The 55,698-nt window shown below is 65.5% G+C and carries 54 protein-coding genes (1 of these 54 running past the window's edge); 30 read left to right on the forward strand and 24 right to left on the reverse strand.

Going from position 1 to position 55,698, the window contains the following annotated elements; translation table 11 throughout:
• A protein-coding gene (locus tag GPJ75_RS15480) for an AraC family transcriptional regulator (RefSeq protein ID WP_163269213.1) crosses the window boundary here: on the forward strand, positions 1-583 show its 3' portion. Its footprint begins 305 nt before the window's first position; the window shows 583 of its 888 coding nt (coding positions 306-888); its start codon lies off the left edge, out of view; it ends in the stop codon at positions 581-583.
• Between the two features lie 34 nt (positions 584-617).
• On the forward strand, positions 618-1,472 hold the full coding sequence (locus GPJ75_RS15485; RefSeq protein ID WP_163269214.1) for an NAD-dependent epimerase/dehydratase family protein: 855 nt from the start codon (positions 618-620) through the stop codon (positions 1,470-1,472).
• Here GPJ75_RS15485 and GPJ75_RS15490 read toward each other — a convergent pair.
• On the reverse strand, positions 1,439-2,395 hold the full coding sequence (locus tag GPJ75_RS15490; RefSeq protein WP_163269215.1) for a LysR family transcriptional regulator: 957 nt from the start codon (positions 2,393-2,395) through the stop codon (positions 1,439-1,441). The two genes, GPJ75_RS15485 and GPJ75_RS15490, sit on opposite strands and share 34 nt — an antisense overlap.
• Before the next feature lie 127 nt (positions 2,396-2,522).
• On the opposite strand from GPJ75_RS15490, the gene GPJ75_RS15495 reads away from it, so the two are divergent.
• The 4 genes from GPJ75_RS15495 (at position 2,523) to GPJ75_RS15510 (ending at position 7,032) form a co-directional block, all read left to right on the forward strand.
• Positions 2,523-3,140, forward strand: coding sequence for an FMN-dependent NADH-azoreductase (locus GPJ75_RS15495; protein ID WP_163269216.1), 618 nt, complete (start codon positions 2,523-2,525; stop codon positions 3,138-3,140).
• A 218-nt stretch (positions 3,141-3,358) separates the two neighbouring features.
• Positions 3,359-4,444: a DUF2793 domain-containing protein gene (locus GPJ75_RS27395; protein ID WP_163269217.1), complete on the forward strand. Its 1,086-nt coding sequence runs from the start codon at positions 3,359-3,361 to the stop codon at positions 4,442-4,444.
• A gap of 212 nt (positions 4,445-4,656) precedes the next feature.
• Positions 4,657-6,255, forward strand: coding sequence for an alpha-glucosidase (locus tag GPJ75_RS15505; protein ID WP_163269218.1), 1,599 nt, complete (start codon positions 4,657-4,659; stop codon positions 6,253-6,255).
• A 195-nt stretch (positions 6,256-6,450) separates the two neighbouring features.
• Positions 6,451-7,032, forward strand: a complete 582-nt coding sequence (locus GPJ75_RS15510; protein WP_246249074.1) for a TetR/AcrR family transcriptional regulator — start codon at positions 6,451-6,453, stop codon at positions 7,030-7,032.
• Here the strand turns inward: GPJ75_RS15510 and GPJ75_RS15515 are convergent.
• Genes GPJ75_RS15515 through GPJ75_RS15545 form a run of 7 tightly spaced genes read right to left on the reverse strand, consistent with a single transcriptional unit; the run spans position 7,007 to position 16,394 of the window.
• Positions 7,007-8,455: an AMP-binding protein gene (locus tag GPJ75_RS15515; RefSeq protein WP_163269219.1), complete on the reverse strand. Its 1,449-nt coding sequence runs from the start codon at positions 8,453-8,455 to the stop codon at positions 7,007-7,009. The genes GPJ75_RS15510 and GPJ75_RS15515 overlap by 26 nt on opposite strands.
• 15 nt (positions 8,456-8,470) lie before the next feature.
• Positions 8,471-9,313: a GNAT family N-acetyltransferase gene (locus GPJ75_RS15520; RefSeq protein WP_163269220.1), complete on the reverse strand. Its 843-nt coding sequence runs from the start codon at positions 9,311-9,313 to the stop codon at positions 8,471-8,473.
• Complete coding sequence (locus GPJ75_RS15525; protein WP_163269221.1) at positions 9,310-10,611, reverse strand: diacylglycerol/polyprenol kinase family protein; 1,302 nt, start codon at positions 10,609-10,611, stop codon at positions 9,310-9,312. Before GPJ75_RS15525 ends, GPJ75_RS15520 begins: the two co-directional genes overlap by 4 nt.
• On the reverse strand, positions 10,608-11,717 hold the full coding sequence (locus GPJ75_RS15530) for a BtaA family protein (RefSeq protein ID WP_163269222.1): 1,110 nt from the start codon (positions 11,715-11,717) through the stop codon (positions 10,608-10,610). Before GPJ75_RS15530 ends, GPJ75_RS15525 begins: the two co-directional genes overlap by 4 nt.
• Positions 11,710-14,166: a PEP/pyruvate-binding domain-containing protein gene (locus tag GPJ75_RS15535; protein ID WP_163269223.1), complete on the reverse strand. Its 2,457-nt coding sequence runs from the start codon at positions 14,164-14,166 to the stop codon at positions 11,710-11,712. Before GPJ75_RS15535 ends, GPJ75_RS15530 begins: the two co-directional genes overlap by 8 nt.
• 16 nt (positions 14,167-14,182) lie before the next feature.
• Entirely contained in the window at positions 14,183-15,109 is a 927-nt protein-coding gene (locus GPJ75_RS15540; RefSeq protein WP_163269224.1) for a UbiA family prenyltransferase, read from the reverse strand.
• Position 15,110: 1 nt separating this feature from the next.
• Positions 15,111-16,394, reverse strand: a complete 1,284-nt coding sequence (locus GPJ75_RS15545) for a hydroxymethylglutaryl-CoA reductase (protein WP_163269225.1) — start codon at positions 16,392-16,394, stop codon at positions 15,111-15,113.
• Between the two features lie 328 nt (positions 16,395-16,722).
• Between GPJ75_RS15545 and GPJ75_RS15550 the strand changes: the two genes are divergently transcribed.
• From GPJ75_RS15550 to GPJ75_RS15565, 4 genes are read left to right on the forward strand one after another with little or no spacing between them, the layout of a single operon-like run.
• Positions 16,723-18,246 (forward strand): ABC transporter substrate-binding protein, encoded by a 1,524-nt coding sequence (locus GPJ75_RS15550; protein ID WP_163269226.1) that lies wholly within the window; start codon positions 16,723-16,725, stop codon positions 18,244-18,246.
• A gap of 11 nt (positions 18,247-18,257) precedes the next feature.
• Complete coding sequence (locus GPJ75_RS15555; protein ID WP_163269227.1) at positions 18,258-19,193, forward strand: ABC transporter permease; 936 nt, start codon at positions 18,258-18,260, stop codon at positions 19,191-19,193.
• The gene (locus GPJ75_RS15560) at positions 19,193-20,014 is read left to right on the forward strand and encodes an ABC transporter permease (RefSeq protein WP_163269228.1); all 822 of its coding nucleotides are present in this window, start codon (positions 19,193-19,195) and stop codon (positions 20,012-20,014) included. The genes GPJ75_RS15555 and GPJ75_RS15560 overlap by 1 nt, the downstream gene beginning before the upstream one ends.
• Positions 20,011-21,429, forward strand: coding sequence for an ABC transporter ATP-binding protein (locus GPJ75_RS15565; RefSeq protein WP_163269229.1), 1,419 nt, complete (start codon positions 20,011-20,013; stop codon positions 21,427-21,429). Before GPJ75_RS15560 ends, GPJ75_RS15565 begins: the two co-directional genes overlap by 4 nt.
• A gap of 17 nt (positions 21,430-21,446) precedes the next feature.
• Here the strand turns inward: GPJ75_RS15565 and GPJ75_RS15570 are convergent, their stop codons facing one another.
• Entirely contained in the window at positions 21,447-22,268 is an 822-nt protein-coding gene (locus GPJ75_RS15570) for a sulfite exporter TauE/SafE family protein (protein ID WP_163269230.1), read from the reverse strand.
• Between the two features lie 155 nt (positions 22,269-22,423).
• Here GPJ75_RS15570 and GPJ75_RS15575 point away from each other — a divergent pair, with 155 nt between their 5' ends.
• On the forward strand, positions 22,424-23,170 hold the full coding sequence (locus GPJ75_RS15575) for a FadR/GntR family transcriptional regulator (RefSeq protein WP_163269231.1): 747 nt from the start codon (positions 22,424-22,426) through the stop codon (positions 23,168-23,170).
• A 70-nt stretch (positions 23,171-23,240) separates the two neighbouring features.
• Positions 23,241-25,037, forward strand: coding sequence for a gamma-glutamyltransferase family protein (locus tag GPJ75_RS15580; protein ID WP_163269232.1), 1,797 nt, complete (start codon positions 23,241-23,243; stop codon positions 25,035-25,037).
• A 25-nt stretch (positions 25,038-25,062) separates the two neighbouring features.
• Here GPJ75_RS15580 and GPJ75_RS15585 read toward each other — a convergent pair whose 3' ends face one another.
• A complete protein-coding gene (locus GPJ75_RS15585; protein WP_163269233.1) occupies positions 25,063-25,605 on the reverse strand; it encodes a macro domain-containing protein in 543 nt (180 codons plus the stop codon).
• A 131-nt stretch (positions 25,606-25,736) separates the two neighbouring features.
• Positions 25,737-26,732, reverse strand: coding sequence for an SDR family NAD(P)-dependent oxidoreductase (locus GPJ75_RS15590; RefSeq protein ID WP_163269234.1), 996 nt, complete (start codon positions 26,730-26,732; stop codon positions 25,737-25,739).
• A 153-nt stretch (positions 26,733-26,885) separates the two neighbouring features.
• Between GPJ75_RS15590 and GPJ75_RS15595 the strand changes: the two genes are divergently transcribed.
• Positions 26,886-27,809 (forward strand): LysR family transcriptional regulator, encoded by a 924-nt coding sequence (locus GPJ75_RS15595; protein ID WP_163269235.1) that lies wholly within the window; start codon positions 26,886-26,888, stop codon positions 27,807-27,809.
• A gap of 31 nt (positions 27,810-27,840) precedes the next feature.
• On the opposite strand, the gene GPJ75_RS15600 is transcribed toward GPJ75_RS15595, so the two are convergent.
• The 3 genes from GPJ75_RS15600 to phnF all read right to left on the reverse strand — a co-directional run bounded on the left by GPJ75_RS15600 (position 27,841) and on the right by phnF (position 31,281).
• On the reverse strand, positions 27,841-29,973 hold the full coding sequence (locus GPJ75_RS15600) for a xanthine dehydrogenase family protein molybdopterin-binding subunit (RefSeq protein ID WP_163269236.1): 2,133 nt from the start codon (positions 29,971-29,973) through the stop codon (positions 27,841-27,843).
• On the reverse strand, positions 29,970-30,443 hold the full coding sequence (locus GPJ75_RS15605) for a (2Fe-2S)-binding protein (protein WP_205602550.1): 474 nt from the start codon (positions 30,441-30,443) through the stop codon (positions 29,970-29,972). The genes GPJ75_RS15600 and GPJ75_RS15605 overlap by 4 nt, the downstream gene beginning before the upstream one ends.
• A 109-nt stretch (positions 30,444-30,552) precedes the next feature.
• Positions 30,553-31,281 carry a phosphonate metabolism transcriptional regulator PhnF gene (phnF, locus tag GPJ75_RS15610; protein ID WP_163269237.1) on the reverse strand — a complete coding sequence of 243 codons (729 nt, stop codon included), beginning with the start codon at positions 31,279-31,281 and terminating at the stop codon, positions 30,553-30,555.
• 143 nt (positions 31,282-31,424) lie between these two features.
• Here phnF and phnG point away from each other — a divergent pair, with 143 nt between their 5' ends.
• The 11 genes from phnG to GPJ75_RS15665 all read left to right on the forward strand — a co-directional run bounded on the left by phnG (position 31,425) and on the right by GPJ75_RS15665 (position 39,660).
• Complete coding sequence (gene phnG / locus GPJ75_RS15615) at positions 31,425-31,892, forward strand: phosphonate C-P lyase system protein PhnG (protein ID WP_281354812.1); 468 nt, start codon at positions 31,425-31,427, stop codon at positions 31,890-31,892.
• Positions 31,889-32,512 carry a phosphonate C-P lyase system protein PhnH gene (gene phnH / locus GPJ75_RS15620; protein ID WP_246249075.1) on the forward strand — a complete coding sequence of 208 codons (624 nt, stop codon included), beginning with the start codon at positions 31,889-31,891 and terminating at the stop codon, positions 32,510-32,512. Before phnG ends, phnH begins: the two co-directional genes overlap by 4 nt.
• A 4-nt stretch (positions 32,513-32,516) precedes the next feature.
• Complete coding sequence (locus GPJ75_RS15625; RefSeq protein WP_163269239.1) at positions 32,517-33,617, forward strand: carbon-phosphorus lyase complex subunit; 1,101 nt, start codon at positions 32,517-32,519, stop codon at positions 33,615-33,617.
• On the forward strand, positions 33,614-34,558 hold the full coding sequence (locus GPJ75_RS15630) for an alpha-D-ribose 1-methylphosphonate 5-phosphate C-P-lyase PhnJ (RefSeq protein ID WP_163269240.1): 945 nt from the start codon (positions 33,614-33,616) through the stop codon (positions 34,556-34,558). The genes GPJ75_RS15625 and GPJ75_RS15630 overlap by 4 nt, the downstream gene beginning before the upstream one ends.
• Before the next feature lie 8 nt (positions 34,559-34,566).
• The gene (gene phnK / locus GPJ75_RS15635) at positions 34,567-35,364 is read left to right on the forward strand and encodes a phosphonate C-P lyase system protein PhnK (RefSeq protein WP_163269335.1); all 798 of its coding nucleotides are present in this window, start codon (positions 34,567-34,569) and stop codon (positions 35,362-35,364) included.
• A 2-nt stretch (positions 35,365-35,366) separates the two neighbouring features.
• The gene (gene phnL / locus GPJ75_RS15640; protein WP_163269241.1) at positions 35,367-36,068 is read left to right on the forward strand and encodes a phosphonate C-P lyase system protein PhnL; all 702 of its coding nucleotides are present in this window, start codon (positions 35,367-35,369) and stop codon (positions 36,066-36,068) included.
• Positions 36,065-37,213 (forward strand): alpha-D-ribose 1-methylphosphonate 5-triphosphate diphosphatase, encoded by a 1,149-nt coding sequence (locus GPJ75_RS15645; RefSeq protein WP_163269242.1) that lies wholly within the window; start codon positions 36,065-36,067, stop codon positions 37,211-37,213. Before phnL ends, GPJ75_RS15645 begins: the two co-directional genes overlap by 4 nt.
• 29 nt (positions 37,214-37,242) lie before the next feature.
• Positions 37,243-38,382 (forward strand): alpha-D-ribose 1-methylphosphonate 5-triphosphate diphosphatase, encoded by a 1,140-nt coding sequence (locus GPJ75_RS15650; RefSeq protein ID WP_163269243.1) that lies wholly within the window; start codon positions 37,243-37,245, stop codon positions 38,380-38,382.
• A complete protein-coding gene (locus GPJ75_RS15655; protein WP_163269244.1) occupies positions 38,333-38,911 on the forward strand; it encodes a P-loop NTPase family protein in 579 nt (192 codons plus the stop codon). The genes GPJ75_RS15650 and GPJ75_RS15655 overlap by 50 nt, the downstream gene beginning before the upstream one ends.
• A gap of 66 nt (positions 38,912-38,977) precedes the next feature.
• On the forward strand, positions 38,978-39,217 hold the full coding sequence (locus tag GPJ75_RS15660; protein ID WP_163269245.1) for a FitA-like ribbon-helix-helix domain-containing protein: 240 nt from the start codon (positions 38,978-38,980) through the stop codon (positions 39,215-39,217).
• Positions 39,217-39,660, forward strand: coding sequence for a type II toxin-antitoxin system VapC family toxin (locus GPJ75_RS15665; protein ID WP_163269246.1), 444 nt, complete (start codon positions 39,217-39,219; stop codon positions 39,658-39,660). The genes GPJ75_RS15660 and GPJ75_RS15665 overlap by 1 nt, the downstream gene beginning before the upstream one ends.
• A 9-nt stretch (positions 39,661-39,669) precedes the next feature.
• Here GPJ75_RS15665 and GPJ75_RS15670 read toward each other — a convergent pair whose 3' ends face one another.
• From GPJ75_RS15670 to phnC, 5 genes are all read right to left on the reverse strand, one after another.
• The gene (locus GPJ75_RS15670; RefSeq protein ID WP_246249077.1) at positions 39,670-40,311 is read right to left on the reverse strand and encodes a DapH/DapD/GlmU-related protein; all 642 of its coding nucleotides are present in this window, start codon (positions 40,309-40,311) and stop codon (positions 39,670-39,672) included.
• Positions 40,308-41,168 (reverse strand): phosphonate ABC transporter, permease protein PhnE, encoded by an 861-nt coding sequence (gene phnE, locus GPJ75_RS15675; protein ID WP_163269247.1) that lies wholly within the window; start codon positions 41,166-41,168, stop codon positions 40,308-40,310. Before phnE (GPJ75_RS15675) ends, GPJ75_RS15670 begins: the two co-directional genes overlap by 4 nt.
• Before the next feature lie 2 nt (positions 41,169-41,170).
• The gene (gene phnE, locus GPJ75_RS15680) at positions 41,171-42,091 is read right to left on the reverse strand and encodes a phosphonate ABC transporter, permease protein PhnE (RefSeq protein ID WP_163269248.1); all 921 of its coding nucleotides are present in this window, start codon (positions 42,089-42,091) and stop codon (positions 41,171-41,173) included.
• A gap of 62 nt (positions 42,092-42,153) precedes the next feature.
• A complete protein-coding gene (gene phnD, locus GPJ75_RS15685) occupies positions 42,154-43,062 on the reverse strand; it encodes a phosphonate ABC transporter substrate-binding protein (RefSeq protein ID WP_163269249.1) in 909 nt (302 codons plus the stop codon).
• A gap of 80 nt (positions 43,063-43,142) precedes the next feature.
• Positions 43,143-43,964, reverse strand: a complete 822-nt coding sequence (gene phnC / locus GPJ75_RS15690) for a phosphonate ABC transporter ATP-binding protein (RefSeq protein ID WP_163269250.1) — start codon at positions 43,962-43,964, stop codon at positions 43,143-43,145.
• 360 nt (positions 43,965-44,324) lie between these two features.
• On the opposite strand from phnC, the gene GPJ75_RS15695 reads away from it, so the two are divergent.
• Complete coding sequence (locus tag GPJ75_RS15695; protein ID WP_163269337.1) at positions 44,325-45,296, forward strand: glycoside hydrolase family 25 protein; 972 nt, start codon at positions 44,325-44,327, stop codon at positions 45,294-45,296.
• A gap of 39 nt (positions 45,297-45,335) precedes the next feature.
• On the opposite strand, the gene GPJ75_RS15700 is transcribed toward GPJ75_RS15695, so the two are convergent.
• Entirely contained in the window at positions 45,336-46,931 is a 1,596-nt protein-coding gene (locus tag GPJ75_RS15700) for an OpgD/OpgG family glucan biosynthesis protein (RefSeq protein ID WP_163269251.1), read from the reverse strand.
• 510 nt (positions 46,932-47,441) lie between these two features.
• On the opposite strand from GPJ75_RS15700, the gene GPJ75_RS15705 reads away from it, so the two are divergent.
• The 4 genes from GPJ75_RS15705 to GPJ75_RS15720 are packed head-to-tail and all read left to right on the forward strand — an operon-like array spanning position 47,442 to position 50,962.
• Positions 47,442-48,830, forward strand: a complete 1,389-nt coding sequence (locus GPJ75_RS15705) for an arylsulfotransferase family protein (protein WP_163269252.1) — start codon at positions 47,442-47,444, stop codon at positions 48,828-48,830.
• 17 nt (positions 48,831-48,847) lie between these two features.
• Entirely contained in the window at positions 48,848-49,108 is a 261-nt protein-coding gene (locus GPJ75_RS15710; RefSeq protein WP_205602547.1) for a hypothetical protein, read from the forward strand.
• A 10-nt stretch (positions 49,109-49,118) separates the two neighbouring features.
• The gene (locus tag GPJ75_RS15715) at positions 49,119-49,838 is read left to right on the forward strand and encodes a hypothetical protein (protein ID WP_163269253.1); all 720 of its coding nucleotides are present in this window, start codon (positions 49,119-49,121) and stop codon (positions 49,836-49,838) included.
• On the forward strand, positions 49,835-50,962 hold the full coding sequence (locus GPJ75_RS15720) for a sulfotransferase family protein (protein WP_163269254.1): 1,128 nt from the start codon (positions 49,835-49,837) through the stop codon (positions 50,960-50,962). Before GPJ75_RS15715 ends, GPJ75_RS15720 begins: the two co-directional genes overlap by 4 nt.
• Before the next feature lie 11 nt (positions 50,963-50,973).
• Here the strand turns inward: GPJ75_RS15720 and GPJ75_RS15725 are convergent, their stop codons facing one another.
• The 4 genes from GPJ75_RS15725 to GPJ75_RS15740 form a co-directional block, all read right to left on the reverse strand.
• Positions 50,974-51,648: a class I SAM-dependent methyltransferase gene (locus GPJ75_RS15725; protein WP_163269255.1), complete on the reverse strand. Its 675-nt coding sequence runs from the start codon at positions 51,646-51,648 to the stop codon at positions 50,974-50,976.
• Positions 51,645-52,382, reverse strand: a complete 738-nt coding sequence (locus GPJ75_RS15730; RefSeq protein ID WP_163269256.1) for a polyamine aminopropyltransferase — start codon at positions 52,380-52,382, stop codon at positions 51,645-51,647. The genes GPJ75_RS15725 and GPJ75_RS15730 overlap by 4 nt, the downstream gene beginning before the upstream one ends.
• Positions 52,383-52,599: 217 nt before the next feature.
• The gene (locus GPJ75_RS15735) at positions 52,600-53,403 is read right to left on the reverse strand and encodes an endonuclease/exonuclease/phosphatase family protein (RefSeq protein ID WP_163269257.1); all 804 of its coding nucleotides are present in this window, start codon (positions 53,401-53,403) and stop codon (positions 52,600-52,602) included.
• Between the two features lie 85 nt (positions 53,404-53,488).
• Positions 53,489-54,406: a LysR family transcriptional regulator gene (locus GPJ75_RS15740; RefSeq protein ID WP_163269258.1), complete on the reverse strand. Its 918-nt coding sequence runs from the start codon at positions 54,404-54,406 to the stop codon at positions 53,489-53,491.
• A gap of 175 nt (positions 54,407-54,581) precedes the next feature.
• Here GPJ75_RS15740 and GPJ75_RS15745 point away from each other — a divergent pair, with 175 nt between their 5' ends.
• Complete coding sequence (locus tag GPJ75_RS15745; RefSeq protein ID WP_163269259.1) at positions 54,582-55,682, forward strand: Bug family tripartite tricarboxylate transporter substrate binding protein; 1,101 nt, start codon at positions 54,582-54,584, stop codon at positions 55,680-55,682.
• The last annotated feature ends 16 nt before the right edge of the window (positions 55,683-55,698 follow it).

The following is a 55,698-nucleotide window of genomic DNA, read 5'->3' on the forward strand; positions in this document are numbered from 1 at the left end:
CTGGATCATCCTCTCCGGGCGCGAGGCGCTGCGGCTGGCCGGCGCCATTCTGACAGCGAAGGGACCGCTACTGAAACCCGCGCAGCCGGCGGTGGACAGGCTCGCGGGCGCCTGCCTGGCGCTGCTTTCCGGCGCGGCGGACGTGCCTGGCGCCGTATCCGCTGCCGCCTACGGAGCCATCACGGCACTCTACGACGAGGCTTTCGAGGCCACCGCGGAGGCCGCGGATCTGCCGGCGCCGGTGCTGCGGGCACAGCGTTTCGTCGAGGATAACCTGGCGCGGCTGATGAATGTCGGCATGCTGGCGCGCGCGGCAGGCTTGAGCCGGGCGCATTTCGTGCGGCTGTTCACCACCGAGGTGGGGCAGCCGCCGTCGGAGTACGTGTTCGAGAAGCGGATGGAGCGGGCCATGCGCATGCTGCTTGCCACCGATGCACCGATCAATGCTATAGCCAGTGCCTGCGGCTTCGCCGACGCCAATTACTTTTCCAAGGCCTTTCGACGCGCCAGGGGCTGCTCGCCGGGCGCTTTTCGCAATGCCGGCCGCACGGGGCTGCTGACGACCATTGATGGCGAATGGTAGGCTCGATAGACACATTGAACAGGGAGAATACGAGATGATCATCGTGACGGGAGGAAGCGGCCAGGGAGGGCGCGCTTGCGTGCGGGACCTGATGGAGCACGGCTACGACGTTACCTCCATCGACCTCGTGCCGCCGACGGACAAGACGGTGCGGTTCAGCCGCGCCGACCTTACCGATTTTGGGCAGGCTATCGCCGCGCTGTCGATGATCGACGAACGGGTGTCGAAGGTGACCGGGGTTGTGCACCTGGCCGCCATCCGCGCGCCGGGGCTGGCCACCAACCACGTGACCTTCGCCACCAACACGGTGTCGACCTACAACATCTTCGAGGCGGCGAGGCAGCTCGGCATCAAGAACGTTGTGTGGGCATCAAGCGAGACCGTGTTCGGCATCCCCTATCCAAACGGCCCCGCCTACGCGCCGGTGGACGAGGAGGTCGAGCGGCCGGAAACGGCCTATTCGCTGTCGAAGCTGATGGGCGAGAAGATGGCCGAGCAGTTCTGCCGCTGGGACCCGGAACTGAAGATCGTGGGTCTAAGGCTTTCCAACGTCATGGACCCGGAGGATTACGCACGCTTTCCCACCTTCGATGCGGACCCGCATGCGCGCAAGTTCAACCTGTGGACCTATATCGACGCGCGCGATGCGGCGCAGGCCGCAAGGCTGGCGCTGGAGGCGAAGCTGACGGGGGCGCATGTCTTTGGCATCGCCAACGCGGATTCGGTGATGAGCCAAGCCAATGACGCGTTGCTCGACGAGGTCTATCCCGGCACGAAGCGCAAGCGGCCGATCGAGGACAACGAATCGCTGATCTCCATCGACAAGGCGCGCAAGGTGCTGGGCTACGAGCCGCGTTATTCCTGGCGGGACAATGCGGGTTCGCGCTGACGAGGAGCATCAGGCACAGTCGGACAAAAATCCTTGAGCTCGCGCCCGAAACGCCGGGCCAGCCATGAGGCGGCGGGCCGGAGCGGCCTGTCGCAGGCGTGAATGGCGTATAGATCGTAGCTGAACCGCGGATAAGGCTCCAACGAAAGCTCGGCCAGACGGCCGGCCTTGATGTCGCCTTCGACCAACCAAAAGGGCATGCCGCCCCAGCCGAGACCCGCCAGAAGCAGGGCGTGCTTGGTGGCGATATCGCTCACACGCCATGTCTTGAGGGCGTAGACGTGGAAGTCCTGCCCCTTGGTGCGCTCGGATGGGTCGGTGACGGCGATCTGGAAGTGTTCGCGCACGACCAGGCCAGGAACCGGCCCTTCCGCCTGGGCCAGCGGATGATCCGGGGCGGCAACGGGAACCATCTCCCGCTCCGCGATCTTGCGGGTGACGAGTTCATCCTGCCCGATCATCGCCTTGCCGGCGATACCGAGGTCGACCTCCCGCCGAACGATAAGATCGGCGACCGTGCCGAGCGCGCCTGTGTGAAGGCGCACGCCGACCGTGGGGAATTCTTCCCGGAATGCTCTCAGAACCGCCGTCAGCACCGGCATGGGTAGAAGCAAATCGACCGCCAGCCCCACCTCGCCTTCAAGCCCCTGGCTTATGCCGCGAGCGCGGGCGCGCAGAAGATGCAGGGAGGTGACCATGCGGCGGGCGTCTTCCGTAAGGGCCATGCCCGCCTCCGTCAGCTGCGGCTGGCGCGTGCCCGTGCGCTCGAACAGCTTGAGTTCGAGCTGCGCTTCCAGGTTGGCGATTGTGTAGCTGATGACCGACTGGGCGCGGTTGAGCTTGCGCGAGGCGGCGGAGAAGCTGCCTTCCTCCGCCACGGCGAGGAAGACCTGCAGCTGGTCGAGGGTGGGATTGGCGTCCATGACCTATCTATTCCATCGATAAATTCGAACAACATTTTCACAGTTTTCGAAATGGGTGTCCATGACCAAATTCCCTCCGAACATTTCGCCCGGCGCGGCCGGGCAACGGAGAGAAGGACCAAGGCCAATGTCATCCATTTTGCTCGTCACCTCCAGCCCGCGCGGCCAGGCATCCCATTCCACCCGTCTGGCCACCGAGTTGGCAGAAAAGCTGCGCGAGGCCCAGCCGGGAAGCCGGCTCGTCAAGCGCGACCTCGTCCGTGAGCCAATGCCGCATATCGGCTCCGACTTCGCTTCCGGCATCTACACGCCGGAGGAGGCACGCACACCTGAGCAGGCGCGCGCGGTGGCGGTTTCCGATCTTGCGGTCGACGAACTTTTCGCCGCCGACCAGATCGTCATCGCCGCCGGCATGATCAACTTCACGATCCCCTCCGCGCTGAAGGCGTGGCTCGACAACGTGGCGCGCTCAGGGCGCACCTTCCGCTACACCGAGAACGGGCCGGAGGGCCTGGTCAAGGGCAAGAAGGTCTATATCGTCCTGGCCTCCGGTGGCGTTTATTCGGAAGGGCCGGCGGCGTCTTTCGACCACGCGGCTCCCTACATGAAGTCCATCCTCGCTTTCCTGGGGATGACCGATGTCGAGGTGATCCGTATCGAAGGGGTGGCGATGGGCGCGGAGGCCGAGCAGCAGGCCGTGTCGAAGGCGCAGGACCTGGTGTCGGAATATGCGCTCGCGGCCTGAAGATTCTTGGCGGGGTCATACCGGCCCCGTCCTTTCGGGCATGGGCCGGCGGGGATAAAAACAACGCCGCTCAATTTTCCGCGCAAATTAAAAGAATGAAATATCAAGCGGATGGGCGATCAGACTGCCCATCCGCTCTCGATTTTTCCGGTGATTTATCCCCGCTCCCCGGGACGACCTTATGCTTCTCGCCAGTGTTGAACCGCTGCGAGGCCACAATGATTGATCCCGAAAACACCGCCCGGCTGAAACTTCCCTACATCATGCCGAGCCAGGCGCAGAAGCACGTTACCCACAACGAGGCAATCCGGCTCATCGACGCGCTGGTGCAGCCCGGCGTTAAGGACCGCGACCTTGCCGCGCCTCCCGCCGAGCCGGCCGAAGGCGATCAGTACATCGTCGCCCAGGGCGCCGCCGGCGAATGGGCGGGCAAGGAGGATCACCTTGCCGCCTTCATGGACGGGGCATGGTTCCTGCTGCCACCGGTGACGGGCATGCTTGCCTACGTCGCCGACGAAGCGCGCCTCATCGCATGGGATGGGAGCACCTGGAGGGATGCAGCAGCACAGGCCTCCCAGAACCTTGCAATGCTTGGTGTCGGCACGACGGCGGATGCGACGAATCCCTTTACCGCGAAGCTGGAAAGCACGCTGTGGACGGCGAAGACAATTAATGAGGGCGGGTCGGGCGACCTGCGCTACAAGCTGAACAAGGAGGCGGCGGGCAACACGCTCTCCTGCCTGTTCCAGACGGCGTTCTCCGGCCGTGCCGAACTCGGCCTTGTCGGCGACGACGATTTCTCCCTCAAGGTGAGTCCGGATGGCAGCGCCTGGACGGAGGCCATGCGGGCGGGCGGCGACACCGGCGCCATGGGCTTTCCCGAACACCCGAAGTTCTCGGCCTACTCCAACTTCGACAACTACGTGGCGGCCGACAGCTGGGCCACCATCGCCATGAACAACGCCCATTTCAACGATCAGGGCGATTTCGATGCCGGGACGAGCGCCTTCACCGCGCCGCACGACGGCTACTACGTGTTCGGTGCGGGGTATCACTTCAAGGAGAATTCCGCTGTTCCGGACGTGATCCATGTGGGCCTGGGGATCAACGGCGCAAATCCGACCAACTCCAATACCGAGGTACAGGGGGACGCCATGATCGTCACCATTCGCAGCAAGGTGAACATCACCAGGCTTTTGAAGCTTTCGGCGGGAGACACCGTTGAGGCAATGGCCTACATGGCCGCCAACGACGGATACGTGCGCGCCGACTGGAACCACTTCTTCGGCTATCAGGTGCCGTGACCGCGTAGACGGCACCCCCTTACAATGGATGGCCGGCGCCCTTCGACGAGTTCATGGCGCCGGCGGCAAGCAAGATCCAGCCCTGCCAGCACCCGCGCCAACGATCGCCGGGACTTGTGTTTCCAAAACGCTTCGGGCAATGTCCCGTCATCCAAAGCGCTTTGGATGACGGATACAATCAAATTTCAGACCCCATATCAGAGAAGAGTGCCATGACCGGCAACAATGCATGGTGGCGAGGCGCCGTCACCTATCAGATCTACCCGCGTTCCTTTCAGGACAGCAATGGCGACGGTGTCGGCGACCTGAAAGGCATCACCCGCCGGCTGGGCCATGTGGCCGAGTTGGGCGTTGATGCCATCTGGCTTTCGCCGATCTTCACCTCGCCGATGGCGGACATGGGCTACGACGTGTCGAACTACACGGACATCGATCCGACATTCGGCACGCTCGCCGATTTCGATGCCATGGTGGCCCGTGCGCACGAATTGGGGCTGAAGGTCATCATAGACCAGGTGTTGTCGCACTCCTCCGATCAGCACCCCTTCTTTCAGGAAAGCCGCCGCTCGCGCGACAATCCCAAGGCCGACTGGTATGTGTGGGCGGACCCAAAGCCGGACGGCTCGGCCCCCAATAACTGGCAGTCCATGTTCGGCGGTATCGCCTGGCAGTGGGAGCCGCGGCGGCGGCAGTACTACCTGCACAATTTCCTGAAGGAGCAGCCGGACTTCAACTTTCACAATCCGGACGTTCAGGAGTGGCTTCTCGGCACAATGCGCTTCTGGCTGGAGCGCGGCGTGGACGGGTTTCGCCTCGACACGGCCAACTTCTATTTCCACGATAAGAAGCTGCGCGACAACCCGCCCTTCGACAACGGCGCCAATCTGCCGCCCGTCAATCCGACGGCGATGCAGATCCATAAGTTCCAGAAGAACCAGCCGGAAAACATCCCCTTCCTCGAAAGGCTTCGCGCGCTTCTCGACGAGTTCGACGACCGCGCGATGGTCGGCGAAATCGGCGAGCAGCATTTCTCGATCCAGCTCATGGGCGAGTACACCACCGCCCGGCGGCTGCACATGGCCTATTCCTTCGAGATGCTGCGGCCGGACTTCTCGCCGAAGCACTTCCGCCGTCAGATCGAGGAATTCTTCCAGCTCGCTCCCGGCGGCTGGCCGTGCTGGGCCTTTTCCAACCATGACGTCGTGCGGCATGTCACGCGCTGGGCCAAACACGGGCACGACCAGGACAGCCTGGCCAAGCTCGCCGCCGCGCTGCTCTTGTCGCTTGAGGGGTCGATCTGCGTCTATCAGGGCGAAGAACTGGGGCAGAGCGAGACCGAGCTCGAATTCGAGGAATTGACCGATCCGCAGGGCATTGCCTTCTGGCCGGACGACAAGGGGCGCGACGGATGCCGCACGCCGATGGTGTGGAGTGCCGCCGAACCGCATGCGGGCTTCTCGAACGCGGAGACGACATGGCTTCCCGTGCGCGCGCCGCAGCGCGCCCGTGCCGTGGATACGCAGGCGGGCGACCCGAATTCGGTGCTCTCCTTCTATAAGAAGATGCTGGCGCTGCGCCGCGGCCGCGAAGACCTGAAAACCGGGAAGACCCGTTTCCTCGACGTTACTGAGCCGATGCTCGCCTTCGTGCGGGGCGGGCGCACACTTTGCCTCTTCAACCTTTCCCCCGAGGAGCAGACGACCGAGGCGCCGCCCATCGACAGCGTCCTGCTTTCCTCAGCCGCACAGGTGGAGGCGGGTACGGTCAAGCTGGGCCCCAACGGGTTCCTGCTGGCAGATATCGCCGGATAAGGGGTCTGACCCAAACGGACGGTATCCACCCGTTTGGAAAAGTCGGGCCACAAGCTATTGATCCTGTGGGGCGATTTGTCCTGACAGATGGGTATCATCTGTCAGGATGCGCAGGAATACCCCGTTGCATATGAACGCCGTTCACAATACCTTGGCCTTTCACAAGGTCCTGGTGCCATGCCGAGAAAAATGAAAGTGAGCCGCGACGATCTGCCGGAGATGGTGCTGGACGTGGCCGAGCGCTTTGCCGCCAGGGAGGGGCTGCGCGGCATCGCCATGCGGCGCATTGCGCAGGAGGTGGGCGTTGTCCCCGGCTCGATTTACAACGTCGTTGGCGACGTCGACGAGATCGTTCTGAGATTGAACGCCCGCACACTGCGCCGGCTGCAGGCGCATCTGCGCACGGTCGCCGACCCGCAGGGCGACGCGGTGGCGAACACGCTTGCCTTCGCCGAAGCCTATCTCGACTTCGTGACCGCCAACGCGCGGCTGTGGGGCGTCATCCTCGAGCACACCATGCCTGGAGGTGAGCCGATACCCGCCTGGTACGCGACGGAGCTTGGCCGGACGACAGGTCTCGTGGACGAGGTTCTCGAGCCGCTGTTTCCCGACAAGGCCGAGCGCGCTCGAAGCGTGGCCACCCTTTGGGCGGCGCTGCATGGGTTGGCCTCGCTTTCTGCCTCGGGCAAGCTGTCGGTCCTCAACGAGGACGACCCGCGCGATCTTGCGCGGCTCCTGGTGACGCGCTTTCTCAGGCTGGACCGTCCCGCCGCATGAGGCGGCGAAGAGACGCCTTCAGCGCGGGGTAATCCACCTTCGAGCCATGCCGCCGGTCAAGGGGGATCGCCCGGACGGGAACGACACGGATGTCCCCCATTGGGCGCGCCCTTTCCTGCCAGGCGCCCTGCAATGCGCCATCTCCCTCGACGGCCAGCACAGGCCTGCCGTCAAGCGAGACCAGCGCCACGCGGGCAACGCCCGGCCAGCAGCGCGCCGCCGCTTCCACGCCGAAGGGAAACAATCGGCCGGCGCGCCCATCCTGCCGGCCGAGCAGCCACAGGCGGCCATCGGCGTCGAGCCGCCCGGCATCGCCCGTGCGATGCCAGATCTCGCCGTCGAGCCTCATCTTGGTGGTTCGATCATCCTGCTCGTCCAGATAGCCCTTGTTGACATGCTCGCCCGTGACCACGATCTCGTCATCTAGGATCTTTACCCGGATCTCGGGAATGGGCCGGCCGGCCAAGAGGCCGCCGCCCTCGCGCATGGCCTGCCAATCCGCCGCCGATATTTCGGACAGGCGCTGGTGGGCGATCGGCTCCGCCTCCGTCGAGCCGTATACGGAAATGATGTCCGCGCCCGGCAGCTTCGACGACAGACGGTCGAGCAGATCGGGGAAGACCGGGCCGCCGCCGGTGAAGATCGTATCGAGCGCCACGTCCGGGCCGTCCACCAGCCCGGCACAGATCGAAGGCGGGATCAGCGCTCTGTTGATACGGTTGTCCGCGATGTGGCGCGCGATGCGGCCTGCATCCGCCTTCTCCTGGCGGCTGAGGGGCCAGTTGGGCAGGACCGAGGTGACACCGAGGCTGAGATTGGCCAGCACGAAGACCGGGAAGCCGACAAGGTCGACGCAGTCGTCGCGCTCCGGCGCCAGCAGCTCGGCGACGCGCGCATTCTGCAGCGCGAGGAAGCGGTGGCTGCGCACGATCGCTTTCGGCCGGCCGGTCGAGCCGCTGGTGAAGGAGATCAGGGCCGGGTGCTCGGTTGCGACGGTTTCAATGCTATTGGCCAACGCCGGCCCGGCCGAATGGTCTTTCGGCGAGAGTGTGAGAGGCACGGACCACAGCGCCGGCAAGGCATAGCGCAGGAGCCGGTACCAGCCGGCGGCGAGAAACGCCTTGGGCTTCGTCGCCTCAAGCGCGTGGCGCAAGCCCCGCAACCCCAGCGCCGGTTCGGGGAAGACGGCAACGGCGCCCAGGCGCCACAGCGCCACGAGGCTCGAATAGAGCGCAATGCCGACCGGCATGGCGATCAGCACACGGTCCCCCGGCGCGATGCCGGCGCGCTTCCAGGCCGCCGCCAGGGCCTCCGAGCGTTCCACCAGATCGGCATAGGTGGCGCGCGTGCCATCGGCGGCGATGATGGCTGTGCGCCCGCTTCGCGCCGTCAGCTCGTCGAGAATGGGTTCGAGCAGGTTCATGCCCCGCAACCTTCCCTAAAGCCGCTTCCCCATCAGCGCGTAGCGGCGGAAGACACGCGCGGCATGCCTTTGGCTGCGGTCGCGCGAAACATTCTTCTCGTGCATCAGCGCATGGATGACGTCGGTAAAGCCGAGATCGCGGGCCGTCCTGTGGAAGGTGTCCAGGAGCAGGTGCCCAACGCCTCGGCGGCGGCTGGCATAGGTTTTCACGATGGCCGTCTTCGGCTCCTTGCCTTCCGCCAGGTTGGGCAGACCGAAGAGGAAACCCGCGATCCCGTCGGCATCCCTGGCGAAAAGGACAAGCCGCGGATCGACCGCCGGCAGCACCGGTTCGTAGAGAGCCTGAAAGGCCTCGCGCGAGATCGGCTTGAAGAAGGGGTTCGCGGAAAAACTCGCCGCCGACATGTCGAAGAGATGGGCAAGCAGCCCCTGTGCGTTTTCCCCATCCCAGGGAGAGACGGCCACGCCGTCGAGCATCGGTGCGGAGGGGCCGATGGCCTCGTCGAGCGTGGCGCGAGCAGAGATGTAGGACGAGACTGGCGCAAAACCGCTCGCCTCGAACGCTTCCCTGTCATACGGCCCGCTCACCGGCTCCAGGGGAAAGGGCGGCGAGCCGTCGCTTTCGGTGACCAGGCGGTAGCTGTGCCAGGTGTCGCCGTCCATGGGGCCGAGAATGACCTGGAAGCCCTCACCGCGCAGCGCTTCCCCCGCCTTGGCCAGAATGCCTGCGCCCGCCGCCACGCTCTCGCAGCGAAAGCCGCCTATAGCTGCCGTACGCAAACCCTCCCAGCCCGGCGCGTCGCGGTAGATGCGGCATGCCGCACCGTCCGTCTCGATATCCTGTGGAGCCGTGTTCATAGGAAAAATACCTTTGCCATGAAGAAGGTGACCGGGACCGGCAGCGCCAGCGCCAGGGTGCGCGGGCCGCGATAGCGGTCGAGGAGCTGGGGCCAAAGGAGCGGGATCGCCAGGCACAGGGCGAAGCTGGCGGCGATCCACGGCCACAGCGGCCCGTGCCACGCGGCGGCCTCCAGATTGCGTCCGGCGACCAGTACGCTGACGGCGAAGAGGACGGCGGCCCCTGCTCCGGCCAGCGCCAGCCGGCGCCCGGCGGCCAGCGCCACGAAGACGAGGGCGGCACCGGCGAAAGAGAGGTTGTACATGCTGATCGCGTTGCGGTCGGCATAGCGGCCCACGAACAGCCAGAACACGGCAACCACGACGACAAGCGCCAGGACGTCGAGATCCGGATAGCGGCTCTTGCACGGGCGAACGTGCCGCGCCGCCAGATGAGCGAGGATCGCCAGCACCGGCAGCAGCGCGTTATGCACCTCCGCCACCGCGCAGATCATGAAAACAGCGATGGTATAGGCGCGCGCGGCGTGGTTCGACAGGCTGAGCCTGGGCGCCAGCACGAGAACCACGACCAGCGCCGCAAGGAAGAAGAGCGTCAGCCCCAGAAGCGGCAGCGGGGGCGTTTCCAGATGGCTCGACAGGAAAAGATGAAGGCCGACAGGAAGGAACAGGTTGTCGAAGCCGTGCCAGGAATCGGCCTCCACCAGCGTGCCGAAGGCGGCGATGACGAGCGAGAGCAGAACGACGTTCGGGCGCGCGATGTCCGTCATCAGGAGCAGCAGGACCATGGCGAGGATCCACGTCACCAGGAAGAACATCGCCGAGCCTTCGAAGCTTTTCGTGCCGGTCTCCACGGAGAGGAACTTGCTGCCATAGCGCACCCCGGTCATCGCCGCCGCGGCGTCCGAGAGCGTCACCACGGCGATGGGCAGCACATAGAGGACGGGGGTGCCGTGGGAGAAGAAGAAGACGATGCCGACGGCAAGCGCGAGCAGGATGTCGCCATAGGAATGGCGCTCGACGCTGTGCAGTGTCGATCCGAGGCCGCTGCGGGCGAGGACCGGTGTGCGCAAGAGCAGGAGAACCAGCGCCGCGCCGCCGGCGATGACAAGAACCGGCCAGCGGTTCACGAACATCCAGGGCAGCGTCAGCGCATAGCCGCCCGTGGCGACGTGGACGCTCTTGCGCTGCAACTCGGCCGACCACGCGAAGTGCTGCGCAAGCCACTTCACCGCCATCATGATGGCGAGCAGCATCGCCATGGACAGGGCGATCAGACCGACCTGCGGCGCGATGCTCATCTCACCTCCTCGACGACGAAGTCCGAATAGAAGAAGGCCTTGTCCATGGCGCGCCCGCGCGTCTCCACATCCTCCACCGTGCGCATGCGGTCGCCGAACTCCGGCGGCATGCGGCGCGGCGCCATCATGTTCCAGTAGACGAAGCGGGCACCCGGATTGGCGGCGCCGAGCAGGCTGCCATAGACGGCGCGGAAGGTATCCTCGCCCATATATTCGAAGATGTCGGAGAGATTGAAGCCGTCCGCCTTCTCGCCCGTCGCCACGAAGGTTTCGAGCGAGCCGTGGCGTATGTCGAGCCGGTCGAGCCGGTCGCGGATGGTCTCGAAATGTTCTAGCCGGAGCGCCAGCGGCAGCGCCTCGCCGTGCGTGCCCTTGAGGATCCAGTGCAGATAGGGGTTCTCGGCAGGGTCGAGATTGGCGACCGCATGGACGATGCGGCGTGCAACGTGATCGGCGACGCTGCCTTCCACATGGTCGAAGAAGGCCGGGTCGCGGCCAAGCCGCCCCATGGTGAAGCGCGAGAAGAAGAACTTGAGGAGGAGGCGCCAGCGCCAGGTGTCCCATTCCTCCCTGAGGAAGCGCTCACGCTCCGCCCGCGGGCGTGACTGAAGCAGCGCATCGACGGTGGCGCGGCTATGGACCAACGGCAGCACGTTGCGCCGGAAGATGCGGAAATAGCGCTCGAACCGTCCGGCGCCGCCGAGCCCGTGCTCGACCACCTCGTCACGGAGCGCTGCCCAAAAGGCTTGCGAGGTATCGGGAAGCCGGGTGGCGACCTCGTCGAGCAGCGCGCCGCGGCGGCCGGAAGGGCGCGATCCCATCAGTTCCAGAAGGGCGGCGTGGTCGAGCGTGCGAAAGGCGGCAATGCGGATCTTCAGGCACTCGATCTGGGCGGCCGACAGGTCGACGGCGACGACGCGCGCGGGATCGAGGGTGAGCATGGCGAGCGCGTTGTCGCCCGCCGAGCAGATCGAGACGAGGGTCGCACCTGAAAGCGCCTCGCGGCCCTCGGCAAGGCCGGCCAGCAGGCAGTCCGCATCCTCCCAGAGCTGGGCGTAGCGGATCTTCTCGAAACTGGCCTTGGCGGCGATCTCGGTATCAGGCATCGAGCTTCCTCACGGTCCCCGCGGCCCCGTCCACCTCGATGCGCTCGCCCGAGGTCAGCCATTCGGTCGCGCCACGAACGCCGACGACGCAGGGCAGCCCCAGCTCGCGGGCGACGATGGCCGAGTGGGAAAGAAGACTGCCGCGCTCCACGACGATTGCCGAGGCGTTGGCGAAGAGCGCGATCCACCCCGGATCGGTAAAGCGCGCCACCAGCACCTCGCCCTGCTTCACGGATTGGGTGCGCGGATCGCGCACCACGCGCGCGGACGCCTGAACGAGGCCGGCACAACAGGCCGTTCCCGTGCGCACCTCCTCGCCATCGTCGTCTTTCTCGGGTGAAGCGGTCGGCACGTCCGCCGCGTTTATGGCGGCACCTTTGATGGTAAGCCGCTCGGGCGGATCCGGCCGCTTCTCGGCGCGCGCCATCTCCGCCTTCCTGGCGGCGGCGAGCGGCGCAAGGTCCGTGCTCGTGCCGAAACCCTCGATGGCGCCAAGCACTTCCGGCACCGTGAGGTAGAGAACGTCGCGGGCATCCTCCAAAACACCGTGAGCGTGGAACTGCCACCCCATGGCGAGGAAGAGACGCCGTGCATGGCCGAAGACGCGCGTGCGCTCGAAGCGCAGGTTCTCCCGGTCGCGCACCCGCGCCTTGGCCATGGCCAGCACGCGGCGGGCGATGAAGCGCCGGAACGGGCGGCCAGCAAAGAGCGCGGCGACGGGATCCGTCTCCTGCTCTTCATGATGCGCGGGCTTGCGCCCGCTGCGCGCGGCGGCGGCGATGGCCGCGAGCAGGGGGCGCGGATCCTCCTCGAGCGTGATGCTTTCGAGCTTGAGCTCCTGGGTGCAGCGGTCGCCGAACTTGGCGATGTAGTCCGCGACCTCCCGTTCAAGCTCCGGGTGTTGCCTAAGGGCGGCGAGATCGCCGGCCTCCAGAACCTCGATAAGTCCCTCCTCGCCGGCCGCGCGTGCTCCCATGTGGGTGATGCGCCGGGCGGGCTCGGCGGAGACGATGTCGCCCTGGCCGATCATGACGTCGTTGTGGAGTTCCAATCCCGCCTGCCCCACCCAGCGCTCGATGAGCTTGCGCGAGGCGCCGAACATCATCATGCACAGGAGATCGTTGACAAGCGGCGCGTCCCACCGGTCAAGCAGCTCGCCCTCCACCCGCCGATATTCCGCCGCCAGCGCGGTAAGCGGCATGGCGTCGATGTCGGCCGGTTTCACTTCAAGCGCGCGGTCGAGCCGCTTATGGAAGGCGCGGATCGTACGTGGCAGACGGACCGCCTCGCGGACGAGCCCGAGGCCGGTCCTGCCGATGCGGGTGTATTCCCAGACCGCCGCCCACCCCTTCGCCGGCTTCGGCGCCAGCGCGTCGGCGATCTCGGCCGGCAGCGGCTCGCTCACGCCCATCATGGTTTCCATATGCGCGCGATTGAGCGAGAAGCCGGGCAGAAGTGCAATCAGCCGGTACCAGTTGATCAGGTTGTAATAGACCCGGCAGTCGATGCGGCCCAGAAGGTTCTCGAAGGCGGTCCCCTGGGCGCGGATCACATCCTCGCGCACGCCCAGAAGCCTCATCAGCACCGGGTAGACCCGCGCATAGACATATTGCGCGAAGCTGTAGGTGAGCGGGGAGACGAGGCCCGGATAGCTCTCGATGATGTTAGAGTTGTCGAAGATGGTGATCTTCGGGTCGTCGAGGGGCGCCGTGCGCAGCGGCGTGGTGATAGGCCTCGCCTGGAGGAGGAACAGCCGCTCGCCCTCGAAAGCCCATTCGACATCCTGCGGGGCGCCCCGTGCCGCCTCGATACGGGCGACCATGGCGGATAGGGCGCCCAAATCCGCCTGGGACAGAACGCCATCCTTGGGCCCTTCCAGAAGGGCGCCACTGCGGCGGTCGAGAAGATAGTCATCGCCGTCCGTCTCGCCGCCGACGAGCCTATCGCCGAGGCCGGCGACAGCGGAGACGACCATGCGGTCGCGCCGGCCGCTGACGGGATCGGCCGAGAAGGCGACGCCGGCCGCCCGCGCCTTCACCAGCCGCTGCACGAGGACTGCGGGCGCATGATCGTCCGATCCAAGGCCGCGCTCGGCGCGGTAGGCGCGCAGCGTCTCCGTACCGCCGGACTTCCAGACACGGTACGCTGCCTTCGGCACATCGTCAGCCGCGACATCCAGAAGCGACAGGAACTGGCCGGCATGGGAATGTTCGGCGCCGTCCTCCTCGCGGGCCGAGGAGCGAACGGCGAAGGGGCCGGGGCCGATGTCCTTCAGATGGCCGGCAAGCCCCTTTCTCACCTCAGCGCGCAAGCCGGTGCGGGTGAAGGCCGCGGGCGTAATGGTGAAGAAGGGCGGCACGTCGAACCCGTCCTGCACGAGGGCGGCAAGGGTGGCCGCCTTGCCGCCGATCTCGGCCGCTTCCGCCCCCTCCGATCCGTTGACGATCATGCTGGTCGCCCCTCCCTCATGCGAACAGCGGCACAAAGCCGGCCGCACCGTAGCAGATCAGAACCCACAAGCCCGCCATGGTGTCTACCCGGCGTTCGGCACCTTTGGTGGGAGCGCGAACGTAGAGCAATGCGCTCGCGAGACAGACCGCAAGCCCCAGGAGACCGACGATGGCGATGGCATAAAAAGCCCCCACCGCGCTGCCCACCGCCAGCAACAGGCCGAAGCCGACGAGAAGCAGCGCGCACCACAGAAGGGCCGCTCTTCGCGGGCCGAGCAAGGCCGAATAGGTATCCACCCCTTCCCGTTCGTTTTCCGGGGCCCGCAGCTTGCGGCCGATCTCGATCACGCAGCCGTTGACGAAGCTCAAGACCAGAAACAGCCAGAGCTTCTCCGGTGGGGCGCCGCTTGCCGTCAGCCACTCGCAGCCCGTCACGAAGAGGTCGAGCAGCGGCATGATCATCATATGCGAGACGAGATAGAGGAACGGCCGCGCGCGCAGCCACTCCGGCGCGAAGAACTCGACCGTCATCAATCCCAGCCACAGCCAGGCGAGGGCCAGGAGCCATAGCAGCGCGGGTGCGAGCGTCGCCGCCGCGACAGCCGCCACCGGCACGGCGGCAAGCCCGATACCGACGATCACCTTGAGGTCGACGAGGCCGCGCGGAACGGGAAGCTCCTGCCGGTAGCGGCGGTCGAGGTCGGCATCCTTGACCTCGTCGCAGGCGCGCAGTTGCAGGAAGATGGTGAAGGCGACGATGAATGCCACCGCGTAGACCGCCAGAAAGGGAAGCGGCCTGCCGGCGAGGAAGGCGGAGACGTTGACGCTCGCCGCAGAGAAGACGGCGACGAGCAGCACGGTCCTTGCGACCGGAAAGCGCTCGCGCTGGTAGATCCACAGGCGCTGCGCCAAGGGCAGCGTCATCTCGCCCGCCGCCGACATCTCAGCGCTCCCTGGCAAGCTTGCGGTGGGCGCTGGCGAATTCTCCGGCGGCAAGCGCGCCGATGATGGAGATCTCCCCGCACAGGCACAGCGAGGCGACGACCTCGGCGAGTGCTGCCGCCTTGCCCGGCCCCTGCAGCCCCATGAGGCGCAGGGCCGCCTGCTGGCTGGGCAGGCCCGTGCCGCCGCCGACGGAGCCGACCAGGATGTTGGGCAGCGTCACCGACATGAAGAGATCGCCGTTGCGGTTTTCCACGCGGGTAAAGCCGATGGCGGATTCGGAAACGCAGGCCGCGTCCTGCCCGGTGGCGATGTAGAAGGCGGCTAGCCCGTTGGCATAGTGCCCCTGTGCACCCAATTGGCCGCTCAGCATGGCGCCGAGATTGGCCATCTGCGCATAATCGAGAAAGCGCTCGACGCTGACATGCAGGTATTTTTCGACCAGCGCACGCGGCAGCGTCACCGATGCCGTCACCTTTCGCCCGCGGCCAGAGGTGAGGCCGAGATAGGTGCTCTTCTTGTCGCCGGAGTAGTTCGCCTCGATGAACCAGTGCAGCGGGCGGATCGGACAATGCGCCTCGATATGCCGGCACAGTGCCTCTGTGGCGATGGTGACCATATTCTGGCCGGAGGCGTCGCCGGTCGTGTAGCGGCACAAAAGAAAGACGATCTCGTTGTCCATCAAAGGTTCGATGGAAACGAGCCGGCCATACCGGGTAGTCCCCTCCGCCGCGGCCTTAAGATTGTCGCTCGCATGCACCACCCATTCCAGGAAAAGGCCGGCGTCCAGCACATTGGCGAATTTGAAGCCGGGGCTGCGCAGCACGCCCTCCGTCAGCATGACGGCGGCAATGCCGCCGGCGCGGGAGGCAAGTTCGGCGCCGCGCGCATAGGAGGCGACAAGGGCCGCCTCCGTCGTGGCAAGCGGCACGATGAAATCGCCGTTGGCGTTGAGCCCGTTGATGCGCATGGGCCCCACCACACCCACCGGCATCTTCACCGTACCGATCATGTTCTCGATATTGGCCGCGTAGCGTTCGGCCGTCTCGCGAGTCTCTCCGTCGGCCAGGATGCCTTCCAGCTCTTCCGCTCCCTCCGGCCGCATGGCACGGATCGCGTCCCACAGCCTCGCAATAGAAGCGGCAGAGACGCGGCGGGCGCTGCGCAAGGCGCGGGAGCGCGGCTCCTCGGCCTGCCCTTTCAGGCGGCTGCGCACCTGCTGCTCGGTGAAGGTCGCCCGCAGATGCGCTAGGCGCTGAACGATGCTGTGAGAGATGATCGACATTCCCCCTCCCCCGGTGGTGCAGCGAATATCTGGCAGCGCGGGTCCCACGCAACTGGCAAAGCTATAGAGCAACTATGGTTTCAAACCAGTACCCGATTCGGGCTTCCTCTGGAGCGGTTCCGATCGACGTGGGCCTTCCGCCCATATTGAACGACGTTCATATACACTGGGCCGACGGCGTGTTCAAGCGTCTTTTTGAACAATGTTCACTATATTCGGCTGTGGATATCCACCGAGCCGCCGCCATGGCATCTCGAAGCGATTGACCTTTTTGCGCCGATGCGCGAAGAAGCGTGTAATTTTATAACATTCAGAGATGAGGTTTGGGATGCGCTTTGCACGTTTTCTTGTCGTGGCCGCCGTAGCGATCTGCCTTTCGACCGTGACGAACTCGGCTGAGGAGCGGCTGCTCAAGGTTGTCGGGCCATGGGAGATCGGCGGCATCGATCCGGCGCAGTCGGGCTACATTTTCAGCCGGTTGCAGGTGGCCGAGACGCTCGTCAGCGCCGATCCGACAGGCAAGCTTATCCCGGCGCTCGCCGAACAATGGTCCGCCAGCGAGGACGGGCTTGCGTGGCGCTTCACGATCCGCGCCGATGCAACCTTCCACGACGGAACGCCGGTGACGGCCGAGGCCGCTGCGGCGAGCCTGCGGCGTGCGCAAGCGGGCGTCGGTGTTCTCACCCAGGTGCCGATCTCCGAAATCGCGGCCGAAGGCCGGGATGTCGTCGTGCGCCTTGAAAAGCCGTTTGCCGCCCTGCCCGCCTATCTCGTCAACTTCGGCAATATCATCCTTGCCCCGGCGTCCTACGACGCTTCCGGAAAGGTCACAAAGATCATCGGCTCCGGCCCCTATAAAGTGAAGAGCCTTACACCGCCGCTGAAGCTGGAGCTCGAGAATTCTGGAAACTGGTGGGGCGGCGCGCCCGAGATCAGCGAGGTCAGCTATCTGGCCGTCGGCCAGGGCGAGACGCGGGCCCTCATGGCCGAAAGCGGCGAGGCCGATCTCGTCTTTTCAATGCTGCCGGTCTCCGTCGAACGGCTAAAACGCAATCCGAAGCTCGACGTGAAGATCGCCACCATCCCGCGCACGCGCATCCTCAAGGTGAACGCTGCCTCTCCCTTCTTCGACGACGTGGAGGAGAGGCGGGCGATCAGCTACGCCATCGATCGGGCAGGCATTGCGAAGGCGATCCTGCGCAATCCCGATCTCGACGCCACGCAGCTCTTTCCGCCGGCGCTGGCAGGCTGGCACGTTTCCGACCTCCCGCCTCTTGAGCGCAATCTTGATGCGGCAAGGCGGCTGCTTGCGGAAGCGGGCTGGGAGCCGGGCAGCGACGGCATATTGGGGCAGGACGGCGAGCGCTTCAGCGTCACGCTCCTTACCTATTCGAACTGGCCCGAACTGCCGCCCATCGCCACGGCCTTGCAGGCGCAGTTGAGAGAAGTCGGCATCGACGTCGAGGTCTCGGTGGGCAACAGTTCGGAGATTCCCAGCCGCCACCGCGACGGCACGCTGGAGATGGCCCTGATCTCCCGCCTCTATTCCATCGTCCCAGACCCCACGGGAACGTTGCTCCAGGATTACGGCCCGGAGGGCAGCGAATGGGGCGCCATGGGCTGGTCCAGCGACGAGCTCCTGGTACTGGTCGACAAGCTCGTGGCAACGAGCGACAGCCAAGAGCGGGCGCCGCTTCAAAGGCGCGCCATCGAGCTCCTTCAAGAGGAGCTGCCCAGCATCCCGATCACCTGGTCGGAACTGGCGATCGTCGCCAACCAGCGCATCGCCGGCGTTCAGGTCGACCCGCTCGAAGTGAACTACGGCCTCGCCTCGATCCGCTGGGCAGACTGAAGGGCATTCAAATGAGACGCTTTCTCCTCGCGCGCCTCGTTCAAGCAGGCGTCGTTGCCGTGGTGGTCGGGACGCTTTGCTTCGTTCTCATGCGCGTCCTGCCGGGCGATGCGGCCATGCGGATCGCGGCAGGCCGCTACGGGCCGGATGCCATGATCGCCGGCGCCGCCGAAAAGGTGCGGCAGGAACTCGGTCTCGACCAGCCGTGGCCGGTGCAGTTCCTGGAGTGGCTGGCGAACCTCGTGCGGTTCGATCTTGGCCATTCCCTCGTCACCGGCGCTCCGGTCATCGAGGAACTTAAGGTCCAGCTCGGCGCTTCGCTCTGGCTTGCCGCCGCCGCGCTCCTCCTCTCCCTGCTGATCGGCCCGGCCATCGGCATCGTCTCGGGCCTCAGGCCGAACGGCTGGGCGGACCGGCTGGGGCTCGCCGGCTCGGTGACGCTGCGTGCGCTGCCGCCCTTCATGCTCGGGCTCATCCTGATGCTGGTCTTTGCCATATGGCTCGGCTGGCTTCCGCCCGCCGGCTTCGGGTCCTGGAGGGAACTGGCCCTGCCGTCCCTGACATTGGCGCTCGGGCTGGCCGCCGTCTCGAGCCGGGTGACGCGCGAGGCAATCGCCACTGTCGCCAAGGCTCCCTATTTCGCCTTCGCCAGGCACAAGGGGTTGCCCGAGGCAGCGGTCGTGCGGCGCCATGGGCTGCGCAACGCAGCCATCCCGGTCGTCTCCTATCTCGGCCTGCAAGCGATCTACCTCGTCGAAGGCGTGGTCGTCGTTGAGTCGATCCTCGCCTATCCGGGGATCGGGCACGCGCTCGTTCATGCGATCGTCGAGCGGGACATTCCCATGGTCCAGGGAACGGCACTCGCCATGGGGCTGATCTTCGTCGCCGTCACCGCCGGCGTGGATGCCGCATCGGCATGGCTCGACCCGCGGCTGAGGAGGGCGTAATGAGCATTGAGACCGCCTTCCCATCCGCCGACCGGCCGCGCCGCCTTTCCGCCCGTACTATCGGCGCGGCGCTGCTTCTGGCGCTTGCCGCCTTCGCAATCCTCGGCCCCTGGCTGATCGAGGCCGACCCTGCCCGGCAGGACCTTGGCGCCAGCCTCGCCCCAATCGGCGGCGCGTATCTTTTGGGGGCGGACCACTACGGGCGGAGCCTCCTGGCGCGGCTGGCCCACGGTGCCAGGCTCTCGTTCGGCATGGCCTTCCTCACGATGATGACCGCCGCCCTCCCCGGTATCTTCTTCGGCCTCGTCGCGGCCTGGCGCGGCGGCTGGATCGAGCGCATGTTCGAGCTTCTGGCAAACATCGTTCTGGCACTCCCCGGCCTGATGCTCGTCCTCCTGCTTCTCGCCTTCGCACCGGGGAACTTCGGCCCGCTCTATCTGGGCTTGGCGCTGACGCTGTGGGTGGAGTTCTACCGGGTCACGCGCGCTACGACAGCGACGATCCTCAAGCAACCGCACATCGAAGCGGCCAAGCTCCTCGGCTTCGGGCCCGGCTACATCCTGCGCAACCACGTCGTGCCGGTCATCGCTCCGCTGATCGCCACGCTGGCGGCCTTCGCCATGGCCACGGCGATCATCGCCATCTCCACGCTGAGCGCCATCAGCGTGGGACTGCAGCCGCCCACGCCGGAACTCGGCAGCATGATCGTCGAACTCCTTCCCTATTACGCCGAAGCGCCGGTGCACGTCCTGCTCCCCGCGGTGCTGATCTTCCTGCTCGTGCTCGCCCTGCAACTCGTCGCGCAAAGAGAAACCCGATGAACGCTCCAACACGGATCCACGACCTGTCCATCGCGGACTTGAGTGTCCATTCGCGCGCTGGCCCCATCGTCAGGGACGTATCCCTCTCTCTCCAGCCCGGACGGCCGCTGACGCTCCTCGGCGAAAGCGGCTCGGGAAAATCCCTCGTGGCACAGGCGGTGATGGGAACCTTGCCACCGGAGCTCACGGCATCGGGAGCGATCCGCCTGGACGGCGCCGATCTCATCGCCAGTACGCCGGACGAGCGGCGCAAACGCTGGGGACGCGCAATCTCGCTTCTCCCCCAGGAGCCGTGGCTCGCCCTCGATCCGACCATGCGCATCGGCCCGCAGGTCGCCGAGGTGCACCGCTTCGTCCGGCGGCAGGCGGCACAGCGGAGCGAAACCCTCGCCCACGAGAACCTTCGGGACGTCGGTCTCGACCACGCCAGCGCGCTCTATCCCTTTCAGATGTCGGGCGGCATGTGCCAGCGCGCGGCGATCGCCATCGCCCATGCCGGCGGCAGCGGGCTGCTGATTGTCGACGAGCCTACCAAGGGGCTCGACGCCGACCTGCGCGACAGCGTCGTCGCGCGGCTGATAGAGGAGGTCGACGCCGGCCGGCTCCTTCTTACGATCACGCACGATATCGGCGTGGCCCGCGCGCTTGGAGGCACGGTCGGGATTATGCTGGAAGGCCGCCTCGTGGACCATGGGCCGGCGGAGCAGGTGCTGATGGCGCCGTCCCATCCCTACAGCCAGGCGCTGCTTAGTGCCGACCCTCGGTCATGGGTTCGCAGCGCGCCCGTGCCGTCCGGAGACGTCATGTTGGCGGGGCGCGGCCTCGCCAAGGCATTCGGCGATCACACCTTGTTCGAGGATGTCGACGTCGAGGTACGCGCCGGCGAGATCGTCTCCATCGTCGGTCCCAGCGGATGCGGCAAGACGACGCTCGGCAACATCCTCCTCGGCCTTGTCGAGCCGGACGCCGGAACGGTCGAGCGGCGCAAGGATATCTCCCTGCTGCGCTTCCAGAAGCTCTATCAGGACCCGCCCGCCGCCTTCCCGCCCCACCAGGCGATCCGCAAGGGCCTGCGGGACCTCGTGAAGCTGCACCGGCGCCGGTGGGACGAGGTGGAGACGCTGCTTGCGCGCTTTCAGCTGCAGAACGCGTTGCTCGACCGGCTGCCCGGCCAGATCTCGGGAGGCGAATTGCAGCGCTTCGCGATCCTGCGCGCCCTGCTGCTTGATCCGGTCTTCCTGTTCGCCGACGAGGCCACGTCACGCCTCGACCCGGTCAGCCAGAAGGAGGTGGTCGACGTTCTGCTCGAAGTCGCACGCGACACCGGCCTCGGCGTCCTCCTCGTCACGCACGATCGCGCCCTGGCGGAGAAAATATCGACACGGACGGTCATGTTGGCGCGACGCGACACGTAAGGCACTGACGGCTCAGGTCACAGAACGCTTGTGATCATCCTTATGCTGGTGATGGCCAGGAACGCGGCAAAGCAGTAGCGCAACGCCATCGGCGGTATGGCGTGCGCGATCCTCGCGCCCAGAGGCGCCGTCAGCATCGACAAGGGGACGATGGCCAGCAGCCCGGCAAGGTTGACGTAGCCGACCGACAAGGGCGGCAGGTCCGACATCCCCCACCCGAAATAGGCGTAGCCCAGCGTGCCGGGTATGGCGATGATCAGCCCTATGGCCGAAGCCGTTCCGACGGCGAGGCGGATCGGATAGCTGAAGAAGGACAGGATCGGCACCGACAGTGTGCCGCCGCCGATGCCCATCATCACCGAGAAAAGGCCGATGATCGTGCCCAGGATTTCCTTGAGCGGCGTCCTCGGCATGCTCCGCGCGGCCCCCTCCGCGGGCTTGAAGGCCATGTTGACCGCCACGAGGGCGGCGACGGCGGCGAAGACGAGGGTGAGCACCTCGCCCGCGACGTTGCCGCCGAGGATCGTTCCCGCGACGACGCCGAACGCAACCGCCGGACCCCAGCTCTTGAGGAGCGCGGTATCGACGCTCCCCTTCCTCCAATGCGCGCGCGCCGAGATGAAACCGGTGAAGATGATGGTCGCCAGCGAAGTGCCCACCGCAACGTGCATCCTCACCTCTTCCTCGATGTCGAGCCCGATGAAGACGAAGAACAGCACCGGCACGATGACGATGCCGCCGCCGACCCCGAGCAGCCCCGAGATCACTCCGGCGATGGCGCCTGTTGCGGCGAGGATTGCGATCAGCGTGAGGGCTTCGGCGAGGTCGATTTGGAGCATGATCGAAAGTTCTCAAGGATAACAGGCCCCGGGCGGGGCACGGATGAAGTGCCGATGCGCCGCCCTTCCCAAGCGAGGCCGCTTGACAAGAGAGGCGAAGGTGACCTTATAGAGGGAACCATTATAAGAAAAGGTCTCTCTTTAAAGGATGAGCTTTGAGCCTGGACAACGTCCGTTCCAATTCCTCCATCGCGTTGGAAAAGCTTCGCCAGATCGTGCGCGAGCACCGCGATGACGTGGAATGGCAACTCCCACCCGAGCGGGAGCTGGCGCTTTCCATGGGGCTCGGCAGGCGTGCCGTCCGCCGCGCCATGGAGGTCCTGGAGGCCGAGGGGCTCGTGTGGCGCCAGCAGGGAAAGGGAACCTTTGTCGGGCGTCGTCCCGCCCTGCAGCCACAGTTCTACGGCAATCTCGCCGAGCGGACCAATCCGTCCGAGGTGATGGAGGCGCGGCTGCAGATGGAGCCGGCCCTTGCCCGCATGGCCGCGCTTCGCTGCTCGAACGAGGATATTACTGCCCTTGAGAGGCTCGCCAAAAAGACCATGGCCGCCTCCGACGACGATGGTTGGGAACTGTGGGACAGCGCCTTCCACCGCCGCATCGCCGAATGCGCCGGCAACGGGCTGATGCTGGCCTTGTTCGACGTGGTGCAGCGTATCCGCCAGGAACCGGACTGGCGGCAGCTGAGGGCGATGGCCAGGACGTCGGCGCGGCGCGCGCGCTCGCATCGGAACCACGAGGAGATCGTGGCGGCGATCGCCAGCCGCGACGGCGCAGCGGCCGAACGCGCCATGCGGCGGCACCTGAGTGCCATCAACGCCGATCTCCAGTCGATCATGCTGGGCGGCGAGGTGGCGGAGCCGGCGAGAGCGCCCGCGGCTCGAAGGACCTCCGCCGCATGAGCCAGACCACGACGCGAAGCACTCCACCAGCGCGACAACTGACAATTCAATGAGACGGAGCGACTGATCCATGTTCACCACAAGGCCGGAGATCCTCGGCACGTTCGGCGTCGTCACCTCCACCCACTGGCTGGCCTCCTCCTCCGGCATGGCGATGCTGGAGCGCGGCGGCAACGCTTTCGACGCCGCCGTTGCCGCCGGCTTCGTGCTGCAGGTGGTGGAGCCACATCTGGTGGGGCCCGGCGGCGAAGTGCCCATCGTCTTCCATTCGGCGCGCACCGGCGAGACGCAAGTGCTCTGCGGCCAGGGAACGGCGCCGAAAGGCGCCACCATCGAGCACTACAAGGCCGAGGGGCTGACACTCGTGCCCGGCAACGGGCTTTTGGCGACGGTGATCCCCGGCTCCTTCGACGCCTGGCTCCAGCTCCTGCGCGACTACGGCCGGCTTTCGCTTTCGGAGGTATTGGCGCCGGCGATCCACTATGCCGAAAAGGGCCATCCGCTGCTGCCGCGCGTGGCCGACACCATCGCCGGGCTCCGGGATTTCTTCGCCCGCGAATGGCCGACCTCGGCGGCCTTCTTCACGCCGGGAGGGCGGGCGCCCGAGCCGCGCGAACTCTTCCGCAACGAGGCGCTGGCCAAAACGTGGCGGCGCATCGTCCGCGAAGCTGAATCTGTGGGCGGCAACAGAGAAAAGCAGATCGAGAAGGCGCGCGATGCCTTCTATCGCGGCTTCGTAGCCGAGGAGATCGAGCGCTTCGCCCGCGAGAACGAAGTGATGGACGAAAGCGGCAGCCGCCACCGCGGCGTGATCACCGCCGACGACATGGCCGGCTGGCAGGCGACCTACGAGGCGCCACTCACCTACGACTATCACGGCTACACGCTCAACAAGATCGGTCCGTGGGGTCAGGGACCGGTCTTCCTGCAGACCCTGGCGCTGCTCAAGGGCCTGGACATTTCAGCCATGGATACACGCGGGCCCGACCTGGTGCACACGCTGACGGAGGCGATGAAGCTCGCCTTCGCCGACCGCGAAACCTATTACGGCGATCCAAACTTCATCGACGTGCCGATGGAGCATCTCCTCTCCGACGCCTACAACGACGAGCGGCGCAAGCTGATCGGTAATGAGGCGTCGCTGGAGCTCAGGCCGGGCAATGTGCCAGGCTACGACGGACAGGTGCGGCGCATGATGGACGCGCTGGAGCGGCTGTCGCAGGTTGCGAGCCTGGAGGCCGTCTCCTCCGAGCCCACCATGGCCGACATGCGCTCCGTGCGGCGCGGCGATACGGTGCATATCGACGCCATCGACGCGGAAGGCAACATGGTGGCGGCCATGCCGTCCGGCGGCTGGCTGCAGTCCTCGCCCTATATCCCCTCGCTCGGCTTCATGCTCAACAGCCGGGCGCAGATGTTCTGGCTGGAGCCGGACCTTCCCGGCAGCCTGGCGCCGGGAAAGCGCCCGCGCACCACGCTCACCCCGAGCCTCGCCCACAGGGACGGGCGGCCCTATATGGCGTTCGGCACGCCCGGCGGCGACAGCCAAGAGCAGTGGCAGCTCCTGTTCTTCCTGCGCCACGTCCACCACGGGCTCAACCTGCAGGAGGCGATCGACATGCCCATGTCGCACACCACCCACTTCCCCAGCTCCTTCCACCCGCGCGACAGGAAGCCCGGCCATCTGGCCGTCGAGGAAAGTTTTGGGGCCGAGACCATCGCCGCACTCAGGGCGCGCGGCCATCGGCTGGAGGTGGCACCGGAATGGACGATCGGACGCATGGTCGCCGCCGCGCGCGGAAAGGACGGCATTCTACGCGCCGCTGCCACGCCCCGCCTGATGCAGGCCTACGCCGTCGGCCGCTGAAGGCGGGAGGGAGGAGCCGCCGCCGTCAGCCCGCGCGGCCGGTCGCCTTCAACGTCTCTTCGGCGAACATCTCGACGAGCGCCTCACTGGTCAGCACATGTCTGACGAGCCGCACGGTTTCCGCCCTGCCCAACGCCTCGGCCACCGCCGTGCAGGCGATGGGTGCGGCCTCTTCCACGGGATAGCCAAAAGCGCCGGTGGAGATCGCCGGGAAGGCAAGCGATCCGATGCCCTTCTCATCCGCCAGCACGATGGCCGATGAGTAGCACCGTGCCAGCAGCTCGGCTTCCGGCGTGTCCACGCCGTAGATCGGGCCGAGGCAGTGGATCACATGGGCGTTGGGGAGCCGGAACGCACCGGTGATCACCGCCTCTCCGGGCCGGATCGGCGCCAGCGGTCGGCATGCCTGCTCCAGCTCCGGCCCGGCCTTGCGGTGGATGGCGCCGGCCACCCCACCGCCGGGCATCAACTCGGCATTCGCTGCATTGACGACGGCGTCCATATCCGCCTGCTCAGTGATATCGCCGACGGCGATCTCAATCGCCGCCCTTTCGAGCTCGATACGCATCCGTCTTTCCTTTCTACCATGCTGCGGAAAGCGTCCTTCTCACCATAATTTTCCGTCGACAAAGGCTTGTTTGCAACCGCGCGCTCCAACGAGGGAGCATGGCGAACGCCTCCCTAGCGCAGCCGCGGCAGCTACTTGAGCGTCAGTAGATCGACGATCGGGTTGTGCTCCATCATGTCGTTCTGAAGCTGGTCGTGCGCGGCGTTCACCGGGTCGATGCCGTCTTTGTACGGTCCGACAACCAGGCGCCCGGGCCGCGTGCCGAACGGCATCGACGCCAGTTCTATCACCGCGTCGGAGACTTCCCGCGGATCGAGGTCGCCGTCGGGCGCGAGCCCGTCGAGCATGGCTTCCACATGCGGCGCATAGATGTCGAGCTTCGCCCGCTCCGACGCGTCGAGACGGTCCAGCATTTCCTCCCAATAGCGGATCGCGTTGGCCTGAAGCTCGGTGGGATAAGCGCCCGCCGGCTGCACGATGGAAACCTCGATGTCGAATGCCGCCACCTCATAGGCAAGCGCGTCGGCGGCGGCCTCCACCGCCAGCTTGGAGGCGCAGTAGCCGCCGAGCATGGGATCGATCGCCCGCCCGAGCGCGCTCGACATCTGGATGATCGCACCGCCGCGCTGCTCCCGCATATGCGGCACGACGGCCCGGAACATGCGCAAGGCGCCGCCCATGTTCGTCTCGATGTTCGAGGCGAAATCCCGCGGCGTCTGCAACTCCACGGGCCCGGGAACGACGATGCCGGCATTGCTGACGAGAACGTCGATCCGTCCGGCATTCTCGATGGCGCCCGCGACGCCGGCATTCACCGCCTCCTCGCTCAGCACATCGATCTCAACCACGTCGATGGCCGCGCCATCGCCCGAAAGCGCCCACAGCTCTTCGGCGGCGGAAGCGTTCCGGCCATCGACATCCCGCATCGTGGCAATCACGTGAGCGCCTTTTCGCGCGAAGCCCTCCGCCATCAGGCGGCCGAAGCCGGAGCTCGTGCCGGTGATCAGCACCACCGGCCGTTCGCTCGGCTCCGCCTGCGCCCAGCCGGCACGGGTTGCCGCCAGGGTAGCGAGGGCCGCACCGCCCAAAAGCACGGTGCGGCGTGAGATCGTCGATCTGTCATGCATGATTGAACTCCTCGTTGTGCGGAAGCGGACGGCGCGCCCGTTCGGCGGCCGGCGGTGTCTTGCAAAACACCTTTCAGGGACAGGATGACGGCGATGCTTTCGTTGTGGTAGCTAGGACATTTGAAAATCACTGTCGCTTTCAGGACAACAATCATGGCCGACCTCAATCACATCGCGCTCTTTGCCAAGGTGGTGGAAGCAGGCAGCTTCTCGGGTGCGGCGCGGGCGCTCGCCATGCCGAAGGCGACCATCAGCCGTAAGGTGGCTCAGCTCGAGGCGGCGCTCGGCGCACGGTTGCTCCAGCGCACCACCCGGCGCGTCACGCTGACCGCGCTTGGCCGCGCCTATTACGAGGATGCCGCGCGGGGGTTGGCCAGCATCGAGAGGGCGAAGGAGCGGATCGCCGCCTCGCAGGCCGAGCCGGCCGGTACGCTGCGCATTACCGCACCGGTCGGCTTCGGCGCTAGGAAGCTGATGCGTTGGATTGGGGAATTCCTGCAAGCCCATGAAAAGGTTTGCATCGATCTGAAGCTGACGGACGACCCAATCGACCTCATCGGCAACGGCATCGATCTGGCGTTCCGTACCGGGAAGCTGCCCGATTCCAGCCTGATCACCCGCCGCCTCGGCACGTCGCGTCTCGCCCTGGTGGCAAGCCCCGGCTATCTCGCCCGGCGCGGCCGCCCACGGCGCATCGAGGATCTCAAGACCCACGACTGCGTCGCCTTCGGCCCCTCGCTCGACAACGAGGTTTGGCGCCTCAAGGGCCCGCGCGGCTGGCGCGAGGTGCCGGTGCACGCGCGCATCGCCGTCGACGGCTCCTATGCCGAGGTGCAGGCCGCCCTTGCCGGCCTCGGCATCGCCCTCCTGCCCCTGGCCCTCATCCGCCACGACATCGAGACCGGCCGTCTCGAGCAGGTGCTTGCCGAATACGGCGTCGACGGCGGCTCGATGAACATCGTCTACCCGAGCAACCGGCACATGTCGGCCGCGCTCCGGGCCTTCCTCGACTTCATCATCGTGAAAACCAGTTCGCCTTCGGAACGAACGCCAGCGCAAGCCGCGAACAGCGCATGACATTGCGAAGCGGGAACGGCGATCGCCGTCGTCAGCTCAACTCCATGGCCGCGATGATGTTGTCGCGCGTGATCGGAAGGCTGCGCACACGCACGCCGAGCGCATCGAAAACAGCATTGGCGATGGCGCCCGCCACCGGCCCCTGCGCGGCCTCCCCCGCGCCCACCGGCGACTCTTCGGGGCGCGAGAGGATCTCCACTTCGACCGCCGGCACTTCGGAGAACTTCAGGATCGGATAGTCTTCCCAGTTGTCGCTGGTGATCCGCGTGCGGTCGAAGCGCACGGCCTCCTTGAGCGTCCAGCTCGTTGCCTGTATGGCACCGCCCTCGATCTGGTTCCTGACCCCGTCGGGGTTGATCGCCTCGCCGACATCGACGGCGAGCACCAGCCGCCGCACGCGAACGTCTTCCTCGCCCTCCACCTCGGCAACGACGGCGCAATAGGCGCCCATGTTCTTGTAGCGGGCAAGCGCGACACCATAGCCCGTACCTTCGCCGCCCCGCCGGGAACCCCAGCCAGCGCGCCCCGCGGCCGCTTCCAGCACGGCGCGCGCCCGCGGATTTCCGAGATAGCGCAGGCGAAAGGCCACGGGGTCCTCCCCGCGCTCGGCTGCCAACTCGTCGATGAAGGATTCGATGGCAAAGACGTTGGCGAAGGCGCCGAGCGAGCGCAGCGCGGAGACGCGGACCGGCATGACGAGCAGCCGGTGGGAGATGATGTGCCATGCAGGGAAATCGTAGATCGGCACGGCGTTGCGTTCCGCGCCGCCGGCAGGCAGCGGCGGATTGGTGGAGACGACGTGCGGAAAGGGCTCGGCAAGCTCACTCGCCGCAAGCAGCACGGGGTTCGACCCCCGGCTGGGCCTTGCCGTATGGCCGTTGCTCCACAATTCGTGCCGCCAGCGCAGGATCTCGCCTTCCCCGTCAAGCTCGGCCTCGATCTCCACCGCCATGGCGGCACCGAAGGGCGCGCGCGTCAGTTCGTCCTCGCGCGTCCACAGCACGCGCACCGGCCGCCCGTCTGCGGCACGGGCAAGAAGCGCGGCATCAAGCGCCACGTCGTCGGCGCCGTTGTGCCCGTAGCAGCCAGCCCCCTCCGCATGCTCAACGACGACCTCCTCCGGGGAAAGCTTGAGCACGGCCGCAAGCTCCGCCCTGAGATTGTAGATGCCCTGGCTGTGCGTCCAGACGTGGACGCCGGCCCCTTCCCACCGGGCAAGCGCACAGGACGGGGCGATGGAGCCGTGGGCAATGAACGGCCGGCTGTATTGCCGGCGCATATGGCCGGCGGGCGAGCCGGCCGCGGCCGTCTCGCGGCTGTCCACCGTCTTCGTCTCCACCGGTTGGCTCTTCAGCCAGTCCGTCAATGTCGCCTCGTCCGGAAGCTCCTCCCCGCCCCGCCACTCCGCCTGGCTGCGCAGAAGGGCAAGGCAGCGCTCGGCCGCCGCCTCCGTTTCCGCCAGAACGCCGACGAAGTTGCCGTCGCGCGCCAGAGCGACGAAGCCGGGAATTGCCCGTGCGGCCTCCTCGTTCAGGGCGACAAGCGCGGCGCCCCGCGTCAGCGGTCGAAGCACCCGTCCGTGCAGCATCCGCGGCAGCTTCAAGTCGTGAATGTAGCGCGGCCGGCCGAACACCTTGTCGGGAATGTCCACGCGGGCAGCGGAATGGCCCGCATACTTTCGCGCGGTGGCGGGCTTCGGCGCAACCTTCCCGCTCGCTGGAGCGTCGAGCGGCACAAGGTCGGCCAGCTCCCAGTAGCTCGTGCGCGCATTCTCCGGCCCGATGATCGTCCCATCCTCCACCGCCAGGCTGCCGGCTTCGACGCCGAGCCGCTCGGCCGCTGCGGCCACGAACATCGCCCGCGCCTCCGCGCAGGCATGGCGCAGTGCGATGCCGCATTGCTGCACCGAAAGGCTGCCCGAGGTCACGCCCTCGTTCGGGCTTCGCGCCGTGCTCGCCGCCTTCAGCTTCACCCGCGCCGGCTCGATGTCGAGCTCGTCGGCGACGATCTGCATCAAGGCGGTGAGAATGCCCTGGCCGATCTCGACCTTCCCCGGCGAGACCTCGACCGTGCCTTCGGGCTTAAAGCGAAGCCATTGCGCCAGAAGCGGATTGGCCGCCAGGCTACCGGGCAGCGCCTTTCCCTGCTGCGTTTGCGCGCTCATGCCGTCCCCTTCCCCCGCGCCGCCTTGAGCACGGCGCGCACCATGCGGTTATGCGCGCCGCAGCGGCACAGGTTACGGTCGAGCGCTTCACGAACCTCCGCCTCACTCGGGTCGGTATTGCGCCGAAGCAAAGCCGCCGCGCTGATGAGAATGCCCGACACGCAATAGCCGCACTGCATTGCCTGCTCCTCGATAAACGCCTGCTGCAGGGGATGCGGATGCTCCGGCGTGCCGAGCCCCTCGACCGTCGTCACCTCCTTGCCCGCCGTCGCCCAGAGCGGCGTGTCGCAGGACGGCACCGCGTGCCCGTCGATCAGCACGAAACAGGCCCCACAAAGGCCCGCTCCGCATCCGAAGCGCGAGCCGGTCAATCCCAGCGTCTCGCGCAGGACGCCAAGGAGCGGCGATGCCGGATCGGCCTCCACGGCCGTCTCGGCGCCATTGATCCGCAGCTCAACGCGCTCCGCCATCGCCTTGCTCGTGCCCGGCATCTCGGCCACCTCCCCCAATTTCCCCGCCTGCGTCATGGTATCGTGCCGAATGGTCACATGGTAGTCCGGCTCGCCGCACGGCTCCTCCCTACCCCGCCAGCATGTCCACCAATATCTGCACACGGCCCGAGGCGAAGCGGGTTTGGCCGAACTCGATGGGGGTGCCGTTGCCGTCGACATTGACGGCATCCAGGCATAGCACGGGGGTCATGCGGGCGACCCGCAGGTGGCGCATCTCATGCGTGTCGGGCAGGCGGGCCGTGATCCTGGTGGATTTGCGCAGGTAATCCTCGACGCCAAGGCGCCTGAACATCGGCGTTACCCCGCGCTCTGCCTCGAAGGCTTCGAAAAGGCCGGGAAAGCGGGTGAGCGGGAAGTGGTGCGCGGCGAGGCTGACGGGCTGACCGTCCACCATACCGACCGTTTCGATGAGGGCCACCGGGGCGCCCGGGCGAATGGCGAGCGCCTCCGCCACCGTCTGGTCAGCCGGCACGCTGGCCGACCGCAGGCAAGTGCCCGACGGGGTCTTGGCCTGGCGGCGGACGATCTCGGAGAAGCGGGTGCGCTTGCTTAAGGGGTAGTCGACGATGTCTTCCTGCACGAAGGTGCCACGCCCCTGCTCGATGCGGATAAGGCCGAGATCCTGCAGCGAGGCGACTGCGCGGCGCACCGTGTGGCGATTGACGCCGAAGCGTTGCGCCAGGTCCGCCTCGGTGGGCAGACGGTCGCCCGGCGCATAGACGTTCTCGTGTATTTCACGGGCGATGGAGTCGGCGATGAACTGCCAGAGGGGCGAACCCGAGGGGCGTGTTGTCATTTCGGCGTCTCCGGTTAGAATCGCCCGTCTTGTCATGCCCCCGTAATGAAGCGGAGGCATAAGGGAGGCGTTCGAGAAATCGATCATAACCTTTGCGATCAAAAAGGTCTAGACGTTTAGATGAATAGGTCTGCGCAATGAATATGCGAGCGAAAGCGACGCCTCGGCCGCAACCGGCGCGGGCGCGGTGGATGAGCATTCTTGCCCGCGCCACGAGCGGCGAGCTTGAAGCGGCGTGGGAGAGGCTCGAGGAGCGCCCGCGCTACGCGGTGCTGCGCCGCCCGGAGACCGGCCTGGTGATGGTGCGTGGGCGGGCCGGCGGCACCGGAGATCCCTTCAACTTCGGCGAGATGACGGTGACGCGCTGCGCGGTGCGGCTCGCCGATGGCACGGTTGGCCACTGCTATGCCGCCGGGCGCGACAAGCGCAAGGCGGAGCTGGCGGCGGTGTTCGACGCGCTGATGCAGAGCGCAGGCGACGCAAGGATCGAGGAGACGGTGATCGCGCCCCTCGCCCGTCGGCAGGTAGCGGAGCGGGAACGTGTCAGCCGCAAGGCGGCGGCGACCAAGGTCGACTTCTTCACCATGGTGCGGGGAGACAATCCAGGATGAATGACGGAAACGCAACGCTCGCGACACCCGACATGGAAGGGCTGAAGCCGGGCTTCACGGAGCCGGTATTCGAGGCGCAAGAGGCCTTCCGCACGGTGCTCAACACACTGTCCTACGCGGGACGAGTGCACACGCTGGCAACCGAACTCGACCCGCCGGCCCCGCTCGACCCGGCGACGGCGGCCATGGCGCTGACGCTGTTCGACTTCGATACGCCCGTATGGCTCGACGCCACCATCCAAGGCGGCGCCGCGCCCGACTTCCTGCGCTTCCACTGCGGGGCACCGCTGGTCGCTGCCGCGGGCGAGGCGCGCTTCGCGATGATCGCGGATCCCTCGAATATGCCGCCGCTCGACCGCTTCGCCATCGGCGAGGACCGGTATCCGGACCGTTCCGCGACACTTCTCATCCAGGTGCCGGCGCTGACGGGAGGCCCCGGCATGACCTGGTGCGGACCGGGCATCGACGGGGAAATCACCGTCGCCATCGCCGGCCTGCCGACGGATTTTTGGGCGCAGTGGGCGGACAACCACGCACTCTACCCGCTGGGAGTCGACGTCATCTTCGCCGCCGGCCGGGCGCTGGTCGGCCTGCCGCGCGGCATTCAGGTGGAGGGCTGACGCCATGTATGTTGCAGTCAAGGGCGGCGAGCGCGCCATTCTCAATTCCCACAAACTCATCACCGAGACGCGGCGCGGCGACGGCGCGGTGCCCGAGGTCTCGGTGCGGCAGATCGGCGAGCAATTGGGGCTCGCCGTCGACCGGGTGATGACGGAAGGCTCCGTCTACGACCGGGAACTGGCCGCGCTCGCCATCAAGCAGGCGCAGGGAGACCTCGTGGAGGCGATCTTCCTCCTGCGCGCCTACCGCACGACGCTGCCGCGCTTCGCCGTCTCCGAGCCGATCGATACGGCAAAGATGCTGGTGCGCCGGCGCATCTCGGCGGCCTACAAGGACATTCCGGGCGGGCAGGTGCTGGGCCCGACCTACGACTACACGCACCGCCTGCTCGACTTCGCGCTGGCGGCCGAAGATGGGGTGGGTCTGCCCGAGGCGCCAGTGGCCGATGCGCCACTGGACGACGGCATGCCCCATGTGGCCGACATCCTCGATCACGAAGGGCTGATCGAGGAAGAGCGGCCGGACGGCGACGGCGCCGAGGTGTTCGACTTGACGCGCGAGCCCATGTCCTTCCCCGCCGGGCGCGACCAGCGGCTGCAAAACCTGGCGCGCGGCGACGAGGGGTTTGTGCTCGCGCTCGGCTACTCCACCCAGCGCGGCTACGGCGGCAACCATCCCTTCGCCGGCGAGATCCGCATGGGCGAGGTGAGTGTCGAGATCGTACCGGAGGAACTGGGCTTTGCCATCGACATCGGCGATGTCGTCATCTCCGAGTGCCACATGATCAACCAGTTCGAGGGCTCGAAGGAGAAGCCACCGCAGTTCACCCGCGGCTACGGCCTCTCCTTCGGCCACAACGAGCGCAAGGTGATGGCCATGGCGCTGGTCGACCGGGCGCTTCGCGCGCGTGAGATGGGCGAGACGGCAATGTACCCGGCGCAGGACGAGGAATTCGTCCTCTACCACGCCGACAACGTCGAGGCCGCTGGCTTCGTCTCGCACCTCAAGCTGCCGCACTATGTCGACTTCCAGGCCGAGCTGAACCTTATCCGCAAGCTCCGCCAGGAACATCAGGATCGTCTTGAGAAGGAAGCCGCCGAATGAACGCCGCCGCCGAAAAAGCTTCCTGGGACGAAGCCTACAACTTCGCCTATCTCGATGAGCAGACCAAGCGGATGATCCGCCGCGCCCTTCTGAAGGCGGTGGCCATTCCCGGCTATCAGGTGCCCTTCGGCGGCCGGGAGATGCCGCTTGCCTATGGCTGGGGCACCGGCGGCATGCAGGTGACGGCGAGCGTCATCGGGCCTTCCGATACGTTGAAGGTGATCGACCAGGGCGCCGACGACACCACCAACGCCGTCTCCATCCGCCGCTTCTTCAAGCGCGTTGCCGGCATCGCGACGACGGAGGCGACGGAAGAGGCGAGCGTCATCCAGACGCGCCACCGCATTCCCGAAAAGCCGCTGAAGGAGGGGCAGGTTCTGGTCTACCAGGTGCCGCAGCCCGAGCCCCTGCGCAAGCTGGAGCCGCGCGAGACGGAGACGCGCAAGATGCACGGCTATGCCGAGTACGGTCTGATGCACGTGCGGCTCTACGAGGACATCTCCCGCTTCGGCCACATCGCCACCACCTACAGCTATCCGGTGATGGTCAACGGGCGCTACGTGATGTCGCCGTCGCCGATCCCGAAATTCGACAACCCGAAGATGGAGAACAATCAGGCGATCCAGCTCTTCGGCGCGGGGCGGGAAAAGCGCATTTACGCCATCCCGCCCTATACCAGCGTGAAGAGCCTCGATTTCGAGGACCATCCGTTCGAGGTGCAGCGCTGGCCGCAGGCTTGCGCGCTGTGCGGGGCGCGGGACAGCTATCTGGACGAGGTGGTGCTCGACGACAAGGGCGGGCGGATGTTCGTGTGCTCGGACACGCATTTCTGCGCCGACCGCCAGGAAAAAGGACATCGCGGGCCGATGGCAGCCGACCCCGCGGCCGGAGCCTTCGCCCGGTCCTCCGACACGAGCGCACGGAAGGAGGGCGAGCGATGAGCGCACTCATGCTTTCCGAAACCGTCACCCCGAAGCGGCAGCCACTGATGCGGGCCACCGGCGTCAGCAAGTCCTATGGCGAGACCATCGGCTGCCTGGACGTTTCCTTCACGCTCAATCCGGGCGAGGTGATCGGCATCGTCGGCGAGTCCGGCTCGGGCAAGTCCACCCTCCTCAACGTGCTTTCGGCGCAGCTTTCGCCGGACATCGGCACGGTCGAATACGACCTGCGCCACAAGGGCATGAGCGACATCTTCAGGCTTTCCGAGCCCGATCGCCGGCGGCTGATGCGCACGGACTGGGGCATCGTCCACCAGAACCCGCGCGACGGCCTCAGGATGGACGTCTCGGCCGGCGGCAATGTGGGCGAGCGGCTGATGGCCATCGGCGCCCGCCACTATGGCGAGATCCGCGCCGAGGGGCTCGACTGGCTCGCCAAGGTGGAGCTCAACGCCTCGCGCGTCGACGACAAGCCCAGGACCTTCTCCGGCGGCATGCAGCAGCGCCTGCAGATCGCCCGCAACCTTGTGACGCGGCCACGGCTGATCTTCATGGACGAGCCGACGGGCGGTCTCGACGTCTCGGTGCAGGCGCGGCTGCTCGACCTGTTGCGCGGGCTGGTGCGCGAGCTCGGCATCGCGGCCATCGTCGTCACCCACGATTTGGCGGTGGTACGCCTCCTGGCCGACCGCCTGATGGTGATGCGCCACGGCCGGGTGGTCGAGGAAGGGCTCACCGACCAGGTGCTCGACGACCCCCACCACCCCTATACGCAGCTTCTCGTTTCCTCCGTTCTGCAGGTCTGATCATGAAGTCAATGATCTCCGTTTCCGCCCTCTCCAAGGAATTCGTCCTCCACACCCAGGGCGGCGCCCGCATCCCCGTCTTCGACCGGCTCGACCTCGAGGTGGCCGCCGGCGAGTGCGTATGCCTGCACGGGCCGTCGGGCGCCGGCAAATCGACGCTCCTGCGCTCGCTCTATGCCAACTACAAGCCGTCGTCCGGCCACGTGCGGGTGGTGCACGGCAAAGACGTGGTGGAGCTTGGCAGTGCCGAACCCTGGCAAGTCATCGAGGTGCGGCGGCGCTCCGTGGGCTATGTCAGCCAGTTCCTGCGCGTCATCCCGCGCGTGCCCGCGCTTGAAGTGGTGGCCGAGCCGGCACGGCTTGCCGGCGTCCCGGATGCGGAGGCGGAAAGGCGGGCACGCACCCTCCTTGACCGCCTCAACATCCCCCAACGCCTGTGGGGCCTGGCGCCGGCCACCTTCTCCGGCGGCGAGCAGCAGCGTGTGAACGTCGCCCGCGGCTTTGCGCTCGATTACCCCATCCTGCTGCTCGATGAGCCGACTGCCTCCCTCGACGCAGCGAACCGGCAAGTGGTGGTCGCGCTCATCAATGAAGCCAAGGCACGCGGGGCCGCCATCGTCGGTATCTTCCACGACGCGGAGGTGCGCGAGGCCGTGGCGGACCGGCTGTTCGAGGTCACGGCCTATCGGAGGGATGCGGCGTGAGCGGAGAATTGGTCCTGACCGGCGGGCGCATCGTCCTAGACGACGCGGTGATCGCCGGAACCGTGCAGATCGCCGACGGCTGCATCAGAAACGTCGACATGGGCGGCACGAGCCTGCCCGGCGCCGTCGACCTTGCCGGCGATTATCTTCTGCCCGGCCTCATCGACGTGCACACGGACCATCTGGAAAAGCATGTCTTCCCGCGTGCCCACGTGCGCTGGAACATGATGCGGGCGGTGATGTCTCACGATGCGCAGATCGTCGGCGGCGGCGTAACGACGGTCTTCGATTCGCTGTGCGTCGGGGCCACAGACCGGAACCCGGAGCGGCGAGAGATCCTAGGCCCCATGATCGACGCGCTGGAGTTCGCCGGCACCAACGGCATGCTGAGGGCCGAGCACCTGGTGCATCTGCGCTGCGAGATCACCGACGAGGAGGCGCCGGGGCTGGCCGCGGCCAATATCGCCCGTGAGATCGTCCGGGTGGTCTCGGTGATGGAGCATGTGCCGGGCAAGCGGCAGAGCCGCGACATCGGCGGCTATGTGGAGCGTCGCATGGCCGAGACCGGCAAGTCGCGCGCGGTCGTGGAACGGGAGATGCGATTGATGCTCGAGGAGCTGGAGGCCAACTCGGCCGAGGTGCGCGCCGCCGTCATCGCCCTTGCCAAGGAGCGCGCCCTGCCGCTCTTCAGCCACGACGACGCCACGCTGGAGCACATCCACATGGCGCTGGAGGAAGGAATCAGGGTGGCCGAATTCCCGGTGAGTCTGGAAGCGGCACGCGAGGCACGCGCCAGGGGCATGCTGACGGTGGCCGGCGCGCCCAACATGCTGCGCGGCGGCTCGCAGTCGGGCAACGTGGCGGTCCACGACCTTCTGGCGGAGGGGCTGGTGGACATCCTTGCTTCCGACTACGTGCCGCGCTCCATGATCGACTGCGCCTTCATGGTGGCGGGCGAGCGGGCGCTCGACATCGACCTGCCCATGGCGGTGCGCATGGTGACGAGCGCGCCGGCGCGCGCCTGCGGGCTGGACGACCGCGGCGAGATCCTGCCGGGCCTCAAGGCCGATCTCATCCGCGTTCATCTTGTCGACGATTTTCCCGTGATAAGGTCCGTCTGGCGCAACGGGCGCCACGTCAACTGATTCCCAAGTCAACCGATTCTGGGTCGAACATGTCAAACCTCGCAGTCGGCAATGCCGCGCTCGTCTTGCACGACGAAATCATAAAGGGCTCACTCGATGTGCGGGACGGTATGATCGTCGGTATCGACGTCGGCTCCGGCACGCCGCCGGCGACGGTCGATTTCGAAGGCGACTACCTGCTGCCGGGCTTCATCGAAGTGCATACGGACAACCTGGAAAAGCACCTGCAGCCGCGGCCGGGCGTCATGTGGCCGTCGAGTGCCGCTGCCGTCCTGGCGCATGACGTGCAGATCGCCGGTGCCGGCATCACCACCGTCTTCGACGCCGTCGCCGTCGGCGAATATTCGGCCGCCAGCGCCCGTCGGCAGATGATCGCCAGCACGGTCGAGACCATCGGCAACCCGGCAGTACGTGCGGTGCTCAAGGCAGATCACCTGCTGCACCTGCGCTGCGAACTGGCCGACCCCGCCGTCCTAGACATCTACGAACCGCTCGCCGACAACCCGCTCGTCCGCCTGGTTTCGCTGATGGACCACACGCCCGGCCAGCGCCAGTGGGCCGACCTTTCCAAATGGCGCCAGTTCAACCGCGGCAAGAAGTGGAGCGATCAGGAGTTCGAGGAGACGGTGGAGCGGCGGCGCGCCGAGCAGGAAAAGCATGTCGGCCTTCACCGCAAGGCCGTGGTCGCGCTCGCCCGCGAACACGGCACCGTGCTCGCCAGCCACGACGACACGACGCCGGAGCATGTCGAGGAAGCGGTGGCCGACGGCATCGCCATCTCCGAGTTCCCGACGACGCTCGAGGCCGCCGGTCACGCCCGCGCTCATGGCATGAAGGTGGTGATGGGTGCGCCCAACATCGTGCGCGGCGGCTCCCACTCGGGCAACGTCTCGGCGATCGAACTCGCCAAGCGCGGCCTCCTCGACGGCCTGTCGTCGGACTACGTGCCGTCGAGCCTGATGCAGGCGGTATTCCTGCTCAGCCGGGAAGAGGAGATCGCCCTGCCCGAGGCGGTGGCTACCGTCTCCGCAAGCCCCGCCGGCATGGTCGGGCTCGCCGACCGGGGCAGCATCGAGGTCGGCAAGCGCGCCGACTTCTCCCGCGTGCGCCTCGTCGACGGTGTGCCCGTGGTGCTCGGCGTCTGGCGCCAGGGCCGGCGCGTGGCGTGATACAGCGCGTCATGATCGTCGGCGGGCCGGGCTCGGGCAAGTCGACGCCCGCAGGCTGGGCGCAGCGCTGGGCCTTCCGGTCTTCCACTTCGACCACATCCACTGGAAGCCCGGCTGGACCCCGCGCCCGGAGGAGGAAAAGCTTGCGCTGGTCGAGGAGATCGTCGCCGGCGATGCCTGGGTTCTGGAAGGCGACCATTCCCGCTCCTACGAGCTCAGGATCGCGCGCGCGGAGATGCTCGTCTTTCTCGACATGCCGCGCCGGCTGAGGATGGCGCGGCTCTTGCGCCGCCGGCTCGAATACCACGGCCGCACGCGCCCGGACCTGCCGGAGGATTGCCCCGAGCAGCTATCGCTTGAGTTCCTCCACTGGAGCTGGAACTGGGACCGCACGCTGCGCCCGAAGGTGCTCCGGCTCACCGAGGAACGCGCGGCCAAGCTGGCGGTCCATATCCTGCGCTCGCCGGCGGACGTGCAGCGGTTTGTGGAAGACTTGAAGACGCTTTCCCTCAAGTCGGCGCAGCTCTAGCCCTCCTTGTTTTGGAGACTCCAAATTGCTATCTTTGCTCTCAGTGAGAGCATTGAGAGCACAGCGATGGCCGGCAATTTGCATGTCCGCAATCTGGACGATGATTTAATCGCGAAGCTAAAGATTCGTGCTGCTCGCCACGGCCGTTCGGCAGAAGCGGAGCACCGTGAGATCTTGCGCCAAGCCCTGGAGGCCGAGGTTGAGCCTTCCTTTGACGATCTCACGGCCGAGCTTCGCAGGCTGACCGCGTCTAGAAAGCAGACCCCCTCTGAGACGCTGCTGCGCGAAGGGCGTGACGAGCGCTGATGGAAACGCTCGTCATTGACGCCAGTATCGCCGTAAAATGGGTTGTCGAGGAAGAAGGAACGGAAGCCGCGCTTGGCCTGAGATCAGGATTCCGCTTTCTGGCGCCGGAGCTGCTGGTCGCAGAGTGCTCCAATATCCTATGGAAGAAGGTTCAACGTGGCGAGCTGCTGCGTGACGAGGCCGTAATGGCAAGCCGCTTGCTGGAGCGGGCGGGCATTGAGTTTGTGCCCATGCGGGGAATGTTGGAGCAAGCAACGGATCTTGCCATCACGCTCTCGCACCCCGCTTATGATTGCGTCTATCTGGCAATCGCGCGCCGCAAAGAGACACGCTTCGTCACCGCTGATCAGCGATTGCTTCGTGTCGTCTCCGAGCGCGCATCAGACGAACTAGCCCGATTGTGCGTTTCGCTCTCCGATGTGCGCAACAGTTCCCGCCAATAAGGGCAACTGCTATGCGTACTTCCCGATAAACGCATCCACCCCCAGCGCCCTGATGTCGGGCAGCGCCGTGCTGAGCTTCTCGCGCGGCCAGTCCCAATAGGCGATCTTCAGGAGCGCCTCTTCCTGCGCTTCCGTGAAGCGGCGGCGGATGGGCTTTGCGGGGACGCCGCCGACGATGGTGTAGTTCGGCACATCCTTGGAGACGACGGCGCCCGCGCCGACCACCGCGCCGGTGCCGATCGAAACCCCAGGCAGGACGGTGACGCCGTGGCCGATCCACACGTCGTGGCCGATGGTCACCCAATGATCGCGGCGCCACTGGAAGAACTCCGCATCGTCCTCGCCGAGGCCGTATGCGGCGGCGCGGTAGGTCCAATGGTGCTGGCTGACGCGCCAGGTAGGGTGGTTGCCGGGATTGATGCGGGCGCCGCGGGCGATGGAGCAGAACTTGCCGATGGTGGTCCAGACGATGTGGCAGTCCTCCACGACATAGGAATAGTCGCCCATGGACGACTGCACCATGGTGGTGCCGGTGCCCACTTCCGTCCATGCGCCAAGATCGCAGTCGACGACACGGGCGGTCGGGTGGACGGTGGGGTTTTCGCCGAGGTCCTGCTTGGGGGCTGGGGCCTTCACGGTCGCTTCGCTCAATGCACGTTCTCCGTGTTGCCGATGATCCGGGCCCTCAATCGGGCGGAGATGGCGTCGATGATATAGACCGTCAGGATGATGAGGAAGATGATCGTCCAGGCCTCCGACCAGCGATAGGCGTTGATGCGGTCGGACAGAAGAAACCCGATGCCGCCAGCACCGACGATGCCGAGGATGGTGCCGCTGCGGGTGTTGGATTCGAAGTTGTAGAGGGTGATCGAGAGGATCACCGGCATGGCCTGCGGCACGACGGCATAGCGGATCGTTTGCAGCGGCCCGCCGCCCGAAGCCCTGACGCCGTCGACCGGCTTCTTCGAGGTGTTCTCGATCGCCTCCGAGAAGAGCTTGGCGCAGGTGCCGATCTCCGAAACGGCGATCGCCAGGATGCCGGCGAGCGGCCCGAGGCCGAAGGCGCGGATGAAGATCAGTGCCAGGATGATCTGCTCCACCGCCCGCAAGGCATCGAAGCCGCGCCGGGCGGTGAGCCGCAGGAAGCCGAAGGGCATGATGTTCTTGGCGCCGAGTAGCGCCAGCGGAAAGGCGACGACAGCGCCAATAACGGTGCCCAGGAAGGCCATGGAGACGGTCTCTCCGAGACCTTGCAGAACCTCCGCCCATTCCCGCCAGCTCTGCCAGATATGCGGCGGGAACATGAAGGAGAAAATGCGGCCAAGGCGGGTGAGCCCCTCCAGGATGCGCGCCGGAGAGACGTCGAAGGCATAAAGACACCAGCCGGTGAGCGCGGCGAAGAGGACGGCAAGCCCGAAACGCATGAGGCGGACACGAAGCGGCTTGGCGAAGGCCGCCGGCACCAGCGCTTTCGCCTCGGCAATCGTTGCAAGCTCGATATCGGCCATTCTCACACCCCCTTACCGGTGATGCCGATGATGCGATGGCGCAGCTTCTCGCTCAGGAAATCGATCAGGATCACCGTGGCGAAGATGATGACGAAGAGCGCCGAGAGGTCCGTGTATTCCTGCAGCGACATGGCGGTCCGGATCTCCTGCCCCAGCCCGCCGGCGCCGACGAAGCCGATGATGGAGGAGGCGCGCACGTTGATCTCGAAGCGCAGGAGCGTGTAGCTGATGATGTTGGGGATCACCTGCGGCACGATACCGTAGCGGATCTGCTGGAACCAGCTGCCGCCGGCGGCCTTCACGCCCTCCACGGGCCGCATGTCGACGTTCTCGTTGGCCTCCGAATAGAGCTTGCCGAGCGAGCCCGTGGCGTGCAAGCCGATCGCCAGCACGCCGGCGAGAGGGCCGACGCCGAAGCAGAAGACGAAGATCAGCGCCCAGACTAGCTCCGGCACGGTGCGGATGATCTCCAGATAGCGGCGCGTGAGGTTGAGCACCAGGCGGTTGGGCGAAAGGTTGCGGGAGGCGGGAAAGCTCAGGACGAAGGCGCCGACGACGCCGAAGAGGGTCGCCATATAGGCGATAAGGACGGTCTCAAGGAGAAGGCGCAGCCACGTCTGCCAGCGCCAGAACCACTCAGCAAGGTCGGCGCCAAGGCTCTCCCAGCGCAAGACGGGCAGCGTCTTTCCGAGATATTCGCCGAGGCGGGGAAGCCCGGCCCAGATCTTCCAGGTGCTGACGCGCTCGCCGGAGGCGAGCGTCACGTCGGTCATGTCGAAGAAGCCGCCCATACGCGCGGTGACGAAGAAGACGATCGCGAAGACCAGGATCGAGACGATCTGTACCCGGCGGGCGCGGGTGCGCGCCTGGGCATAGTCGAACTCGAACCGGCGGATAGCAGGCGAAGCTTCGATAGCGGCCATGCAGGAACCCGTAGCTGATGGGCGCCGGGAAGAAGCCGGCGCCCGTCTTCAGGAAAGGAGCCTCAGCCCGAGCGGCGCTGCTCTTTCAGCCAGTCGCGCATCTCGATGATCCACTGATAGCGGTCGTGGTCGACGGCGATGAAGCCCTTGCCGGTCGACGTCTCGCCGCCGTCCATCTCGCGGAAGGCTTCCGGGTCCTTCTCGGGCACGGCCAGCACGGCCGCCTGCATCGCCGCGATCAGGTCCTGCGGCAGGTTGGCGCGCGCCGTGAAGGGGCCGGAGGTGATCTCCGGCGACTGCCAGATGGGGCAGACAGTGCCCTCATCGATCATGCCCTTGGCGACCATGCGCTGCGGGATGCCGTTGATCTCGTTGTTCTGATAGGTGGCCGCCGCGTCGTACTGGCCGTTCACCACGCCCTGCACGCCGGTCTCGTGCGCGCCCGAGAAAGGAGTGGCGCTGAAGAACGTCCCGGGCTCGTAGCCCTGCTTGACCATGTTGAAATACGGCACGGCATAGCCGGACGTGGAATCGGGATCGGCAAAGGCCAGCACCTTGCCCTCGAGGTCGTCGAGCGACGCGTAGCCGGAATCGCAGCGCACGACGACGATGGAATAGTAACCGGTGGAGCCATCCTCCTGCTGCTTGGTGGTCAGCGGAACGACGCCGCCGCTGGTTTCGGTATAAGCGGCGGCGTAGGCGGAAGAGCCGAGGAAGGCGAACTCGATCTGATCGGCGGCGAGCGCCTGGATGACGCCGTCGTAGGAGCCGGCCGTGAAGATCTCGATCTCGACGCCAAGCTCCTTCTCAAGATAGTTCTCGAAGCCGGTGTAGCGGGCGATGCGGTCCTTCTCGTTCTCGCCCGACAGGACGCCGAAGCGCAGCGTCTTGTACTGATCTTTCCATTCCTCCGCCGCATGGGCGGGAGCGAGGCCGGCGATCAGACCGGCGGCGATGGCGATATGCTTCATGGGGTGCTCTCCTCTTGTCGAAAGGGGCCTCGCGTCCACGACGTGCCGGCCCTGAGTGAAAATTCCGCAGTGCGAGAGAATCAGGCGGCTTCCGTCTCCAGCGCCGCGTGCTTGCGCGGAGCGGGGATCGCGGTGGAGGTGACGAATTCGTCGATATCCGCTTCCAGGCCCGCCTCGCCGTAGATCTCGCGCACCCGCGCCTCGGTCAATTCATGGGCGGCGCCGTCGAAATGGACCCGGCCGGCGCGCATGGCGACGATGCGGTCGCAATAGCTGCGGGCGGTGTCGAGGGTGTGCAGGTTGACGAGCACGGTGATGCCATCCTCGCGGTTGATGGCCTTGAGCGCATCCATCACCCGCGTCGCATTGGCCGGGTCGAGCGAGGCGATCGGCTCGTCGGCCAGAAGTATCTTCGGGTTCTGCACCAGTGCCTTGGCGATCGCCACCCGCTGCTGCTGGCCGCCCGAGAGCGAGCCCGCCCGCTGCAGGGCCTGGGGCACGAGATCGACGCGGTCGAGCGCGCGGATGGCACCGGCCCGATCCGCCTCGCTGAAGTGGAGCGCCATGGAGGGCAGCAGCCCCTGGTGGGCGACACGCCCGATGAGGACGTTGGTCAGCACATCCATGCGCTCCACCAGGTTGAACTGCTGGAAGATCATGCCGCAGGAAGCGCGCCACAGGCGCAACTCGCGGCCCCTGAGGCGTGTAACGTCGCGCCCGCAAAAAGCGATCCTGCCCTGCGTCGGGTCGATCAGGCGGTTGATGAGGCGCAGCAGCGTCGACTTGCCGGCGCCGGAACGGCCGATGACGCCCACCATCTGGCCCGGCGTGATTTGCAAGGAGACTTCATCGACAGCTGAAATGTCTCCGAACTTCTTCGTAATCCCATCGATCTCAAGCATGCCAACGCCTCCCACCGCGTCGATATGGTCACTTTTGGATTATTATTACTATAAACGACCAAAATTTCCTTCGATCTAAGATTCTGACCAGACTATACCGGCGCAATATGACAATGATATTTCAGGTGTTCCTGCGAAGGGATAAGTAAAACCTATACGAATACCGGATTGGTATAGACAGCGGCGGGATGAATTGAGGGCAAGACGAGGCAGGGCGGGCCTCCGCGACACGCCCGCGCCTTGTCCTTCCATAAGGTTAAAGATCGCATTCAGTCTTTTTTGGTAATTTACCGTTAGCAATGCACGCAAGGGATGCCCGGCTTTGCCGTCGATCCGTTTTTGTTCTGCGTACAGGTGACCATGCGTTTCCGAGGCTTGCCAGCTATTCTCTCCGCCTGCATTGCTTTTGTCGGCTGCACCTCCAACGGCCCGAGCGTGGAGGAGCTTCTCGCGCGGCCGTCGCAGGAGACGACGAGTTCCGTCACAAGGCCGGACAATCTGGTACCACCGGTAGAGATCGGTTCAGCACCTTCGGAGGGGGGAGAACTGCAACAGATGATGGCGATGGTGCCATCGGACCCCAAACCCGAAGGGCTGACGGTCGCCCTTGCAAGCCCGCCGAAGCCCTTCGTGCGCGGGCAGATCTACAGGCAGCGCTTTCGCGATGCCAAGCCCATAAACTTCGGCTCCGCCTCGCCCTCGTCACTGGCCGTCCACGGCGTCGACGTCTCACGCTGGCAAGGCGAGATCGATTGGGCCAAGCTGCGCACGCAAGGCGCGAACTTCGCCTATATCAAGGCGACGGATGGCGGCGACCATCTCGACCCGATGTTCAAGAAGAACTGGCGCGCCGCCGCCGAGGCCGGCTTGCGGCGCGGCGCCTACCATTTCTTCTATTGGTGCCGGACGGCCGGCGAACAGGCCGACTGGTTCATCCGCAACGTGCCGAAGGTGGAGGGTGCCCTGCCGCCGGTCATCGACGTCGAGTGGAACCACACGTCCAGTTGCAAGAAGCGTCCGTCGCGCAGCCTGGTCCTGGAGAAGATGCAGGTCTTCATGAACAAGCTGGAAAGGCACTACGGCCAGCGCCCGGTCATCTACACCGCCCCGGACTTCTACCGCGACAACCTGCAAGGCGCGTTCCTCGACTATCCGTTCTGGCTTCGCTCCGTGGCAGAGCCCCCCTCCAAGGTCTACCCGGACCGGAAATGGGTGTTCTGGCAATATTCAGGCTCCGGCCTCTCACACGGCGTCGACGGCAGGATCGATCTCAACGTGTTCCATGGCAGCGAAGACGAGTGGCATCGATGGGTAGCCGCACACGCGGGCTGAGCATTCCGGGAAACGGTGAACGATACGCGCCCCTGCGCTTCATGACGGGCTTCCGTCACCCCTTCTCCATTGATACATCCAGGTCTCCGAGAGACGGCGGTCCCCACTCGTCAGGAAGGCGCTGATCTCGACCGGATCACCGCCGTCCGGCCGGACGTCGACGGCAAGGCGCCATGTGTCGTCCTGGACAGACGAGATGGTGGAATGCTCGATCTTGCCGCCGCCGACACCGATGCTCGCCGAGATGCCGGGCTCGCCGGAAAACTTCCGCAGGATGTCCCCCCTAAAGTCGACCACGAACTTTCGCACGGCTTTGTCGACCTTGTCCTCCTCGAGGACGGAGACGCCGCCGATACCGGTCCGCACGCCGAGGACACGAGCCGTCGTGTCCGACCGCTCGCTGATCGCGCCCCAGGTCAGCCGGTAGCTGAACTCCAGCCTCTGGCCGCGCGTGATCTCACCTTCCGGGACCCAATAGGCAACGATGTTGTCGTTGATTTCGAGGTCGGTCGGGATCTCGATGAGATGGACGAACCCCTTGCCCCACTCGCCAAGCGGCTCCACCAGCAATGAGGGACGCCTGTGATAGGCGGCTCCGCCGTCCTGATAATCCTCGAAATTCCGGTCCCTCTGGAAGAGACCGAAGGCCTCCGGGTTCTCCTCCTCAAAGAAGGAATTGGCGAGCACGGAGGGGTTGTTGAGGCTGCGCCAGATCTCTTCCCCGTCGGTGCGCACGATCTTCAGCCCGTCGCTGTCGTGGACTTCCGTACGGTAGTCGTCGAAAGCCCGATTGTTGTTTTCGCCGAAAAAGAACATGGATGTCATCGGGGCGATGCCGAGCCGCTCGACCTTGCTGCGCATGTAAAGTCGCGTCGTCACCTCCATTTGCGTGTCCTCGCCGGGCGTGATGCGAAAGGCGTAGGCGCCCGTCACGCTGGGCCCGTCGAGTGCGGCGTAGAGCGTGACGTCCTTGTCGCGTTCGCCCGGACGCTCGATGTAGAAATCCGTAAAGCGGGGGAACTCCTCGCCTGTCGCCGTGGCGGTATCGACCGCGATTCCCCGCGCCGACAGGCCGTAGAGATTGCCGCGTCCGAGCGCGCGAAAATAGCTCGCACCCAGAAAGGTGACGAGCTCGTCCATGATCTCGGGATCGTTGAGCGGGTGGTGCAGCCGGAAGCCGGCAACGCCCGGCATGGAGATGTCCTTGAAACGGTCCGCCTCGAGCGGGGGCCGATACTCGAAATCATCTCCGCTGAACACCAGGGGTCTGGCAGCACCGCCTTCCACCACATGAAGGTTCACCGGCTCCTTGAACAGCCAGCCCATATGAAATGCCTGCAGTTCGAACGGCGCCTCGCCTTTCCATACGGCCCGTTCAGGCCGATAGCGGATGGCGCGATGCTGGTCGTAGGTGAGATCGGCAATTATCTTGGGCAGATCGGCGTTTGGCGCCTGGTAGGGCTCGGCGGCCCGCGCCTCCATCGCCTCACTCAGCATATCGAACGAAAAGGGGACGGCGTCATCGCCGGTCGCCGATGCCCCTTCAGCAGCCAGCGCCCCGGAGGTCTTCAACACGGTCGAAGGGCTCGACAGAATGCCGGCCACGGCGCTCAACAACAGGATCCTCCGGTGCATCACCTACCCCTCACCCGGTTTGGCTGCTCACAAGCGAGCAAATAGTGGAGAGGTTCCGGCTGACCTCATAAATTTGCAATAAGGTCGTTAACACGCCGATTGAAGCCATGACGGCCGGGCCTGCTCCCCTCGCTCCGAAAATGCAACCGGGCATCAAGTCGATGTCAATATTTCGGAGTTCACAATTGGTTTTTTAGTGTAATTGTACGAATTTCTGTATAGCTTTATCGAGTGATATCAATTTGAAAGAAGATATTTTATGGAAGAAAAAGAATTTTTAGAAAGCACACTAAGAGCGTCTCTCCCTCCTAATCGATAACTGTTACCGCCTGAATGAATGTTTGAATTCCGATCGTTTCACCATCGAATTGAAGCCACATTCTGGTGGGATCGATTTGCCATGTATCGCCCGGGCTAGGGTTCGGCGCGACGCTGGAACGTGGCGCCGGGCCGCTCTTCTGGTGCCCTGCGCACAGACCGGCAGTCTTTCTCGGAGTCCACGGTCATACGATGAATATTCACGATCCGAAGCAAAAGCAGGTGGATGTCGGCGGCGCGCATACGCGCTCCGACAAGTTGTTCTACGCGGCATTCGTCGCCGCCCTCGGCATACTGATCTTCCTCGTCGGATCGCTCCTGACTGTAGCAGAATACTTCCCCGGGCCTCAGATCTCGCGTGCCCTTGAAGGGGGCAAGGCGCTTTACGCCAGGTACAACCAGACCAAGGACGTCTATGGCACCGACCTATGGTATCCCGAGCGCCGCAAGGACAAGGGCGTCACCGTCAAGCGCGAACACCTGATGCAGGAAGGGCCGACCCTCTACATGTCGGGGAGCGAGCCTACGGTCTACCTGATCGATGCGGACGGGAACGTGCTGCATTCCTGGACGAAGCAGTTCAGCGAGATCTGGTCGGCAGACCCGGACGCCGGCTGGATGAAGGAGCCGCAGCCCGATTCGCATGTCTATATCCGTCGGGCCCATGTCTTTCCCAATGGCGATGTCGTCGCCATCTACGAAGGGGCCGGCGACACGCCCTATGGCTATGGCGTCGTCAAGCTCGACCGGGATTCACAAGTGATCTGGAGCTATCCCGGCCGCGCCCATCATCAGTTCGACATCGGCCCGGACGGCACGATTTACGTGCTTACGCACGAATTCATCGAGGACGAGATCGATGGATTTGCGCATATCGCCAAGCCGCGGCTGGAAGATTTCCTGGTCATCCTTTCGCCGGAGGGTAAGGAGCTGAAGAAGATCCGGCTCTTTACCGCGTTGGCCGACTCGGAGTTCCGGCAGCTTCTCTACACCATTTCCAGTTGGGGGCTCGCCGACCCCACCCACGCCAACACGGTGGAATATATCGGTGACGAAGCAGCGGCCAATTTCCCCTTCGGCGAGGAGGGGCAGATCATGCTTTCGTTCCGGGAAATCAATACAATCGCCGTGCTCGATCCTGAGACGGAAGAGGTTACCTGGGCGACCATAGGGCCGTGGCTCGGGCAGCACGATCCCGACGTCCTTCCCAACGGCAACATTCTCTTGTTCGACAACTACGGGAACTTTAACCGCCCGAACGGCATTTCCCGCGTGATCGAGTTCGATCCGAAGACCAAGGAAATCCTGTGGGAATACGCCGGTACAGCCCAATCTCCGCTCGCCAGCACCATCCGCTCCGACCAGCAGCGGCTGGCGAACGGCAACACGCTGATCACCGAATCGGACGGCGGCCGCATCGTCGAGGTAACTCCGGATGGCGAGATCGCCTGGGAATTCGTGAACCCCGTCCGCGGCGGACCGGACGGCGACCGGATCCCCATCATGGCATGGACCGAGCGGCTGGATCCCGACAGCCTGGACCCCTCGCTGCTGCAACCCCGGCAGCAGTTGACCCAATAACAAACGGAGGCCTCTCCATGAAGAAATTTGCGGCATTGATTTCCTTTGCGCTCGCCGCACTCGTGCCGACGGCAGCCCTCGCCTATGTCGGCCCCGGCGCCGGACTGAGCCTTTTGGGCGCACTCTGGGCGCTGATCGCGGCCGTCGGCACCGTCCTGATTTTCATTGTCGCCTGGCCGGTACGCCGGATGCTGCGCCGGCGCCGCGCGGCTGACAACGCGGGCGCCCGGCATATGGAAGCGACACACCAGGCCCCTGCGGACAAACAGAGCCGTTGAGGCCAAATCCATGGGTCTATTGGATCTGCCTTCGTCGACCCTTTCGGCGATCGATGGCTGGCTGAGCCCGGTCCTCCCGCCGGCGGCAAGGCTGCTCGTGTGGGCGGCCTTGGGCGCGGTCCTATCCATGGAGATCTACCGCCTCCTGTCGCCGCAGTCGCGGATCGTGCAGATCAAGCGATCGTTCGAGGAGATGAGACGCCGTGTCGCCGGGTTCGACGGGGAATTCGAGGACGTATGGCCGGATATGCGAAGAATGATGTCGCTGGCCCTGCGCCGCATCATGCTGGTCTTTCCCGCCACCATCGCCGCTTCCCTGCCCTTGCTCGTCGTCATCGTATGGATCTCCACCCAATACGGCGCCACTTATCCGCCGGCCAATGAGCCGGTGAGGGTCTCCGTGCCCGGCGGCTTCGAGGGACGTTGGGTCGGTGCGGACGTCGGCACACCGCGCGCCCAGGTAATGGACCGCGACGGCCGTTCGGTGGCCGATATCGCCGTCCTCGAGCCGGTGCCGGTGATCCACAAGCGGCTGTGGTGGAATATCCTTATCGGCAATCCGGCCGGCTACCTCGACGACGCCCTTCCGTTCGACCAGATCGACATCGCGTTGCCGCGCCGGCAGATTCTCCCCTTCGGTCCATCGTGGCTGCGGGGATGGGAGGTGACCTTCTTTGCCGCGATGATCGCCTTCGCCTTGGCATACAAGTCCGCCCGGCGGATCACATGACGACGGCCGCGCACGCAGTGAGGCCACAGGGCAAATCCCCTCCCCCCGAGATCGACCCGTGGACGCACAGGTTCGGCGGTCTTCTCGAGCGCTACCCCCGTTTCTGGATCGGGCTCGGGAACCAGGAGACGCGCGCCCTCAATGATCGGATCGAGAAGGTGACGGTGGACCGGCCGATCTACATCGCCGGCCTCGCCCGTTCGGGCAGCACCATCCTGCTCGAGTTGCTCGCCCGCCATCCCGATACGGCGAGCCACCGCTACCGCGATTTTCCGCTCGTCCTCACGCCATGGCTGTGGAACTGGTTCGTCGACCGTGCCGGCAACCGGCAGCCGGAAGCGGCGGAACGCGCGCATCGCGATCGGATCAAGGTGACACCGGAAAGCCCCGAGGCCTTCGAGGAGGTCATCTGGATGGCCTTCTTCCGGAATCTGCATGATGCCTCGACACAAACGACGTTCGACAAAAACGCACACCACCCACATTTCGAAACCTTTTACCGCGACCACATCCGCAAGCTCCTCGCCCTGCGCGGGGCCTCGCGCTATCTCTCCAAGGGCAACTACAACGTCGCCCGCCTGGGCTACCTGAAAAAGCTCTTTCCCGACGCCCGCTTCCTCGTCCCGATCCGCGACCCCGTCTGGCACATCGCCTCGCTGATGAAGCAGCACCGGCTCTTCGCCGCGTGGGAAAGCGAGGACCCGCGCGTGCGCACCCACATGTGCCGCAGCGGACATTTCGAATTCGGGCTCGACCGCAGACCCTCCAATATCGGCGACGGCCGGGCGGCAGCCGAGATTGCGCAACTGTGGGAAGACGGCGACGAGGTCGCAGGCTGGGCCGCCCATTGGGCCTCGGTCTACGGTCATGTCGCAAGCCAACTCGATGATCCGGAATTGGCCGCGGCCACGCTCGTCGTTCGCTATGAAGACCTGTGCGGCGACCCCGGCGCCACGCTTGCCGCTATCCTGGAGCACTGCGCACTGGCGGATGACGGCCTGGTCGAGACCGCCCGCGCAACCATCAGCGCCCCGACCTATTACGAACCGTCGTTCACGGAGGCCGAGCGGCAGGCGATAAGCGACCGCACCGGCACGGTGGCTCGGCTGTTCGGGTATGGCTGACGGGGCCGCTCTCAGGCTTCGGGCGGCTTGCGCATCAGCGCCACGTCCTTGGCGGGCACCTCGCAGGCCCATCCCCGGCTCCCGGCGATGAAGCGCATCGTTGCCTCCCGATAGAAGACGACGTGGGTGGGATCCCTCCTGTAGCGCCAGTCGGCGAACCGCTCATCCTCGGTCTGGAAACAGGTCATGATCGCCAGCCATCCTCCCGGCCGAAGCAGGCCGCCAAGCCGGTCGAACTCTTCTGCCGGGTGATGGAAATGCTCGGCGGTCTCGGTGCACGTGACGAAATCGTACACCCAGTTCAGCACTGCTGGATCGGGATGAAAGAACGGGTCGTAGAGCGCCATGGGGTGACCGGCTTCCTTCAGCATCGCCGCCAATGCCGGACCCGGACCGCAGCCATAATCGAGCCCTCTCGCACCCGGTTCCAGCCGCTCCATCAGCGGATCGGCGATCTTCGACAGAAACCGGCGGTATTGGGGGTCGTCGGGGCGGTTCTCGTGATGCAGGTAGTGGGCGCGCTCCGCTTCACGTGAGGGATAATAGCGCGGGTCGAGAAAACGCGCCTCACAGATCGCGCACCGCCAATAGTCTCTGCCCTCCAACGACAGGAACGGCCGCGGCGCCGGCGCGCGGCACACCGGACAGGCGTCAAGAATTGCCGACCCCACCGCCCCTGCCGTCATGCCGCCCCGTCGGATGCGCCGCCGGTACGGGCAAGATAGACCGTCTGCGTGAAGGGGCGGTCCTGCAGCGGATTATGAAAAGTCACCGGCTCCGCCCAGGCTTCGGCGAAGACGCTTCCCAACCGGTCGACGAAAGACGGGTCTGGCTCCTCGTTCGACCAGAGGCCGAAGACGCCACCAGGCTTGATGTGGGCGGCAAGCGCGTGGAGCCCTTCCGGCCGGTAGAAGCCGGTGCTGCGGTCATCGAGCAGGGCATCGGGCGAGTGGTCTATATCGAGGAGAACCGCGTCGAAGCGGCGCCCAGGTGCATCCGGATCGAACCCGCCCTTGCCGCCGGCCATGGCGAAGAAATCGCCTTGAACCAGACGGCAGCGCCCGTCTGCGACGAGCCCGGGACCAAGCGGCAGCAACCCCTCCCGATGCCAGTCGATCACCGCGTCCAGCATCTCCACCACGATCAGCGAACGGGCTGTGTCGTGCTCCAGAACCGCCTGCGCCGTATAGCCAAGACCAAGCCCGCCGACGACCACATCGAGGCCGGCGCCTTCAAGCACCGCAAGGCCGAGCCGGGCCAGCGCGATCTCCGACGCGGTGAACATGCTGGACATGAGATGCTCTTCGCCGAGCTTGATCTCGAACACATCGACGCCGAGCGACAACACATGCCGACGCCGAAGGCTCAGCGCCCCGATCGGCGTGGGGCGGTAGTCCAGTTCCTCGAACAAAAAGCTCATGGCGCGCTCCGTTGACCTCTCCGGGCGGCCGGACAGCCGGGCGACAATGAATGGGAATGGGCCGCTTGTCGATGCTTCGAACGCAAAGGCCAGGGGCAACGGCGGAGCGTCCCCGCTAGATCATTCCACCGTTCCATGGAAACAATAAAGTGGTCTAACATTTTGATTTTACGCAATTTCGGACGGAAAACCGGTTTCCACTTTTCCTGGAATTGCTCTAATGGAAGTCAAGAACCAGCGGGCAATGGTCCGAAACCTCCGGTTCCCTGATCACATCGAAAGACAGAACGTTCACCGCAGCATTGACCAGCATGTAGTCCGCGTATCGCCCGGATTTCCGGTAGTGAGACGTTCTGGTGCCTTCGAACCCGCGCGTCGTCACCAGGTCGGCAAGGCCGATTGCGCGCAGGATGTCGAAGGTCCCACTTTCGGGAAGCACATTGAAGTCGCCGCAGACGATCATACGATCGCCGTCCTGGGCGATAGACTGGGCCAGGTCCGCCAGCCTTTGCGCCTGGGCCAGGCGCGCCGCGGTATCATGCTTGCCGTCAAGATCCCTTAGCCCATGCATATGTGCGATGACGACCGGATGCCCCCTGTCGAAGTCGAAAAGCCTGACCGCGTGTGCGCTCCGTGGGCGAGGATGGTCGCCATATCCGTTGGCCGAGAATTCGCCATGCACGAATCCCTGCTTCTGGCCAATGATCGGGATCGACTTGCGCACGAATGTCGCGAGGCCCCATTGGGAATCATAGCGCGTTTTGCCGTCCCAAAGGTCTCCCTGCGCGGCAGGGCAGAAAACAGCGGCATGGTCGGGAAGGGCGCGACATGTTTCGAGGAAGAAATTCGCCCGCTGCGGAAGTTCGACGCCGTCATGCCAGTAGGTTAACCAGGTGCGGTCGGCGGTCGGCGTGTGAACGACCTCCTGGAGACACAGGACATCGGGGTCCGATGCTTTCAGGTACGGGATCAATTGATCGTGGAGCTTCCCGCCCCACCCGTTCAGGCACATCAGGCGCAAATATAGACCCTCGCAACCGAGACGAAGCGCGCCGACGATAGCCGCAATAAAAGCAAAATCAAAGGCATGCAGTCAGTTCTCGTCACTATGCCTGAGCCGCCTCGCGCGGCTGCTGCCATTCGCTGACGAGCATATCCACGAAGCGCTGGGCCGTCGGGGAGAGCGTGGTGCCACGGCGGTGCACGATGCCGATTGTGCGGGTGACGGAGGGATCCGTCAGCGGCCTGACGACAATGATCGGGTGATCGTCCGGCGGCGTGGCCATACGCGGCAGAACGGAGACGCCGATCCCCGCCTCGACCAGCCCGAGCGAGGTGGACAGATGCGTGGTCTCGTAGGTCCAGCGGATGTGGACGTTGGCCCTGGCCAGCGCCGAATCGAGCAGCGTGCGGTTGCCGCTCGTCCGCCCGACGGTGATCAGCGCATGCCCTTCCAGGTCGCTCCAGCGCACCAGCGGCAGCGTAGCGAGCGGATGTTCGCGATGGGTCGCCAGAACGAAGGGGTCCTCGCACAACGGCGTGAACTGCAGCTCCGAGCTGGAGGCGCCCATGAGGTTGATGCCGAACTCCACCTCCCCGCGCGAGACGGCGGCGAGCCCGTCATTGGCACTCAGGTCCATGATGCGAAAGCGGATGTTGGGGAACTCGAGCCGGAAACGCTTGATGACGGCGGGCAGGAAGTAGAAGGCGGCCGTCGGCAGGCAGGCCATGGTGACCAGCCCGCCACGCCGCAAGCCAACGTCGCGGAACGAAAACAGCGACTGGTCGAACTCGTCGATCAGCCGGCGGACGAGCGGCAGCATCTCCCGGCCCACCGCTGTTGGTTCCACGTTGCGCGTCGTGCGGTTGAAAAGCTGCGCGCCGATCGTCTGCTCAAGCTTCTGGATACGGCGCGACAGGGCAGGCTGCGACAGGGCAAGCGCGTCCGCGGCGCGATGGAAATGGCCAAGCTCCATCACGGCGATGAAGGCGCGGAGGTCGAGGATGTCGCAATTGATGTTCATTCGTTATCAATAGGCGTAAAATTTCTATTTCACATATTAAACCTCAAGAGCCACCATCAGGCAATAGGAGGTGCGACCGGAGGCAAAGCCCAGTCGAGCGCGGCTTATCTCGCCTGGGATTTAGAGCACAATTGTATACAAAAACTCACCGTCAACATCCTGGGAGGAAAGGACCATGACCCGTATCAACCGCCGTCATTTCATCGCAGCCGGCTCCGTCGCGGCAACTGCATCAGCCTTCGGTCTCGCGAGGGCTCGGGCCCAGGAAGGTGTCAACTTCGCCGGCCAAACGATCGAATGGACCATCCCCTTCTCCGAGGGCGGCGGCTCCGACGTTTGGGCGCGCTTCTATGCTCCTTATCTGGGGCGCCATCTTCCCGGCGGCCCCAACGTGATCGTGCGCAACGTTCCCGGCGGCGGCTCCATCACTGGCACCAACGAATTCGTCGCCCGCGCGCAGCCCGACGGGCTGTCACTGCTCGGCACCTCCGGCTCGACCCAGTTCCCGTTCCTCCTGGGCGACCCGCGCGTCCAGTACGACTACGCCAAGCTCCAGCCCGCGCTGGTATCGCCGACGGGCGGCGTCGTCTACATCCCCGCGAGCTTCGGCGTCGAGGATGCCGCGCAGCTCGGGCAGCTTACCGACCGCGAACTCGTCTATGCGAGCCAGGGCGCCACCTCGCTCGACCTGGTGCCGATGCTTGCCTTCCTGGTGATGGGCCTGAACGTGCGCCACGTCTTCGGCATGACGGGCCGCGGCGACGGCAGGCTCGCCTTCGAGCGCGGCGAGGCGACGATCGACTACCAGACGTCGTCCGCCTACCTCACCAATGTCGTGCCTCTCGTCGAGGCGGGCGATGCGGTGCCGCTCTTCTCCTGGGGCGTGCTGGATGGCCAGGGTAATGTGCAGCGCGACCCGACCTTCCCCGACCTGCCGCATTTCGTCGAGGCTTACGAGATGATGCACGGCTCGAAGCCGTCCGGCGTTGAGTTCGACGCCTACAAGGCCTTCTTCGGTTCCGGGTTCGCGGCGCAGAAGCCGGCCATGCTGCCCGAGGGCACGCCGCCGGAGATCGTCGCCGCCTACCGAAAGGCCTTCGCCGATGCGGTGGCCGACCCCGACCTGCAGGCAAACAAGGGCGACGTTCTCGGCGAATACCAGCAAGCGGTGGGCGAGGATGTGGCAGGCCTCTACGAGGTCGCCACATCGATCGACCCTAAGGCTCGCGAGTGGGTCCGTCAGTACCTGACGGAGAACCACAACGTCCGCTTCTAGCCGAACCGGCGGAGGC

Source organism: Chelativorans alearensis (assembly GCF_010993735.1).
In the GTDB taxonomy this organism is placed as follows: Bacteria; Pseudomonadota; Alphaproteobacteria; order Rhizobiales; family Rhizobiaceae; genus Chelativorans; species Chelativorans alearense.

Bases quoted from the DNA above. Each gene is read 5' to 3' on its own strand.
- GPJ75_RS15520 (WP_163269220.1), bottom strand. From the start codon at position 9,313: ATGAACACGGCTCCACAGGATATCGAGACGGACGGTGCGGCATGCCGC.
- GPJ75_RS15560 (WP_163269228.1), top strand. From the start codon at position 19,193: ATGAGCATTGAGACCGCCTTCCCATCCGCCGACCGGCCGCGCCGCCTT.
- phnH (WP_246249075.1), top strand. From the start codon at position 31,889: ATGAATGACGGAAACGCAACGCTCGCGACACCCGACATGGAAGGGCTG.
- GPJ75_RS15630 (WP_163269240.1), top strand. From the start codon at position 33,614: ATGAACGCCGCCGCCGAAAAAGCTTCCTGGGACGAAGCCTACAACTTC.
- phnC (WP_163269250.1), bottom strand. From the start codon at position 43,964: ATGCTTGAGATCGATGGGATTACGAAGAAGTTCGGAGACATTTCAGCT.
- GPJ75_RS15715 (WP_163269253.1), top strand. From the start codon at position 49,119: ATGGGTCTATTGGATCTGCCTTCGTCGACCCTTTCGGCGATCGATGGC.
- GPJ75_RS15650 (WP_163269243.1), top strand. From the start codon at position 37,243: ATGTCAAACCTCGCAGTCGGCAATGCCGCGCTCGTCTTGCACGACGAA.
- phnL (WP_163269241.1), top strand. From the start codon at position 35,367: ATGAAGTCAATGATCTCCGTTTCCGCCCTCTCCAAGGAATTCGTCCTC.
- GPJ75_RS15705 (WP_163269252.1), top strand. From the start codon at position 47,442: ATGAATATTCACGATCCGAAGCAAAAGCAGGTGGATGTCGGCGGCGCG.
- GPJ75_RS15700 (WP_163269251.1), bottom strand. From the start codon at position 46,931: ATGCACCGGAGGATCCTGTTGTTGAGCGCCGTGGCCGGCATTCTGTCG.
- GPJ75_RS15725 (WP_163269255.1), bottom strand. From the start codon at position 51,648: ATGACGGCAGGGGCGGTGGGGTCGGCAATTCTTGACGCCTGTCCGGTG.
- GPJ75_RS15495 (WP_163269216.1), top strand. From the start codon at position 2,523: ATGTCATCCATTTTGCTCGTCACCTCCAGCCCGCGCGGCCAGGCATCC.
- GPJ75_RS15580 (WP_163269232.1), top strand. From the start codon at position 23,241: ATGTTCACCACAAGGCCGGAGATCCTCGGCACGTTCGGCGTCGTCACC.
- GPJ75_RS15585 (WP_163269233.1), bottom strand. From the start codon at position 25,605: ATGCGTATCGAGCTCGAAAGGGCGGCGATTGAGATCGCCGTCGGCGAT.
- GPJ75_RS15530 (WP_163269222.1), bottom strand. From the start codon at position 11,717: ATGCCTGATACCGAGATCGCCGCCAAGGCCAGTTTCGAGAAGATCCGC.
- GPJ75_RS15490 (WP_163269215.1), bottom strand. From the start codon at position 2,395: ATGGACGCCAATCCCACCCTCGACCAGCTGCAGGTCTTCCTCGCCGTG.
- GPJ75_RS15595 (WP_163269235.1), top strand. From the start codon at position 26,886: ATGGCCGACCTCAATCACATCGCGCTCTTTGCCAAGGTGGTGGAAGCA.
- GPJ75_RS15550 (WP_163269226.1), top strand. From the start codon at position 16,723: ATGCGCTTTGCACGTTTTCTTGTCGTGGCCGCCGTAGCGATCTGCCTT.
- GPJ75_RS15745 (WP_163269259.1), top strand. From the start codon at position 54,582: ATGACCCGTATCAACCGCCGTCATTTCATCGCAGCCGGCTCCGTCGCG.
- GPJ75_RS15660 (WP_163269245.1), top strand. From the start codon at position 38,978: ATGGCCGGCAATTTGCATGTCCGCAATCTGGACGATGATTTAATCGCG.
- phnF (WP_163269237.1), bottom strand. From the start codon at position 31,281: ATGACAACACGCCCCTCGGGTTCGCCCCTCTGGCAGTTCATCGCCGAC.
- GPJ75_RS15515 (WP_163269219.1), bottom strand. From the start codon at position 8,455: ATGAACCTGCTCGAACCCATTCTCGACGAGCTGACGGCGCGAAGCGGG.
- GPJ75_RS15545 (WP_163269225.1), bottom strand. From the start codon at position 16,394: ATGTCGATCATCTCTCACAGCATCGTTCAGCGCCTAGCGCATCTGCGG.
- GPJ75_RS27395 (WP_163269217.1), top strand. From the start codon at position 3,359: ATGATTGATCCCGAAAACACCGCCCGGCTGAAACTTCCCTACATCATG.
- GPJ75_RS15590 (WP_163269234.1), bottom strand. From the start codon at position 26,732: ATGCATGACAGATCGACGATCTCACGCCGCACCGTGCTTTTGGGCGGT.
- GPJ75_RS15570 (WP_163269230.1), bottom strand. From the start codon at position 22,268: ATGCTCCAAATCGACCTCGCCGAAGCCCTCACGCTGATCGCAATCCTC.
- GPJ75_RS15535 (WP_163269223.1), bottom strand. From the start codon at position 14,166: ATGATCGTCAACGGATCGGAGGGGGCGGAAGCGGCCGAGATCGGCGGC.
- phnG (WP_281354812.1), top strand. From the start codon at position 31,425: ATGCGAGCGAAAGCGACGCCTCGGCCGCAACCGGCGCGGGCGCGGTGG.
- GPJ75_RS15555 (WP_163269227.1), top strand. From the start codon at position 18,258: ATGAGACGCTTTCTCCTCGCGCGCCTCGTTCAAGCAGGCGTCGTTGCC.
- GPJ75_RS15740 (WP_163269258.1), bottom strand. From the start codon at position 54,406: ATGAACATCAATTGCGACATCCTCGACCTCCGCGCCTTCATCGCCGTG.
- GPJ75_RS15505 (WP_163269218.1), top strand. From the start codon at position 4,657: ATGACCGGCAACAATGCATGGTGGCGAGGCGCCGTCACCTATCAGATC.
- GPJ75_RS15600 (WP_163269236.1), bottom strand. From the start codon at position 29,973: ATGAGCGCGCAAACGCAGCAGGGAAAGGCGCTGCCCGGTAGCCTGGCG.
- GPJ75_RS15605 (WP_205602550.1), bottom strand. From the start codon at position 30,443: ATGGCGGAGCGCGTTGAGCTGCGGATCAATGGCGCCGAGACGGCCGTG.
- phnE (WP_163269248.1), bottom strand. From the start codon at position 42,091: ATGGCCGCTATCGAAGCTTCGCCTGCTATCCGCCGGTTCGAGTTCGAC.
- GPJ75_RS15695 (WP_163269337.1), top strand. From the start codon at position 44,325: ATGCGTTTCCGAGGCTTGCCAGCTATTCTCTCCGCCTGCATTGCTTTT.
- GPJ75_RS15525 (WP_163269221.1), bottom strand. From the start codon at position 10,611: ATGAGCATCGCGCCGCAGGTCGGTCTGATCGCCCTGTCCATGGCGATG.
- GPJ75_RS15665 (WP_163269246.1), top strand. From the start codon at position 39,217: ATGGAAACGCTCGTCATTGACGCCAGTATCGCCGTAAAATGGGTTGTC.
- GPJ75_RS15720 (WP_163269254.1), top strand. From the start codon at position 49,835: ATGACGACGGCCGCGCACGCAGTGAGGCCACAGGGCAAATCCCCTCCC.
- GPJ75_RS15540 (WP_163269224.1), bottom strand. From the start codon at position 15,109: ATGTCGGCGGCGGGCGAGATGACGCTGCCCTTGGCGCAGCGCCTGTGG.
- GPJ75_RS15730 (WP_163269256.1), bottom strand. From the start codon at position 52,382: ATGAGCTTTTTGTTCGAGGAACTGGACTACCGCCCCACGCCGATCGGG.
- GPJ75_RS15625 (WP_163269239.1), top strand. From the start codon at position 32,517: ATGTATGTTGCAGTCAAGGGCGGCGAGCGCGCCATTCTCAATTCCCAC.
- phnK (WP_163269335.1), top strand. From the start codon at position 34,567: ATGCTTTCCGAAACCGTCACCCCGAAGCGGCAGCCACTGATGCGGGCC.
- phnD (WP_163269249.1), bottom strand. From the start codon at position 43,062: ATGAAGCATATCGCCATCGCCGCCGGTCTGATCGCCGGCCTCGCTCCC.
- phnE (WP_163269247.1), bottom strand. From the start codon at position 41,168: ATGGCCGATATCGAGCTTGCAACGATTGCCGAGGCGAAAGCGCTGGTG.
- GPJ75_RS15565 (WP_163269229.1), top strand. From the start codon at position 20,011: ATGAACGCTCCAACACGGATCCACGACCTGTCCATCGCGGACTTGAGT.
- GPJ75_RS15485 (WP_163269214.1), top strand. From the start codon at position 618: ATGATCATCGTGACGGGAGGAAGCGGCCAGGGAGGGCGCGCTTGCGTG.
- GPJ75_RS15710 (WP_205602547.1), top strand. From the start codon at position 48,848: ATGAAGAAATTTGCGGCATTGATTTCCTTTGCGCTCGCCGCACTCGTG.